Raw genomic sequence first — 57,671 nt, 5'->3', positions numbered from 1 at the left:
TTTGATTGGTCATGCTGCAGATAAATTTGATAAAAATACTGGAGACTTATTAGATCAAGAAACAATCCATGCAATTGATTTAGCATTTAGTAACTTTGTTAAATTTGTTGAACAAACACAAAAGTAATTTAAAGTATATTTTCGCATATTAAAAGAACTAGATAGAATTTTCTATCTAGCTTTTTTTGTGATTAAAGTTTATCATCTTTTATGAAAGAAAGCATTTTCAAGCTTAGAAAAGAGAAATATAGATGCTCGGTTTTTCAGTTTACTTGGATAAAGATTTAACAGCAGATGACCATAACTATTTATTAGGAATGAGAAATGCTGGCTTTAATGAGGTATTTACTTCATTAACAGGATTAAATGATGAAGCAGATGTAATCTTAAAAAGATTGAATCAGTTAACTGGTTGGTGTAAAGATCTGGAGCTAAAGATAATAGCTGATGTATCGCAAGATGATTTGCATCGACTGGGATATGATTTAGATGATGTGGAGAAGTTGAAGACTCTAAATGTTACAGGCTTAAGAATTAATGATCAAGTCTTAATGAGATTTGTTTCTAAATTATCTAAATCAATGTGGGTTTCATTAAATGCTATTTATTTACAGCCAGAAGATATTACTCATTTGAAGGAAGAGGCAGCGAACTTTGATCATATTCGAGCCTTATTTGATTTTTACTCACAACCTGAAACAGGAATGGCTGATGATTGGTTTGAAGAGAAAAATCGTTGGCTTCGTAAATGTAATTTAGAAACCGCTGCATTTATTGCTGGAGATAGAGTAAAAAGAGGATCATTTTTTGCTGGAAAAACTACTCTTGAATCTCAACGCGGTATATATCCTTTAGCTGCTGCTTTAAATTTAAAGAAATTATCTTGCAGTAATGTTATCGTAGGCGATAGATTAACTAGTGAAACAATAAAGACTTTTGCGCGCTATACTAAGGATTATGCTATTACACTCCATTTAGATAAAAAAGTTCCGTTTTTGGAAGAAAATGAATGGCATAATTATTTATATCTGGCTAGAGATATTGTTCGACTCCATAACGAAGATGAACTTCCAAAATTTGAAGCTCAAGACTTACCACTTGATCGACTAGTTGGAACGGTTACAGTTAATAGTAGTGAAAACTTAAATAGTGGTGAAATTCATATCGCTAAACGAGATTTACCAGCGAGCCAAAAAGTAAGAGTACTTGGAAAAGTTGACGATAGTGAATGTAGTTTACTTTCAAATATTGAGCCTGGACAAAAAATTGTTTTTAAAAATTTAGAAAAGTAGGGATTGCAAAATGATTAGGCCAAATATTTTACCATTAGAACATGTGCCTAATGCACGTGACTTAGGTGGTTATGTAGGTTTTGATGGTCGAAAAATAAAAATGCACCGTCTCCTTAGAACTGGTAAATTGTGCCAAATGACTAAGGAAGATGAGACTTTTTTACTTAACTATGGTTTAACTAAGATAATTGACCTACGTTCACCTAAAGAAATCAAAAATGCACCTGATATTGTACCGACGGGTGTTGAACATATTGATAATCCGATTCATGGTAATCAGAATGTGGAAACAGATCAAAAAATTTTTCAATTAAAAAAGACATATACTAAAGATCAATATGCTGGCTTTAAAACAATGTGTTACCAATACCATTCCTCAGTTGGCAAAAAATATTCACAAAATGCCTTTAGAAATTTGCTTAATATTTTTGCTAATACTAAAGATGGAGCAATTATCTTTCATTGCTCTGAAGGAAAAGATCGTACGGGTTTAGCTACTGTTTTGATTTTATATTTACTTGGCGTTGATATGGAAACCATTCGGCAGGATTATTTATTTTCGAATTTAATGCTAGGCAAGTATCAGGCAATGATGAATCAAAAGATAATTGATGAAGGAGGCAGTGTGATTTTGCGAGCTAATGTTAGAAGTTTAGCTAGTGTGGCTAATGAATATTTAGATACTGCTCTTTTATTAATTGATGAAAAATATAATGGTTTAGACAATTATATTAAAAATGTTCTGAAGATTGATGACGATTTAATTCAAAGTTTAAGAGAATTATACTTAGAGCCAAAGAAGGTCTCAAAATGATAGAAAATTATGCTTCAAATCCAATTTCAAAAGTTGGGCGTGGATTAGGAACTGTAATTACATTACAAATTTATGGAGATCATAGTGAAAAGATTTTAGATCAAAGTTTTGACTTGATTGCAGGTTATGAGGATCGATTAACTGTAAATCGTGATCATTCTGAAGTAATGGATATTAATCATGCAGCTGGAGTTCATCCGGTTCAAGTTTCGGCAAGTACATATGATTTAATTAAATTAGCTGTCTATGAAAGTAAACAAAATTTTGGCTTTAATGCTTTGATTGGACCAGTTGTAAAGCTATGGCATATTGGGTTTAAAGGAGCGCATATTCCAACTGATGCTCAAATTAAAAAGAGAATGGCTTTAACTAATCCTGATGACGTTATATTATATGATGATGATCAAACTGTTTTTCTAACTAAAAAGGGAATGGAACTTGATCTAGGAGGAATTGCAAAAGGATATATTGCTGATAGGATTAGAGACTTATGGCATGCTTATGATGTAAGAGCTGGAATTATTAATTTAGGTGGCAATGTTTTATTTGTAAATAGTTCTCCTAAAAGAACAAGTGGTGAATGGATTTTAGGTGTTCAAGATCCAAAAAAGAAGCGCGGAGACAATCTTACAACGGCAACTGTTCATGAATGTTCAGCAGTAACCAGTGGAACGTACGAACGCTTTTTAGAGATTAATGGTAAAAAATATCACCATATTATTGATCCAAAGACTGGGTATCCAGTTAAAACGCATGTAGCAGGAGTTACGCTGTTTACCCGTGATTCAGTTCAAGCAGAAATTGAATGTAAACGACTATTTTTCGCTGGTCAACCGATTCCAGGATGGAAAAATGATAAGGCTGGTCGTTATGGAGCAATATTTGTATATGCCGATGACTCAATTGAAAGAGTTGGGGTATAAAAATAGGATTCGGAAATTTCCGAATCCTATTTTTGTTGAGTTATCCTACTGTACGACTAATACCAAAAATTGTCTTAAAGACACCATTTGATAGTCCTGGAGTATTATAAATAATTACTCGTAAAATTGGTGAATCCACTGTTTGTTGGATAAACCAAGGATTTTGAAAAGCTTGGCACATCGATAGGGCAACGTAAACTAGAAAGTAAGCAGCAATGAATGACACCAGTGCACCAAGTACGTTGTCTAATAGGTTACTGATGCCCTTTTTAGTCCGATCACGTTTAGGTAGCCAGCCCTTGAATATTTTCAGAATCATCTTTCCAATAAACCAAATTACAAAGAAAGCCAAGAAACGATATCCTATTAGTTCAAGACTAATGTTGCCAGTTGTTGGAACTAGTTTCCCTGAAAATTGTTCGTAGAACCAATTTCCTAAACTATTTTGACCTAGGATGGCAGCAGCAAATACAATTGCACCAAAAATCATATTAATAACACGTTGAGCAAATCCCAGCTGGTAGCCTTTATAAGTTTGGTAGCCAAGATAAAGAATCACAATAAGCGTAACAATCATGAAATTTAACTCCTTTTGCTAATCATTATAGCCTATAGATTTTAATTTAAATACATATTTTTTGGGACTTAGTTGTTTTTTGACGATTCTTAAAAAATACTCCATAATTAAATACGTTAGTTTATGATCATAATAGTATTGTTAACCGACTTTAATTGCGGTAAATTAGGAGTGTGAAACTAGGTTTCACGGGTGAAAAATGAATCCAGAAATTTTTGCAAAAGAACTCGCAAAATATGGCTTTGAACTTAGTGATAATCAAAAAGGCCAATTTGCGACATACTATAATAAATTAATTGAATTTAATAAAAAAGTTAATCTTACCAGAATTACTGATGAAGACGAGGTTTATTTAAAACATTTTTTTGATAGCATTACACCTTTTTTGGAATTTCCCGACCTATTTAAAGGCGAAAAGACCTTGTGTGATGTTGGAGCAGGAGCTGGTTTTCCTTCCTTACCAATTAAAATTTTATGTCCTAACTTGCGGATTACAATTGTTGATTCTTTGGGTAAACGATTGAAATTTTTAGACGAATTAGTAAATGATTTAGACTTAGATGAAGTTACTTTAGTTCATAGTCGCGCAGAAGACGCAGGACAAAATAAAAATTTACGAGAAAAATTTGATTTAGTCACTGGACGAGCAGTAGCAAGAATGAGTGTCTTGAGTGAATACTGCTTGCCATTAACTAAAGTCAATGGAGATCTGGTCGCGTTAAAAGGACCTAAGGCACAAGATGAATTAGCAGAAGCTAAACATGCAATTGAAGTGTTAGGGGGAGAAGTTGAAGACGTTAAGGAATTAACTCTTCCTGATACTGATGATGAGCGTACATTAATCATAGTCAAAAAAGTAAAGACTACACCAAAGAAATATCCGCGTCAGGCTGGTACGCCGAATAAAAAACCACTTTAAATTTGATTGGGGGATTTGAAATATGGCATTTTCATTATTTGGCAATCGTCAAAAAAAGATTCCTGAAAGTAAGCAGGTTCAAGAGATTGAATTAGATAAAATTATTCCTAATCGCTATCAGCCACGTCATACTTTTAGTGATGAATCAATTGAAGAATTAGCTGCTACTCTAAAAGAACAAGGGCTATTACAACCTATTATTCTTCGCAAGCCCGCTGATGGTCCTGAGGGAGAGTATGAAATCATTGCTGGAGAACGTCGTTTCCGTGCTGCTCAGTCATTAAATTGGGCTAAAATTCCAGCAATTGTTGAAGATATGGATGATGAAAAAGCAGCCTCCTTGGCTTTAGTTGAAAATCTACAACGTGAAAATCTTAATCCAATTGATGAAGCGCAAGCTTATGTTCAATTAATGAAGGTTAATAACTTAACTCAAACCGAATTGGCTGCTCAAATGGGTAAGACTCAATCTTATATTGCTAATAAAATTAGATTGCTCAAGCTTACACCAAAAGTACAAGGCTTTTTAATTGATAAGAAAATCTCACAACGGCATGGACGTGCTCTTTTAGCTTTGAATGAAGAAGATCAAGATACTGCTGTTAGTGAAATTGTTAAGAATGGTTTAACAGTAAAAGAAACCGAAAAGATGGTAAAAGATCTTGATGGTTATTTTGAAGCACAAGAAAAGGCTAAAGAGGAAGAACTTCAAGCAGATAAACCTAAAAAAGAGAAAAAAGCTAAGAAAAAGGTCCAAGTTCGAACAGCTAATGACTTTAAAGTACAAATAAATACCATTAAAAAAGCAATTAAGATGGCAAAAGATTCAGGAATGACTGTGAAATATAAAGAAGATAAAAAGGGAGATTCCTATAAGATTACTATTGAATTGCTTAAAAAGTAAGCAAAGGGGTAAATATGGTTCAAATTATTTCGGTTGCTAATCAAAAAGGCGGCGTTGGTAAAACAACTACAACAATTAATTTAGGTGCCAGTATTGCAAATCATGGTTATAAAGTTTTAATTGTTGATATTGATCCGCAAGGAAATGCGACATCTGGTTTAGGCATTGAAAAATCTTCTGTAGATAAGGATATCTATAATGTTTTAATTGATGAAATTTCTTTGTCTGAAACAATTCATCATACTGAAACTAAGAATCTTGATGCAGTTCCAGCTACGATACAATTAGCTGGTGCTGAGATGGAATTAACTTCAATGATGGCCCGTGAAACTAGATTAAAACAAGGAATTGATGAAGTAAGTCATGAATATGATTTTATTTTAATTGATTGTCCACCTTCTTTAGGACAACTTTCAATTAATGCTTTTACAGCTTCAGATTCAATTTTAATCCCAGTTCAAAGCGAATATTATGCAATGGAAGGCTTAAGTCAGCTGTTAAATACAATTCGCTTAGTTCAAAAGCATTTTAATAAAAACTTAGGCGTTGAAGGAGTTCTTTTAACAATGCTTGATGCAAGAACTAATTTAGGTGCAGAAGTTGTTAAGGAAGTACAATCCTACTTTAATAAAAAAGTTTATAAAACCATTATTCCGAGAATTACTAAATTGGCAGAAGCACCAAGTTATGGTCAACCAATTACAGAATATGCGCCGAAATCTCGGGGCTCACAAGTGTATGATTCCTTAGCAAAAGAGGTGTTGAAAGCTCATGGTAAAAAACTCTAAAGAACCTAAAAAACGTGGTCTTGGACGTGGATTAGAAGCTTTATTTGATGAAAGCCCGCAAGTTCAAGAAACTGAAGAAATTACAGAAATTCCTTTAGATGAAATTAGACCCAATCCTTATCAACCTAGAAAAACGTTTGATAATAAAAGCTTAAAGGAACTCTCTGAATCCATTAAAGAAAATGGCGTCTTTCAGCCAATTATTATTCGTAAATCAGTTAATGGTTACGAGATTATTGCGGGTGAGCGACGTTTTCGTGCTTCCAAATTAGCTAAGAAAAAAACAATTCCAGCTATTATTCGTAAATTTGATGAAGCACAAATGATGGAAGTTGCAGTTTTGGAAAACTTGCAACGTGAAGATCTAACACCTTTAGAAGAAGCTCAAGCTTATGAAATGCTTCAAAAGAATCTGGGCTTAACTCAAGCTGAAGTTTCAAAAAGATTAGGAAAGTCTCGACCATATATTGCTAACTATCTTCGTTTGCTTACCCTGCCACAAAAAACTAAGCGTCTTCTCCAAAGAGGAGAACTATCAATGGGTCAAGCAAGAACTCTGCTGGGATTAAAAGATAAAGATGGTATTGATGACCTAGCTCGAAAAGTAGTTAAGAATGGAATCACTGTCCGTCAATTAGAGTCATTAGTAGCTAAATTAAACGAAAAAGAAAAGAAACCCAAGAAAAAGTCTATTAAAAAATCTGCTTTCATTCGGGCTAGTGAGTCTCAATTAACTGATAAATTTGGTACTAGTGTAAATATTACCGAAGGCAAAAAGGGAAATGGTCATTTAGCCATTGATTTTGCATCAACTGATGAATTAAATCGAATTTTGGATTTACTAGGAATTAATTTAGATAAATAATTAATAGGAGTTGATTTTTCATGTATCATTTGGGCGATGTAGTACAGATGAAAAAACCACATGCATGTGGTGAAAATAAGTGGGAAATCTTGCGAATGGGTGCAGACATTCGCATTAAGTGCTTAGAGTGTGGTCATTTAATTATGATGCCTCGAGCAGAATTCAATAAAAAATTAAAAAAAGTGCTGCATGCAGCAAATGATCCTGTTACCTTAAAAGAAGAACATTATGTTCCAAAGGAAAATATTGCTGTACCGCACTTTGAATAAAATCAATTAAGAGGAGAATAATATGTCATTAACTGCAGGTATTGTTGGATTACCAAATGTAGGTAAATCTACTTTGTTTAACGCGATTACTAAAGCTGGTGCCGAAATGGCAAACTATCCATTTGCTACAATCGAGCCAAATGTGGGGATGGTTGAAGTTCCAGATAGTCGTCTAGCTCGTATTCAAGAATTAATTCCAGCTAAGAAGATTGTTCATACTACATTTGAATTTACTGATATTGCTGGTTTAGTAAAGGGTGCATCAAAAGGTGAAGGACTTGGAAATAAGTTCCTTGAAAATATCCGCCAAACCGATGCAATTGTTCACGTTGTTCGTGCTTTTGATGATGACAACATTACCTCAGTTACTGGTAAGGTTGATCCGGAAGAAGATATCAACACAATTAATCTGGAATTAGCAATTGCGGACTTAGATGCAGTTAACCGTAGAATTGGAAAAGTTCAAAAGGTTGCTCAACAAGGCGATAAGGAAGCTAAAGCTGAATTAGCTGTTTTAAATAAATTAAAGCCAGTTCTTGAAGAAGGTAAGGCTGCTCGTTCAATTGACTTTAATGAAGATGAACAAAAGATCGTTAAGGGACTATTCTTACTTACTTCTAAGCCAGTTATTTATGTTGCTAATATTGCTGAAAGTTCAATGGCTGATCCAGAAAGTGACAAGTACTACCAAATTGTTAAAAAGCATGCTGAAAGTGAAAATGCAGAGGCCTTAGGAATTAGTGCAGCTACTGAAGAAGAAATTGCTTCAATGGATGAAGATGAAAGAAAAGAATTTCTTGAAATGGAAGGCGTTGAAGAGTCTGGACTTGATCGCTTGATTAAGGCTGCTTACCACATTTTAGGCCTTCGTACTTTCTTTACTGCTGGTGGTCCTGAGACTCGTGCATGGACTTTCCATGAAGGCATGAAAGCACCACAAGTTGCAGGTGTTATTCACTCAGACTTTGAACGTGGATTCATTCGAGCAGAAGTTGTTTCATTTGATGATTTAAATGAGCTTGAAACCATGCAAAAAGTTAAAGAAGCTGGAAAGCTTCGTCTTGAAGGAAAAGATTATGTAGTTCAAGATGGGGATATTATTGAATTTAGATTTAATGTTTAGGAGTTTTTTGAATGGATCCAAAAGATCAAAATAAAAGTAAAAATACTGAAGCTGCCAAGAACTCAACAGCAGGTAATGCGCAACAAGAAAAATTAAAAAAGGCACATGAACAAAATGCTCGTGATGAAGAGATTAAAAAGATGTCTCCGAAAGAATTGCGTAATAAGTTGAGTAATAAAAACCAAGATTATATTTTTCGTTTGGAGAAGTTTTTGACAGAAGATCAAAACTATACTATGGATCAAGTAGAGCCAGCAATTGATCAAATTTTGCCAGAAATTATTGTTGCGCAACGTAAAGGAATTCCAGCATCTAACTTATATCAAAAAGCTCCAAGAGAAAAAGCAATCGAAATTGCTAATCCTAAAAAAGAAGCACCTAAGACTAAGTTTTGGATGCATGCCGTAGATAATGGTTTGTTATACTTTGTTATCTTTGCTGGATTTTTTGGTGTAGTACAACTATTTAGCAACAGTTCTAAGCAACAAGATCGTATGCAACAATTGGGTATTTTAACTGTTGCATCAGTTACAATTTTATTTGGTATTTTAATGGCATACTACACTGAGTTAATTACTAGGGATAAAAGTAAACGTCCACCAATGTGGCAAATTATTTTGATAGGTGTATTTTTAGTCGGAATCATAATGGTTTGGATTCAATTTACAACAATGCCATTTATGCGAGTGATTAATCCTGTATTAAACCCATGGGTTTACATTGTATTAGCGGTAATTGCCTTCTTTGTTCGCAGATGGTTCCGTCAAAAGTACCATGTTGTTGATCCATTGCAAATTAAGCGTCAAAATGAAATTGCCGCTAGAAGACAAAATCGTCGAAATTAAAAGCGTGACTATTTATTTAAATTAGTCTACAGTATAAATAAAGATAACAAATAATTTATTGGTTAGGGGAGTGAATAGACGGCGCGAGGCGTCTATTTATTTTTATCTTTTTTAAGTAAAGAACGGGGGTTTTATATGGTTAATGAGTTACGTAAGTCAATTAGACAATACAAAAAATTGTCGTTGACTTCCCCAGTCCTGGTTGCAGGTGAAGCTTTAATTGAAATGCTGATCCCGTACTTGGTTGGTATTCTAATTGATAGGGGAATTATGAAAGGGAATATGGGCTATATCAATAAATGGGGCCTAATTCTTTTTGTATTAACTTTAATTTCTTTAGCATTAGGTGCAAGTGCTAGTTATGTTTCTGCACATGCAGCGGCGGGATTTGCAGCTAATTTAAGAAAAGATATGTTTTATCATATTCAAGATTTTTCTTTTAGTAATATCGATAAGTTTTCTAGTGCTAGTTTGGTAACACGTCTAACAACAGACGTAACTAATGTTCAAAACGCATATCAAATGCTTATTAGAATTGCTGTTCGTGCGCCATTAATGCTAGTTTTTTCAATTATTATGTCAATCGTTATCAGTCCTAGATTATCTTTAATCTTTGTGGTAATTGCCCCAATTTTCGTCTTGATTTTAGCATTAATTATTAAAAGTGCATATCCTTACTTCCCACGTATTTTTAGAGGATATGATGCAATGAACCAAGATGTTCGTGAAAATATTCGCGGAATTAGAGAAGTAAAGACTTATGTTCAAGAAGAAGCCCAAATTGAAAAGTTTGAAAAGTCATCTGGTTTTATTTATAAACTTTTCTCAACTGCGCAAAAGATTATGTCACTTAATGCGTTAGTTGTAATGGCAGTTCTTAATATTTCAACTTTAGCAATCTGTTGGTTTGGTGCCAAAGAAATCGTTGGTGGAAGTTTACAAACTGGACAATTAGTTTCTATGTTTTCGTATTCAAACTCTGTTTTGTTTAGTTTAAATATTTTAGCTATGATCACTACACAATTAGTTATTTCTGAAGCTAGTGGTAAACGTATTGCAGCTGTCTTAACCGAAAAGCCAGCAATCGAAAATCCACGTAAACCTCTTAAAGACGTAACTAATGGAGATATTATTTTTGATCATGTTAACTTCAAATACTCACCAGATGAAAAGCACTATGCTTTAGAGGATATTAACTTACATATTACCCCTGGGGAAACAATCGGTATTATCGGTGAGACTGGATCATCTAAATCAACTTTAGTTTCAATGATTCCTCGTCTTTACGATGTAACGTCTGGTGCAGTTAGAGTAGCTGGCCATAATGTTAAATCATACGAATTGAAGGCTCTTCGTGATAAAGTTGCAATGGTTTTACAAAAGAATGTTTTGTTTAGTGGAACTGTTGAAGAAAACCTAAAATGGGGAAACGAAAATGCAACACATGAAGAAGTTGTAGTTGCAGCTAAGGTTGCTCATGCAGATGGCTTTATTCGTGAAATGCCAGATGGCTACAATACAATGATTGAACAAGGCGGGAATAATGTTTCGGGTGGACAAAAACAACGTCTGACTATTGCTCGTGCACTTTTGAAGAATCCAGAAATTTTAATTTTAGATGATTCAACCTCTGCTGTGGATACGACAACTGAGCGTGAAATTCGTGAATCTTTGGCAAAAGACATGCCTCATACTACTAAGATTATTATTTCTCAAAGAGTAGTTTCCATTAAAGATGCCGATCGAATTATTGTTATGGAACACGGTAAGATTCAAGCAATTGGAACACACGAAGAATTAATGAAAACCAATGAACTTTATCGTTCAATTGCTAAGTTCCAAGAAGAAAATAATGCGGGAGAGTAGGTGAGAGTAAGTTATGGATCAAGTAAAAAAAAGAACCCAACCTAAAGGAAACAGGATAAAAGTTCTTGGTCGTTTATTAAAATTAGTTTTGACAACTAGCCCTTGGATGTTAGTTGTTTCAATAATTACTATTGTTTTAGCAGCTGCTTCTGCTGTAATTGGATCGCTATTTATTGAGCGACTGATTGATACTTACGTAACACCACTCTTACATGAAAAAGTTCCGAATTATGGTCCACTTCTAAACGCGATTTTGGTAATGTTTGGGATTTATGCAATTGGCTTCATCTCTAACTATCTTTTCAGTATGCTAATGGGTGTTTTAGCTCAAAAAGTTCAGTTCCGTGTCCGTAATGAAACATTTGCTCATATGGAATCTTTGCCAATTGCTTATTTTGATCAAAATAATTATGGGGATATCATGAGTCGTTATACTAACGATATTGATACCTTGATGCAAATGATTTCGCAGTCATTGCCGCAATTCTTAAATTCAGCATTGAGTTTGATTTTTGTTATTGTAGCCATGTTTAGTTTAAGCTGGCAACTAACTTTATTCTCATTTATTATTTTTGCTTTATCATTTGGAATTGTTAGATTTTTAACTATTAAATCTAGTTATTACTTCAAAGTACAACAGAATAAATTAGGACAAATCAATGGTTATAACGAAGAGATGCTTAATGGTTTAAAAGTTATTAAGGTCTTCTCTCATGAACCTGAAGCTGAAGAAGGGTTTGATAAGTTTAACGAAGAGTTACGTGGAGCTTCTGGAAAAGCTAATACATATGCAACAATCTTATTCCCAATTATGGGTAACATGGGAAACTTATTATATGTCTTAATTGCATTTATTGGAGGAGCAGCTGCAATTAATGGTTGGGCTCCACTAACCTTAGGTGCAATTGCTTCATTCTTACAGTTATCGCGTCAATTTAGTATGCCAATTGCTCAAATTTCACAGCAATTGAACTCAATTGTTCTAGCTTTAGCTGGTGCTCAAAGAATTTTTGCACTAGAAGATGAACCATCTGAAATTGATAATGGAGATGTTATTATGTCTCCTAATCAAGAAGTTAAGAATAGCTGGTACTGGGATGTGCCAGAAAAGAATGGCTATATTAAAAAAGTTCCAATTAAAGGTCACATTGTCTTTGATCACGTTAACTTCTCATATGTTCCAGAACATCAAATCTTGTATGATATTAATATCAATGCCAAACCTGGTATGAAAGTCGCTTTGGTTGGTGAAACGGGAGCAGGCAAGACAACTATTTCTAACATGCTTAACCGCTTCTATGAGATTCAATCCGGAAAGATAACCTATGATGGTGTTCCAATTTCTCAAATTAGAAAAAATGATTTGAGACATTCTTTGTCGATTGTTTTACAAGAAACTCACCTCTTTACTGGAACTATTATGGATAATATTCGTTTTGGTAAACCTGATGCTAGTGATGATGAAGTATATCAAGCTGCGCGTTTAGCACATGCAGATGAGTTTATTCATGAACTTGATGACGGATATGAAACTGTAATTGATGGTGATGGCGGCGATTTGTCGCAAGGCCAAATGCAACTGCTCAGTATTGCTAGAGCGATGATTGCGGATGAACCGGTAATGATTCTAGATGAAGCAACTTCAAGTATTGATACTAGAACTGAACGTATGGTTCAAGCCGGTATGGACAACTTACTTGCTGGTAGGACAAGTTTTGTTATTGCTCACCGTTTATCAACAATTGTTAACTCAGATCTTATTTTGGTTCTAGACCATGGTCATATTATTGAACGTGGTACCCATGAAGAACTTTTGAAACAAAAAGGTTACTACTACGAGTTGTACACTGGTAAAAAAGAATTAGATTAATTAAAAAATGGAGTCTAGAGATTTTTCCTAGGGTCCATTTTTTATAATTCTTTAAAAACGTGGTTTAATTTAGGTAATTAAAAGGAAAACAGGTAAAATATTAATAATAGATTTTTTAATGTGATAAATAATTATAGATAAGGAGCAATCCTCATGAAGATCTTAGTTGTTGATGATGATAAAGAAATCGTTGAATTATTAAGTATATATTTAAAAAATGAAGGTTATGAGCCAATTGCTGCCTATAGCGGTAAAGAAGCTTTAACGAAACTTTCTACTAATCCAGAAATTGCATTAATGATTCTTGATATTATGATGCCACAAATGTCAGGAATTGAAGTTATCAAGGAAGTTAGAAAAGATTCAGAGATTCCAATTTTAGTGGTTTCTGCTAAGACTAGTGATATGGACAAGATTCAAGGCTTGATTACTGGAGCAGATGACTATGTAGTTAAACCATTTAATCCATTAGAAGTAATGGCACGTGTAAGATCACTTCTTCGTCGTAGCCAGAAGGAAGTAAAAGATGATAAGCCAGATGTATTAGAGGTAGGACCTTTAGTGATCAATAAAGATTCACATGAAGTTAAAACTTTAACTGGTAAGGTTATCCAATTAACTGCCTTAGAGTTTGGAATTTTATATATGCTTGCTAGCCATTCTAATCGAGTTTTTAGTGCTGATGAGATATTCGAAAGAGTATGGCAACAAGAATCAGTTGTTTCTGCTAAAACTGTTATGGTACACGTTTCTCACTTACGTGATAAGATTCAAAAGGCAACTGATGGTGAAGAAGTTATTCAAACAGTCTGGGGAGTAGGCTATAAAGTAGAGGCTTAGTAGGGATGAAAAAGCAGAAAGTAATCCTAACCACAAAAGAAAAAAGCGAACTTTTCGGTGAAGGCGTAATAACCGTTATTTTGCTTTTACTTTTAAACCTTTCGATCATTATCTTGATTAACCTAGCTGTCTTAAATGATCCAAGATTAGAAAATGGAATTTTCTTTTTGAAGAAAACCATTACTTTTGCTAATGGAGTGCATTTATGGTCTTGGCAACGGCTTTTTATTAGCTTCATGTTAGTCAGCGATGCCATTGTAGTGTATTGGCGCTTAATTAGAAGATATCGACAAATGCAATTGCGTCACGTTATTGATGAATTACACTATATTGCAGATGGTCATTTTGATCATCGAATTCCCTTTGTTGTAAAGACAGATTTGCAAAAAGTGATTGATTCAATTAATGCGTTAGTTGATAGTACTGTTGCTTCAATGGAAGAGGAGCGGCAGATAGAGCAATCGAAGGATGACTTAATTACTAATGTTTCTCATGATATTAGAACACCACTAACTTCGATTATTGGCTATCTTGGCTTATTGAAGAACAGTGAGTTAAATGAAGATCAAACTAAGTACATCCAAATAGCTTATGATAAAGCTCTTCAAATGAAGGCTCTAGCTGAAGATCTATTTGAATATACTACTCTGCGCTCTTCGACAAATAATAAGCTGGTTTTAGCACCGCTGCATGTTAATTCGATGCTTGAACAAGTAGCTGCTGGTTTTGAATTAGAAGCTGAAAAGAAAAACATTACTTTTAATGTGATAACTAGGCCAAGAGATCTCGTAATTGATGCAGATGCAAAGATGATTGTTCGAATGTTAAATAATTTGATTTCAAATGCCTTAAAGTATGGACATGGAGCAACTGAAATCAACTTAATTGCAAATAGGGTAAATAATAAATTTGTAGAACTTAGAGTTGAAAATAATGGGGAACAAATCCCTAAGAAATCTTTGCAAAAGATCTTTGATCGTTTTTATCGTGTCGAAAGTTCAAGAAATTTAAAAACTGGCGGTACTGGATTAGGGCTAGCGATTACAAAAAGTATTGTTGATCTACATGGTGGAACCATTAAATGTCAGTCAACAGCAGAATTAACTAGTTTTATTATTCAACTACCACTCAATAGCCCCCAAGAGAAATGATGGTGTGCTATAATTTAGGCTGAATTGATTAAAAAATTGGGGAGAAAAAATGAGCGATTCTAGCATTTCTTTAAACACTTGCATCTTAATATTGAAGGAACACCACTTGCTTAAATCAAGTGCTGTTCAAGATGCAGTTCCAACTAAGATGGATTATATTTCATATGATTCACGTGATATAAAAACAAATACTTTGTTTTTCTGTAAGGGTAAAGGTTTCAGACCTACTTATTTATCAATGGCTAAAGATAGTGGTGCTACTTGTTATGTAGCAGAACAGCCCTATCCAGAAGGTAAAGGAATGCATGCTTTAGTTGTTAGAGATGTAACTAAAGCTATGGCTCTTTTATCAGCTGCATTTTACAGATTTCCACAAGATGATTTATATGTTGTAGCGTTCACTGGTACTAAGGGTAAGACAACCTCTGCTTACTTCTTAAAAGGCATGCTTGACCAAATTAATGGAGGTCGTACAGCCTTATTCTCATCAGTAGATGACATTGTCGGACCCAAGCCTGAAGATAAGTTTAAGGCAAGTTTGACTACGCCTGAAAGCTTAGATTTATTCCGTGATATGAGAACTGCTGTTGATAATGGTATGACTCACTTGGTAATGGAAGTTTCTAGTCAGGCATATAAGAAGAACCGTGTCTTTGGTTTAACTTATGATTTAGGATTTTTCTTAAATATTACTCCAGACCATATTGGACCAAATGAACACCCTAACTTTGCGGATTACTTGCACTGTAAGTTGCAATTAATGGTTAACTCACGTAAGTGTATTATTAACGCAATGTCTGATCACTTCGATGAGATTTACGCAGCAGCTACGACAACTACTAATCCAGATAGTATTTACCTATTTGCAAGAAACGATTTTGAAAATCCTAACTTAAAGCAACCAATTGACTTCCGCTTCCAATCAGTTGAAACTGATATGAAAGAGACTGAATTCAAACTGTTCTGTGCTTCTGAAAAAGCTAAGAAGTTACCAATTGCTGGAGATTACACTCTTCAAATGATTGGTGATTTCAATGAAATGAATGGTACAGCTGCTATTATTGGTGCTGGACTTGCTGGTGAAAGCTATGAGGAATGTGCTAAGGGTATTCGCCACGTAACTATTCCTGGGCGTATGGAAGCTTTGCCATCAAAGAATCATGGTACTGTGATTGTTGATTATGCACACAATAAAGCATCTATGATGGCTTTAATGAGTTTTATGCAACGTGAGTTTAATAATCCTAAGATTATTGTGGTTGTTGGAGCACCTGGAGATAAGGGTGTATCTCGTCGTCCTGGATTTAGCGAAAGCTTAACTGCTTATGCAGATAAGGCATTCTTAACAACAGATGATCCTGGCTTTGAAGACCCAATGGATATCGCACAAGAGATTGATGCTGGCATTGATCATGAAAAAGTTGATGTCACAATTGAATTAGATCGTGAAAAGGCAATTCACGATGCAATTGCCATGTCTAATAAGGATGATATCGTTTTGATCTGTGGTAAGGGTGCTGATCCATTCCAAAAGATTCGCGGAGTAGATACACCATATCCAACTGATATTAAAGTTGCTGAAAGTGTAATTAATGAACTAGAAAAAGATGACGAGGAATAGGAATGAAACACTTTTTCTCAATTATTGGCGGAATGGGGACAATTGCAACTGAAAGTTATGTCCGCTTAATTAATCATCGAGTAAAAATTGCTAAAGATCAGGATTATTTGAACTACATCTTAGTAAATGATGCTCAAATTCCTGACCGAACAGCATATATTATGGATCATAGTAAACCTAACTTTTTCTATGATTTAAAGGATGATGTAGTAAGCCAAGCCAAGCTTAATCCAGATTTCTTTGTAATGCCATGTAATACTGCGCATTACTTTTATGATGATCTGGCTGCATTAACTGATGTACCATTTTTACATATGATGCGAATTGCGGTGCATAAGTTTGTGGATGATTTTCCTAGTGAGGAAAAGATTGGCTTAATTGCAACTGAAGGTTCTATCTATGATCATCTGTATGTGGATGAACTAGAACGTGTTGGCAAGAAGGTAGAACTAGGCGGTCCAGAAATTCAGCCAATGGTTAACGAATTAATTTACAGCGATATTAAGGAAAAGGGTATTGTTGATCATGATTTATACCATAAGATCTTGAAGACAATGCATGATAAATATGGTTGTAAAGTGATTTTATTGGGATGTACTGAATTGTCTCTTGCTCAAGAAAAAGCTCCAGATCATCCTTATAATGTGATTGATCCGCAATCAATTATCGCTGATGTTTCAATTGAACTTGCTTTGAAGATACGTAATGGGATGGATCCTAAAGAAGCTACTGCAAAATATATGTATAAATAAAGATAAATGCCTCTCAGCTTTGGATAGTTGAGAGGTATTTTTGGTATATTAGCAGCTATTGAGAAAAAATATTGATATAATTAAGCCTAACTTTAATAAAATTTACTTAGAAAGAAAAGGCTATGTTACAAGTAGAGAACTTAAATAAAAGCTTTGGAAGCAAACAAGTTTTGTTTGATATCAACTTCCAAGCAGATAATGGAAAGATATTAGGCTTAATTGGTAAAAACGGTTCAGGAAAAACGACTCTTTTTCATAGCATCCTAAAGTTTGTTAAGTACCAAGGAAAAATTACTATTGATGGTCATTCTTTTTCAAGTCGTGATTATAACTCTGTTGGCTATTTGCCTGAAGAGCGGAGCTTAATGCCAAAATTAACTGTTTTAGAGCAAGTGAATTTTTTGGCTAGTTTAAAAGGAATGAAAAAAGTTGAAGTAAAAAGTGATTTGCAAGATTGGATGCAAAAGCTAGAAGTTAAGGGTCAGATTACTGATAAAATAAAGAGTTTGTCTAAAGGTAATCAACAAAAAATCCAATTAATTGCTACTCTTATTCATCAGCCAAACTTAATTATTTTGGATGAGCCTTTTAGTGGGCTCGATCCAGTAAATGTCGAAATAATTAAAGAAGTAATCTTACAAGAAAAGAAACGCGGAGCTACTATCCTATTTTCGGATCATGATATGTCTAATGTTGAAGAATTGTGTGATGACGTAGTAATGATTAATAATGGGCATATTGTGTTAAATGGTGCTGTAAATGATGTTCGTAATAATTTCGGCTTAACTCGATTGTTTATCAGAACGGACTTGAATCTTGATAATGTTAAAAATTTACCTGGGGTTGAAAATGTAGTTTTACAAAATAACGGTATCTACAAACTTTGGTTAACAGACGCTAGTTATGGAGAAGAAATTTTTAATACACTTTCCCATGGAAAATACTTGCGAACTTTTGATCAAGAACCACCAACTTTAGATGAAATTTTTAAAATGAAAGCTGGTGAAGATAATGAATAAAACTTGGTTAGTTGCTAAAGAAACATATCGTAGAGAAGTGAAAAATTGGTCATTTTTATTAATGATTTTCGCACCATTTCTTGTATTATTGATTTCTTTTTTCTTTGGAATGAGTTCATCTTCAGCTTTCGACAGTAATACAACGGTAGGAATAGTAAGTCAAAATCAGAGTATAGTTCGGCCATTAAAGAAAACAGAAGATTTTGATGGATATAAAAATAAGGCAAAAGCTGAAAAAGCCTATAAAGACGGTGATATTAGTGGTTATATTGTGGTTAAAGAGACTTCTACTCAATTAGTCGCAAATTATTATGGTACTGAAAGCCTTGATAATGATGTTAAGACTAAGTTGTTCAGAGTTTTAAACACTCAACAGCAAGCACTTAATCTAAGAAACGCTAAGCTCAGTGAGGAACAGATGCAGTCACTTTCTCAAAAAGTTAAATTTACTGAGAAGACTAATGATAAAAAGTTGAATGCAAGTGATGAAAAGAACTTAAAGACCGCTACTTTTTGGATCTTAATCTTTGTTTTATACTTTTTAGTTCAAACCTATAGCACTATCATGGCGCAAGACATTGCGAGTGAAAAGGGAACTAAAATTATGGAAATGATCTTTTCAAGCATGCCTGGTGGAAAGTACTTCGATGGTAAAGTGTTAGGTATTTTCCTCGAAATTCTTACTCAACTGTTAATTTATGCTGTGATGTTTTCTGGCTTTTACTATATGGCTCCCCATATTGATGGAGTAAAAGATAAATTTGCTCAAATAAAGCCTGCTATCGATCAAGTTTTAGGACAAATAATTTCTTGGGGACTCTTATTCGTCGTACTTGGCTTGATCCTATACATCGTTTATGCAGCTGTTTGTGGTGCAATTGTCACTAAGGCTGAAGATGCTAACAAGGCTGTACAACCTTTAGTTTATTTAACTTTACTTGGATTATTTAGTAGTATGAGTTTATCTAATAATCCTGATAGTATTTTTGCCATGATTATGTCTTACGTACCATTTTTATCATCTTTCCTAATGCCCCTTCGCCTAATTAAAGGAAATGCGACTGGCCTAGAAGCAGTCATCTCTCTAATAATTTTATTCGTATTTTTACTGGGATCGATTTGGTGGATTAGAAAAATCTATTCAAGCCTTATTTTACAAACCGATGATAATGGAATGTGGAAGAATATGAAGCGTGCCTTACAAGGTATTAAGGAATAAAAATTTAACTACTCAGCTTTCAAAAGTTGAGTAGTTTTTTTGTGATAAAATTGAAAGCGGATACAAAAAGATGTAGAGGCTTAATTATGAATACAAATAGTTTGAAAACATATGCGATTAATAAAAACAAAATAAAGATAAATTTCACTAATTCTAGTCTTGAATTAACAATCTTAACACCTGAGATAATCCGTGTATTTCAAAATCGCGGTGAGCATACTAATTCATATGCAATTGAAGGAAATAAGGCAATAGACACTAAATTTAAAGTTGAGAAAAAGAATGACTATCTTGAAATAAAAACTTCAAAATTAATCATTAAAGTTTATCACGATAAAAAAATAGATGTTTATGATGGAGAAGAAAATCCTTTAATTATTGACTATCAGGGCTCTCGAATTCCAATTGACCGACAAGTAGATTCTAGCCAACAAAAGTTGGCCGAGTCGGAAGGCCATGAAGTAGTTACTAGTAGAGGAAAAGATGACCACTACTATGAACTAGTCAAAGAGTTAGCAGACGATGAGCAATTTTATGGTTTAGGCGATAAGACTGGGTTTTTAAATAAACGTCACTATGCCTATGAAAACTGGAATACAGATAATCCCGAGCCGCAGGTAGAAAGTTTTACTCGTTTATATAAGTCGATTCCATTTCTAATTGGGTTGAAGAACAATCATCCATACGGAATTTTTTTCGATAATACTTATCATAGTTATTTTGATTTAGGCAAAGAAAGTAATAACTACTACTACATTGCAGCTGACAATGGAAATATTGATTATTACATTATTGGCGGGAGTGACTTAAAAGAAATTGTTAAAAATTATACTTACTTAACTGGAAAAACACCGTTGCCACAAAAGTGGACTTTAGGATATCAACAATCTCGGTGGGGATATAGTATAAGTGCTGAAAAGGTAGAAGAAATTGTTACTAAGATGCGCGAATATCACCTGCCCTGTGATGCTATCCATTTAGATATTGATTATATGGATGGCTATCGAGTTTTTACCTGGAGGACAGATACCTATGATGATCCGAGAAAATTTATTGATAAACTTCATAAATTAGGTTTCCATGTGATTACAATTATTGATCCTGGTGTCAAAAAGGATGATAGTTATCAGATCTACCAAGAAGGAATTAAAAAAGGATATTTTGTAAAAGCACCGAATGGTCAAGTTTATGTTAATAAAGTTTGGCCGGGAGATGCTGTTTACCCAGATTTTGGTCGTGGAGCAGTCAGAAAATGGTGGTCAGAAAATTGTAAGTTTTTAGTTGATTTAGGTGTTGATGGAATTTGGGATGATATGAATGAACCAGCGTCATTTAATGGAGAAATTCCGAAAGATATTATTTTTAGTGATGAAAAAAAGAAATCAACACATGCTAAAATGCATAACGTTTATGGTCACAATATGGCTAAAGCAACCTATTACGGCTTAAAGAATTTAACTGGTAAACGCCCATTTGTGATTACCCGTGCTGCTTATGCGGGAACGCAAAAATACTCTACCGTTTGGACTGGTGATAATCAAAGTTTATGGGTTCATTTACAAATGATGATTCCGCAGCTATGCAATTTAGGAATGAGTGGTTTTGCTTTTGCGGGGACAGATATTGGAGGATTTGGTGCAGATACTACACCAGAACTCCTAACAAGATGGATTGAGACAGCAGTGTTTAGTCCTCTTCTTCGAAATCATGCTGCTATGGGCACACGGTCGCAAGAGCCATGGATCTTTGGAGAACCAACTCTATCGATATACCGCAAGTACTTACATTTGCGATATCATTTTATTCCATATCTTTATGATTTATTTGCTCAAGAAAGTAAGACAGGTTTACCGATTATGCGACCTTTAGTTTTAAACTATCCAACTGATCCAGCAGTTAAAAACATGAATGACGAATACATGGTTGGTACAAATATTGTGGTAGCACCAATTGTTGAAGAAGGTAAAAACTGTAGAACTGTTTATTTGCCACAAGGGGAATGGATTGATTTTTGGAATAATGTTACTTATAGCGGTAATACTACTATTTTAGTCAGTGCCCCAATTGACAAGCTACCCTTATTTATTAAGAAAAATACTATTTTACCGTGGGGAGAAGTTAAGGAACATATTTCTTCTAAACCAGATGAAAAAATGATATTTAGAGTATTTGGTGAACATGGTAAATACATTCATTATCAGGATAACGGGACCGATTTTGTATATCAAAAAGGTGAGTATAATCTTTATGAGATAAAGGTTGATGATGGTAAGGCGACTATCAGTTTGAAAATTAATGGTTATAAACCAATTTATCAGAGAATTGAGATTAGGACTACTAATGAAAAAATGAATTTTGTTTATAAAGATAGAAAATATATTCAGGTTAATTAATTTAATGAAAATAGGCTAGTGCGATGTTGTGCTAGCTCATTTTTATATAGAAAACTTTTCACTTTTAATAGTCTCAGATTTGACTAACATTGAATGAATATGAATGATTTTGACGAAAGATGATTGATTTTATATCTGAAAGCGTTTATCATATTAAATGAGGTGATGATGAACGATGCTGACCGAGGAACGTCAACAAACTATAGCAACCTATATTAATAAACACAGTATCTGTCGTGTTAATGAATTGTGTAAGTTGACTAAGTCATCAGAGTCAACAATTCGCCGTGACCTCATTGAATTAGAAAAGCGGGGCGTGATTGTTCGTGTACACGGAGGAGCACGCTCACTGCAAGATTATTCACGTGATGTTGAACAACAAGTGAGATTTAATCTTAATGTTGACAATAAACGTGAGATTGCACGTTTTGCTGTGATGAATCATGTTACTAATGGAGATCATATATTTCTGGATGCTGGAACCACAACTTATGAAATGGTGCCATTCTTGCGAGAAGTTAATGATTTACATGTAGTTACTAATGGCGTTGATGTTGCACTGGCATGTTTAGATAATGGAATTTATACTCGCTTGTTAGGGGGCGAGGCTAAGCTTGAAACGCATGCAGTCATAGGCAATACAGCCATGAAGCAGCTACAAGAAATGAATTTTACAGTTTCATTTATTGGAGCCAATGGTTTAACAGCAGATGGTCAATTTACTACGCCAGATCCAGCAGAAGCAGGGATAAAAAAAGCTGCAATTGAGCAGGCTAAAGAATCTTTTATTTTAATGGATAGTAGTAAGATTGGTGCAGCAAATTTTGCAAGTTTTGCACATATCAATGAGGCAATACTCATCACTAACAATTTAAGTACGGGTAAAGAAAGTATCTTGCCTGAACAAATCAGAGTTGAGGAGGCTCGGTCATGATTTATACTGTTACAGTTAATCCAGCATTAGACTATGTTATGCAATTAGAAAAGGTGGAAGCGGGTAGTGTTAACCGTTCAAATGATTGTCAATTTTTAGCTGGTGGTAAAGGAATTAATGTTTCTCAAATTTTGAACCAACTTGATGTTGATAACACTGCTTGGGGATTTGTTGGTGGTTTTACTGGCAAAGAATTAGTTCGCCAATTAAACGTTAAAAAAATTGAAAGTGATTTTGTAACTATTTCTGACGATACCCGTGTTAATGTGAAAATTCATGCTCAAAAAGAAACTGAAATTAATGCGGCTGGTCCAAAGATTGATGCACAAGAAATTACTGCATTTAAGGCGCGTTTGGATGATCTTAATGAAGGTGATATTGTTGTATTAAGTGGTAGTTTAGCACCAAGTTTACCAACTGACTTCTATGAACAACTATTACCAACTATTAGAGAAGCTGGTGCTGAATTTGCAATTGATACTACTGGGGAAGCTTTACTTGCAACTTTGAAATACCACCCATTAGTTATTAAGCCTAACCACCATGAATTAGCAGCATTATTTGATACAAGTTTTGCTAATGATCAAGAAATGCTTGAAGCAGCTAAGAAACTTTTAGACATGGGTGCACAAAACGTCATGATTTCTATGGCTGGCGACGGTGCATACTTAGTAACTAAGGATCATGTTTACCATGCAAGTGCTGCTGTTGGTACTGCTGTTAACTCAGTTGGCGCTGGAGATTCAATGATTGCCGGTTTTGTAGGTACTTACTACAAGACTCATAATGTTGTTGAAGCATTGAAAGTCGGATCAGCTTGTGGTGGTGCTACTGCATTTACTGAAGATATTGCAGTTAAGAGCCAAATTGATGCTGTTTTACCACAAATTACAGTTGAAGAAGTAAAGTAATTAAAACTAAATAATATAGTTAGGGTAGGGAGTTATTTTCATGAAAATTGAAGATCTTTTAAGTCCTGATTTAATGATTATGGATCTGAAGGCTACTACTCAAGAAGAAGCTATTAAAGAAATGGCTGATCTTGAAGTAAAGCAAGGTGTTGTAAATAACGAAGACGAATTCATTAAATCAATCTGGGCTCGTGAAAAAGAATCAACAACGGGTATTGGTGAAGGAATCGCCATGCCACACGCAAGAAACAAGTACATTAATCGTGCAGCTGTTTTATTTGCAAAAAGTCCTAAAGGAATTGATTATAAAGCTCTTGATGGACAACCAGTTCATTTATTCTTTATGATTACTGCACCAGCCGGTGCTGATAACACACACTTACAAGCTTTAGCTAAGTTATCAAGTTTATTAATTAACCCAGATGTTGTTAATGCTTTAAAGGCAGCAACTACACCAGAAGAAGTTATTGATACCTTTAAAAAGGCTGAAGCTGAAAAGGATGCTCAAGATAAGGCCGATGCCGAAAAGAGAAAGGCAGAAGCTGCAAAAGAAGCAGCTAAGCCTACTAGCGAACAAAAGCCTTTAATTGTCGGTGTTACTGCATGTATCAATGGTATTGCACACACTTACATGGCTCAAGAGGCTTTAATCAAGGCTGGTAAAAAATTAGGCGTTGATGTTCGTATTGAAACGAATGGGTCTGAAGGTGTAAAGGATAAGCTTACTCCAGAAGAAATTAAGCGAGCAAAAGGTGTCATCATTGCTTCTGATAAAAAAGTTGATATGCCACGTTTCAACGGAAAAGAACTTGTTATGAAGCCTGTTGTAGATGGTATTAATCATCCAAAAGAATTGATTGAAGATATCTTAGAAAACAAGGCTCCAATTTATCATGCTGATAGCAGTGCAAGTTCGAGCGATAATGATGCAAAAGAAAAACAAGGTTTGTGGGCATCTATTTACAAGAACTTAATGAGTGGTATTAGCCACATGCTTCCATTCGTTATCGGTGGTGGTATCTTAATGGCCATCTCATTTATAGTTGAAAACTATATGGCTGGTGGTGCTAAGAATCCTGCATTTATTTTCTTAAACAGTGCTGGTAACTTAGCCTTTGCATTTATGGTTCCTGTATTAGCTGCTTATATTGCTGAATCAATCGGCGACTTACCTGCCTTGATGCCAGGATTTGTTGGTGGATACATGGCAGCCATTGTTAACGGTACTAATGGCTTACAAGTTAATGCACAAGCCCATGCTGTATCTCCAGCTGGATTCTTAGGTGGTATCGCTGCAGGTTTCATTGCTGGATATATTATGATTGGATTGAAGAAGTTATTTGCTAAACTTCCAAAATCAGTAGAAGGTATGAAACCAATGTTGCTTTACCCAATTTTGGGCTTGCTGTTCATTGCTTTGATTATGTTCTACATCATCAACCCAATCTTTAGTTCAGTTAACTTTGCTATTACCCACTTCTTGAACAGTATGGGTACTGGTAACCTTGTAATTTTGACAATGATCTTAGCTGGTATGATGGCTATCGATATGGGTGGTCCTTTCAACAAGGCTGCTTATGTCTTTGCTTCAGGTGCCTTTGCTAACGACCCACATTCTGCAACTGCTGCAGTTATGATGGCAGCTGTTATGGTTGGTGGTATGGTTCCTCCATTTGCTACTGCAATTGGTACTACTTTCTTTAAGAACCGTTACACGAAGGAAGAGCGTCGTGCTGGTGTGTCAAACTGGATTTTAGGTTTCTCATTCATTACTGAAGGTGCTATTCCATTTGCCGCAGCTGACCCAGGTCGTGTAATTCCTTCCTGCGTAATTGGTTCAGCAGTTGGTGGTTTACTTGTTGGATTATGGCATATTCAAGTACCAGCTCCTCACGGAGGACTATGGGTATCACCATTATCTAACCACATTTTACTTTACTTCGTTGCTACAATTGTTGGTTCTATTGTAGCTGGTCTAATTATGAGTTTCTGGAAGAAACCTGTTTCTGAAGACCCAGATGAATAAAAATAATTAATTACAAAGGATTAAACTAGTTGAATAAAATAGTTTTATGAAAAACGCTACCTCCGGGTGGCGTTTTTTAGTATAGTGGAGTGTGGATAATAAAAGTGGAAAGTGAGACTGAAAATGATTAAGCTTATTGCAACTGATATGGATGGTACTTGGCTAAGAGAAGATAAGACTTATGATAAGGAACTCTTTGAAAAAGAATTTCAAATTATGCAGGATCGTGATATTAAATTTGTTATTGCCAGTGGTAATCAGTATGAAAATATCCTCGATCGTTTTCCAAAAGCTAATAAGCATATGTACTTTGTGGCTGAAAATGGTGCCTTAGTAGCTCATGGAAATGAAATTCTTCAAATATCTGATTTATCTGACGAAGATTATCAAACCATGCTTGAAATTGTGGAAAACTTACCATATAAGGCTATTGTTGCTGGTGTAACTAGTGCATATGTTGAAAAAAGCAGTGGAAAAGAATTTGCGGAAGATCTAAAAAAGTACGTTAAGAAAATTCAAGTTGTTGATAGCTTTAACGATATAGACGATCGTATTTTTAAAGTAAGTCTTCGTGTTCCAGAAGATGAGATGCCTAAGGTCTTAGATAAACTTAGAGAAGATTATCCACAGATTGGTTTTGTCTCAGGTGCAAGTACTGCTATTGATATGCAGACTAAAGGAATGAATAAAGCTGTAGGTTTAGAATATTTAGGTAAAAAACTTAAGATTAAATCTAGTGAAATGGTAACATTTGGTGATAGTGGTAATGATGTTGGTATGCTTAAGTTTGCAGGTACCAGCTTTGCTACGGCTACTGCTCTTCCGGATGCAAAGAAAGCTGCTAATCAAATCATTGGATCTAGTGAAGAATCAAGTGTGCAAAAGAAAATTCTTGAGTTACTCTCATAATTAAATGTAAGTTGAGATAGGTGAACAAGTTGGACGATCAAATTATTCGAGTTACTAGAGCTTTAAATCATCCCATTCGAATTCAAATTCTTTATTACTTAAATGACAATCAAAAAAGCAGTGTAAATAACTTGGTAAAACAGTTTGATGTTAGTCAGCCAGCTATTTCTAGGCACTTGAGAATCTTAGAAGAGGCTAAGCTAGTTAAGAGTGAGCAAGTTAAGCAAGAGCGGTACTATAGCCTAGAGGACAAGCACGTTATTAAGATTTTAGATGTCTTGAGACGGCATGTTAACGAAGATTTTTAGTTTAAAAGCTTGAATAATTACAATAACTTTGGGTATTTTTTCTGAACCTCTTTGACAAACATATAAAAATATGTTTATATAAAGATGTAATTTTAGAAAAGCATTAAATTAAGAATTCAGCAAAATTTTTATTATTTACACTTATTGGTAGCATCAAGTCTGAGACGTCTTGATGCTATTTGTCTATCTATAAAATGGTTGACATAATAAAAAAAGTAGCTTAGTCTAACTTTAAGTTAGAACTTATGCTGAATTTTCTAACTTAATGCTTTTTTATTTTGCACAGGAGGATATTTATGCAAAATTTTAAATCTAAAATTACAAAATTCATTTCTATTATGGGGTTAGTAACCCTCCTATCATTGATAATGGTAGGATGTTCGAATAAGCAGAACTCTACTAGTCAATCAGATAAAATTTCGATAGTTACAACAACTAATGTCTATTCAGATATAGCTAAAAATATTGTTGGAAAATATGGTACAGCGACTGCAATTATCGATAAAAGCAGCGTTGATCCACACGATTTTGATCCAACAACAGCAGATGCTAAAAAGGTAGCTCAAGCAAATATTATCGTTGCAAATGGGTTAGGTTATGATTCGTGGATGAATAAGCTAGCGAAGTCTGTTGATAAAAAGCCCGTCTTAGTTGGTGAAGACTTGATGGGACTAAAGAGCGGTGATAATCCGCATATTTGGTACAATTTAGATATGCCAACTAAGTATGTTGATTATTTAGTTAAACGATTATCTAAGTTGGATAAGAAGCATGCCACTTATTTTAAGGAAAATGGCGAAAAATACTTAGCTAAGGTTGATAAAATTAAAAAGCTAGTTAAAGCTAATAAGGGTGATCAAAAACCAGTTTTTGTTAGTGAACCAGTCTTTGACTATGCTTTACAAGAAGCTGGTTATAAAATAGGCGACAAGAAATTTGAAGAAGCTATTGAAAATGGTACAGATCCTAGTCCTAAGACAATTAACGAAATGAATAATGCTATTAAAGAAAAGAAGATTGCCTTTTTTGTTAATAACACTCAGGCAAGTAGCTCCACAGTTAAGTCTTTTGTGAAACTTGCAAAAAAGAACAATATTCCAGTTTTAAATGTGCGGGAAACTATTCCTAATAACACTACTTACTTAGCTTGGATGAAAGAAAATTATCAAAAACTAGCTGATATTCAAAATAATTAAATAGGATTAGTTTATTAGAAGAAGAGGAGTAGTGATATGACTGATATATTAACAGTTAAAGACCTGGGGATGAAATTTGAGGATAAGGTAATTTTTAAAGACTTAAATTTTACTCTATCTAAGGGGTCAATGACAGCTCTACTTGGTGCAAATGGTACAGGAAAAACAACTTTGATTAGAATTTTGATGGGAATGTTACAACCAACGACAGGATCGTTTAAATTTGCGCCAGATACAGAAATTGGTTATGTACCTCAATTTAGAAATCTAGATGCTGATTATCCCCTCTCAATTCGGGCTTTTGTAGAACTTAATACTCCTTTATTTAAGAACGCTCGGGTAAAGGCAAGAGTAAATCAAATTTTAAAAGAGACTCATTTACTAGATATTCAAAATACTAGGATGGGCGAAGCTTCCGGAGGTCAAAAGCAGCGTGCATATTTAGCTCAAGCTTTGTTGGATAAGCCAGACTTTATTATTTTGGACGAGGCAACAGCTAGCTTAGATCCAGTCGCTAAAGAAGAGTTAATGTCATTAATTAAGCATTTAAATGAAAAACACGCAATGACTGTTTTGTTTACAACTCATGACATTCCTCTAGCTAAGAAATACATGAAAGATTATCTTTTATTTAAAGGTAAAGGCTTAGTTGCTGGAAAAATTAAGGATCTAAATGAAGAGGTGGGTGAAGAATAATGTTTGCATATGATTTTATGCGCTATGCATTTCTAGCCAGTACTTTTATTGCTATTACCTGTGGAATAGTGGGTGTATATGTTGTAGCTAGAAGTTTTTCATTCTTAGCTCACACTCTTTCAGAAATTGGTTTTGCCGGAGCTGCTTTTGCGGTTTGGATTGGTTGGATTCCACTCTGGGGCATGGTTCTTTTTACTTTGCTTGGCTCAATCAGTGTTGGCGAATTATCCATGAGAAGTGATCAGAAAGAATCCGCAATTAGTGCGATTTCAGCCTTGTTTATTGGCTTAGGTGTACTATTTTTAGCCATTGCCGGTGGTAATAGTCGATATGCGACTAACATCTTATTTGGTTCAATTATTGGAGTTGATAGAGACGGAGTTATTCAACTAGTTGTTCTTTCTCTCTTTGTATTAGCAATAATTTTCTTAGTTTTAAGACAATTAAATTATGATTCATTCGACCATGTTGGAGCTGTTAGTCATCATATTAATACTAGTTTGGTCTCAGTAGTATTCTTAATAGCCTTGGCTCTAGCTGTTTCGATTGGTGCGCAAGTTGTTGGTTCATTGTTAGTATTTATTTTACTAACTTTACCATCTTCCAGTGCACGTTATTTAGGTAAAACTATTCTAGCTATGCTTTGCTGGTCAGTTGGAATTGCCTTGTTTGGAGTTTGGACGGGGTTAGTTTTGGGCTATATAACTAATTTGCCTGTTACATTTTTCATTTCGATTATTGAAGTTGGAATTTATTTATTAGTTTATGGTATTCACGCCATTAAGAAATAGTAATCAGATTTAAAACCTACAAGAGTAGAAAATGCTTTTGTAGGTTTTTGTTTTTAAATTTCCCTAAAATGTGGAAAAACGATAAAATTAAACAGTATTACTTTTTTAAATGAGGAAAACTATGTGGATAAATTTCTTATGGGCATTATTACCAATTTTATGGTTAATAATTTCGCTCGGAATAATTGGAATGCCCGCTTCAAGAGCTTGCGTAATTGGCTTAATTATTACAATTGCGGACGCAGTTTTACTGTTTAAGCAACCAGTACTTAATACCTTATCGGGAGCATTAGAAGGCATTATCATGGGAATTTGGCCGATTATGTATGTAATTCTGGCGGCACTTTTTGTCTACCAGATTACGACTGAATCAGGCAGTATGCAGACGATTGAAAAATTGCTGTCGTCAATTACGACTGATAAAAGAATTCTAGTGTTAATAATTGCTTGGGGTTTTGGTGGATTTCTTGAATCTATTGCTGGCTTTGGTACAGCAGTGGCAATTTGTGCTGGAATTTTGATTTCATTAGGTTTAGAGCCAATTCAAGCCTCTGTGATTTGCTTAGTTGCTAATAGTACAGCAACGGCCTTTGGAGCAATTGGCTTGCCGGTTCTGACGTTAGCTGAAGTAACTAATCTTAATGATGTGCGATTAGGATTTATTGTAACTTTGCAATTAGTTGTTTTAGTGATTTTAGTACCGTTTATTCTGGTATTTCTTACTGAAAAGAGTATTAAGGCATTTAAGGGGATAGGCTTTATTACTTTGATGTCAGGACTTGGAATGGCGATTCCGCAAGTCATTATTGCTAAGTTTACAGGTGCAGAACTTCCAGCTTTAGTTGGTTCATTGTTTTCAATTTTGATTACGGTGTGGCTCACGAAGCGAAAGACTGGTGCAGTAGAAGAAGTAGAAAATGAAAGTATTAGCGAGATTATAAAGGCTTGTTCACCATTTATCCTAGTCTTTATTTTTGTATTACTTGCTTCTTCACTTTGTCCACCTGTGAATAACTTTTTAACTAGTATAACTACCCATTTACATATTTATTTAGGAAAGAATCCTAATGATTTACCAATTAACTGGCTGTCATCTCCAGGAACGTTAATTTTATTAGCTGGCTTAATTGGTGGAAAAATTCAGGGATTGAGCTTTAATAAAATGTTCAAAATTTTGGTTAAAGTTTTAAAGACAATTGGCATGACGACTGTTACAGTGTGTGCAATTGTTGGTTTAGCTAAAGTAATGGTTTATGCGGGGATGACGAATGCTTTGGCTTTGGCCTTAGTAAGTTTGCTTGGACCAGCTTACCCATTATTTGCACCGTTAATTGGAGCACTTGGAACATTCTTAACAGGGTCTGCTACTTCAGCTAATGTCTTGTTTGGTAATTTACAATACTCGGCTGCTCAATCTTTGGGTGTAAGCAAGTACTGGATTGTAGCGTCGAACATGACAGGCGCTACGGCAGGGATGCTGTCACCTCAGAATATTGCAGTAGCTACTGGTGCGATTAATAAAGAAGGCTTAGAAGGAAAAATTCTAAAAGAAACCGTTAAGTGGGGAAGCTTATACTTGTTGATTACTTGTGTATTTCTTTATTTAGGTGGTTTGTTTGCTAAGCTGGTGTAATAAAAAAGTTCTTAACCTCATAGTTAATCTTTTTGTTTATCGAGACTTTATATTCTTTTTCTCTGTAATTTTAAACCTAAGAAAGATGATAAATTTTATGACTTTTATCATATATATTTTGATTAGGATAGGGCGAAACTAGTGAATAATGGCAGTACTTTGAAACTGATTTCTGATAAAGAGCTAGAAAAGATCGTCGCTATGTATAAAATAAAATAGCTAACGAAAAAGCTGGTAGAAATAAAATCTACCAGCTTTTTCTATTTAAATGTGAACCTTACTTTTCAGCGTTTAATTCATCTACAATTTTTTCAAATTCATTAAGACGCTTTTCAAAAGTATCAAAAGCATCCCTCAAGTAATCAGCCTTAGTCATATCAACGCCAGCTCGTTTCATAATTTCTGTTGGGTAATCCGAAGAACCTGATTTTAAGAAATTAATATAAGCATCACGTTCTTTGTCAGTGCCGTGAACAACTTTATTGGCAAGAGCAGTTGCAGCCGCAAAACCTGTTGCGTATTGGTAAACGTAGAAGTTGTAGTAGAAGTGAGGAATACGTGCCCATTCCATAGCAATTTCTCCACCAGGTTCTACGCTATCTCCATAATATCTTTGGTTTAAGTTGCCATAAAATTCATCAAGTACATCAGCAGTTAATGGTTGTCCATTAGCATCAGTTTCATGAATAAATTGTTCAAATTCCGCAAATTGAGTTTGACGGAAAAGAGTCCCCTTAAATGAATCAAGATAATGGTTCAAGACAAATGCTCGAGTTTTAGGATCAGTAATCTTGTCTAAGAAATACTCGGTTAAAATATTTTCGTTAGTAGTTGAAGCAATTTCAGCAACAAAAATTGGATAATCACCGTAGACGTAAGGTTGAGTGTTTCTTGTATACCAAGAGTGGACAGAGTGACCAGTTTCATGAACTAGAGTATAGAGTGAATCAAGGTTATTTTCCCAGTTAAGTAGTTCGTATGGATCAGTATCGTAGGCACCACCTGAATATGCACCAGTTACTTTATTTTGACTTTCAACTACATCAATTACGCGGTTATTAAAAATGTAATCAACGTGCTTTAAATAGTCTTCTCCTAGTGAAGCTAAGGCCTTTCTAGCTTCTGCCTTAGCTGTTTCAAAATTATAAGAAAGAGGTGGCTCTCCTGTTAAAGGAACATACATATCATACATTTGAAGATCTTTTAAGCCTAAAATTTTCTTTCTTAGTGAAACGTAGCGGTGAAGTAAGTCAAGGTGGCTGTTTACTTCTTTAATTAATGTATCGTAAACGGCTGTTGGAACACCATTTTCACTTAGAGCAGCTTCTCTAGCTGAATTATATTTATGCACACGAGCATTAAAATTGTGAGCCTTTACTTCGCCTGATAAAGTTGAAGCGAGACTGTTTTCAAATTGACCATAACTTGCGTACATAACATCAAAAGCATTTTTACGTACTTCACGGTCTTGAGATTGAATCAAAAGTGAATATAAACCATCAGATAGTTGAATCATATCACCGTTTTCGTCTTGGACATAGCCAAATTCCATATCAGAATTAGTTAAAACGTTAAACGTATTAGCAGATGTCCCCATTGCATCTCCTGCGGCAGCAATAATCTTTTCTTCATTTGCAGGCAAGGTATGAGGACGTTTTTGGGTAATTTGCTCAAGACGATGTCTATAGTTTTCTAAGCGAGGTTCATCTTGTATAAATTTAGCTAGAGTTTTTTCTGGAATGGATAAGATTTCAGGATCTACAAAAGATGTTGCAGCTGCCATTTGATTAGCTAAGCTTTGGACTTTAGCTACAAAACCAAGGTAGTGATTATTTTTGGTATCGACATCACTTGACATTGTGGCGTAAACATAGACTTTTTCTAATCGACGTTCTATAGCTAAAATTGCAGTAATACCTTCATATAAATCTTTACCAGATTTGGTCAATGTTTGCTTATATTTGCTTATATTTTTAATTTCATTTGTGACTTGTTGGTATTCTTTTTCCCATTCTTGATCATTTTCAAAAACGCGACTTAAGTCCCATTTTAGATCATCAGATACTTCGTTTCTTGTTGGAAGAGACATATATTTTCCTTCTTTCTGTAATACAATTTTTATTAATCACCATTATAGAACATTATTTCGCTTGCTAAAAAATAAAAATTTTTTAATAATGAAACTAATGCGCATAGATCGTGATTTTTGTATTATGAAAAGCAAATAGTAGGCAGAGGAGTTAATAGGTTAATGAAACCTGATGAACAAAAAAAGCTAAATAAAAAACTAAAAAGGAATAATGTTTTTGCAGCAAATAGAAAAAACATTAAAGATGGAAATAGTTTGGCTCGCCTGGTAGGTCTCTTAACAATTCTACTTGTTTGCGGAAGTGTTGCGTATTTTGCGCATGCCTATTTCTCAGCTATGAGTTCAGTGCAGCAAGCTTATCGTGGTACTGGTAAGACATCGCAATTGATTTCTCAAAAAAAGCCAATCTCAATTTTGATTCTTGGAGTTGATCAAGGAATTGAAGGAAGACATGATCGAGGAAATTCCGATACGATGATTTTAACGACAATGAATCCTCAGAAAAAAGAAGCAACTATGACGTCGATACCTAGAGATTTATTAGCTGATATTAAAGGGGACGGAACTGGGGAAGGAAAGTACTACATGTTTCGGGCAAATTCAGCTTATCAAGTTGGCGGTAGTAAAGGAGCTACAAGAACGGTTAGCGCGCTTTTAAATACGCCAGTTAACTATTACATGGAAGTTAATATGAAGGCGCTAGAAAGCATGGTAGAAGCCCTTGGGGGTGTAGACGTTAATGTGCCATTTACATTTACCTATCACACGTATTTTAAGAAGGGAAAACAGCATTTAAACGGTAAAGAAGCATTAGACTATGTTCGAATGCGAAAAGAAGATCCTCAAGGCGATTATGGCCGTCAGATGCGGCAAAGACAGGTAATTAACGATATTGTTCGCAAAGGTATGTCAGTAAATTCAATTACTAATTATCGTAAGATTCTTAAGGTATTTGCTAAATATGTTAAAACTAATTTAACTTTTGATGATATGCTTTCCATTGCGATGAATTATCGAGATTGTACTCAAAAGATTCAAAGTGGCTATATTCATGGTCATAATGTTTGGATTGGTACAGCAGCTATGCAGGTAGCTTCTACTAAAGAATTACAACGTGTTTCAGATTTAGTAAGAACTAGTTTAGGACTGAAAAAAGAAAAACTTCGCAATCAAGAAACACGACAGAATAGTCTACAACAAGGGTTAGATTGGAATGATCCAGACGATTTCAGAAATTATGTAATCTATGATAAAGATTCCGATACTATGGATGGTAACTAATAAAAAAGCAGCTAGCGAAATGCTAACTGCTTTTTATGTATATCTGTTGATGATTCTATCTTAGTAATTTTAAGTGATAACTTCAACTCTTGTCGGTGAAGTTTTGGTTATCTAATTAATAATTTTGCTCATTAAGTCTTTTTTCTTCGAATTTAATATCTGCTAATTTATTTTCCTTGTCTTCTTTAAGTTGATTTTCTTTAAACTTTTTGCTAAGAAGAGTTGGTTTGATTGTGTTTTCTGCTAGGCTTTTAGATACGTTGAAGTTAGTATCTTTGTCGGCAGCTTGTGAAGTAACTGAATTAGTAAGAAAGCCTAAGCTTAATAATGCAATAAGTACTACTGAAGTTCCCTTCTTATATGTCAAAATATTTACTCCTTTTGAGGCATTAACTAATAATTAAATGTTAATCGTGATACACTAGTGATATTTAAAAAATCGTTTTTAATTTACTTAACAAACTGTATTATATAAGAAGATTATTGCAGTAAAATAAAACAAAATTTACAATTTTTTACAAAAACGTCAATCGCGTAAATTTAATGTAATATTTGAAAAATCAATGTAATAAAAAGGATGATGAAATATGAAGCAAAATAAGTATTTTCCAGTTATTTATGGGGTAATTTCTGCACTTATAGCATTTATTGCAGTGTTTTTTATTGCTCAAAGAACTTTTCACTTTTCTTTGCCAATGGCCGTGTTGAGTGCCGGAATTTTTGCGGCATTCTTTTATGTTCTTTCATATTTTAGAGGACATGCTTCTTATGAAATTAAAGCAATTGTAGCTAAATATCATTTAACGGATCAAGATTTAGCTAAAATAACAGGGATGAAAGCAAGTGACTTTCCTATTTATCATAATAAACTTCAATTAATCATTCCCAAAAGACAGTGGCCTAAAGTATTAAATGCATTGCAGGAATATGACAAACAGCATAAAGACGATATAAATAATCAATACGAGAGGAAATAATGAGTCTACTAACAGTAAAAAATTTGAGTCAAACATTTATTGAGAAAACTTTATACGAAGATGCTAATTTTGTTTTAAATAAAGAAGATCATATGGGAATAACTGGTCAAAATGGAGTTGGTAAATCAACTTTAATTAAAATTTTGACGGGTGAAATCACTCAAGATAGTGGTGAGGTTAAATGGCAAAATAAGCTTCACGTTGGTTATTTAGATCAGTATGCTCGACTTGAAGCAGGTATGGGAATTAAAGAATTTTTACAAACTGCTTTTAGCGATCTTTTTGAAAAAGAAAAAGAATTAAATGATCTCTATGTAAAATATGGTGAAAATGGCGATAACGCTTTATTAGAAAAAGCTGGTAAAATACAAACTTTACTTGAAGAGAAAGAATTTTATGATATTGATACAAAAATTGATCGAGTGGCTACGGGATTAGGGTTAGCAGAATTAGGTTATGATCGGGATGTAGCAAAACTTTCTGGTGGACAGCGATCAAAATTAATTTTGGCTAAGCTTCTTCTGCAAAATCCTGATGTCCTAGTCTTAGATGAGCCAACGAACTATTTAGATGTTAATCATATTGATTGGTTGGCTGATTATTTAAACGACTTTGAGGGAGCATTTATTGTTGTATCGCATGATTATGATTTTTTAGGTCGAATTACAAACTGTATTATTGATATAGATTTTGGAACGATTACTCGCTATACAGGCGACTTGAAACATGCTCTTAGACAAAAAGAAGCGGATCGTGAAAGTTATTTAAAGGCATATGCTAATCAACAAAGAAAAATTAAAAAGACAGAAGCATATATTCGTAAAAATAAGGCTGGTTCCAGATCTAAGAGTGCCAAATCTCGTGAAAAGCAACTTGCAAAGATGGAAATTTTAACACCACCGCAAAATAATAAAAAGGCGCATGTGATTTTCCCTTATGTTGATACAGCATCTAATTTATTACTGCAAACGCAAGACTTAGTAATTGGATATGACCAAGCACTAGTAAAATCAGCATTTGATTTTTCTGTTGGAAATGGTGAAAAAGTTGCTGTGACGGGATTTAATGGGATTGGAAAGACTACTTTATTAAAAACGTTACTAGGCAAGCTAAAACCTATTTATGGAAACTTTGAATTATCTTCGACTGCAAAATTGGGATATTTCCAGCAAGACTTAGTTTGGCCGAATAAAAATATGACGCCTTTACAATATTTACAGGAAGAATTCCCACGTCTGCGTCCCAGAGAATTACGTCAAGCTCTAGCCAGAATGGGATTAACTGCACAGCAGGCTATGAGCCCTCTGAAGGAATTATCTGGTGGAGAACAAGAAAAAGTTAAATTAGCAAAAATGCAATTTGAGCCATCTAATTTACTATTTTTGGATGAACCAACTAATCACTTAGACGTTGCTACAAAAGATTCTTTAAGAAAAGCAATTGTTGAATTTAAGGGTGGAGTAATTATTGTCAGTCACGAAAGAGATTTCTTTAGAGGAAATTGGGTTGATAAGACAATTGATATTGAAAAGATGAATAGTAATTAGAGGATAGAAATGGATAAAGAGCGTGTAAGTCAAGATTACGTTGGTGAAGTTTTAGATACTTGTTTAAAAGCGGGTAGACTAATGATTGAGGGTGGCAGTGAAACTTATCGAGTTGAGGATACAATGATGAGAATAGCACGCAATGCTGGTATTGCTGGAGCTAGATGTTTTACAACGCCAACTGGAATATTTATGAGTCTGGGTGAACATTCCTATACTCAAGTTACTCAAGTTAAGAAGCGAAATATTAATCTAGAATTAGTAGACCGTGTTAATGAATTATCGCGTGAATTTGCGGCTAAAGAAATAACATTAAAAGAATTACAAGAGCGGTTAAAACAAGTTTCCATTTCGATTCCAGATTTTCCTATTTGGCTTCAAATTATTGGAGCAGCAATTTTAAGTCCAACTTTAATGGTTCTTTTTATGGATGATTATGATTGGATTGATTTCCCGGCAGCTGCTGTAATTGGTGGTGTATCTTATGCACTTTATTTAGCTATTAAGCGCTATACTAATATTCGTTTTTTAGCCGAGATGGTAACTGCAATATTTATGGGTGTTATTACTATTTTGACATGTAAAATCTTCCCTAAGCTTGTCGTTGATAATATTTTAATTGGTTCTTTGATGACTTTAGTGCCAGGAGTAGCAATTACGAATGCATTAAGAGATCTCTTTGGTGGAGACTTATTATCAGGGATGGCGAGAACTACGGAAGCAATTTTGACAGCAATTGCATTAGGTGGCGGCATAGGTATTGCAATTAAATTGTTATGGGGTGTGATGTAATGCCTTTTTGGTTAGAAATAATTATTAATATAGTGTTTGCCTGGCTTGCTTCTGTAGGTTTTGGGTTAATTATTAACGTTCCACATCGTGCACTATTCTTATGCGGAATTAGCGGTAGTGCAGGTTGGATTTTATATTGGTTAGCTAATAGAATTGGTGTTGGCCGTTTAGGTTCTAATCTTTTGGGTGCCTTGTGTGTTGGAATTTTAGGTTTAGTGTTTGCACGCATTAAAAAGTGCCCAGTAACAGTTTTTAATATTCCGGGAGTAGTACCACTTGTTCCTGGAGTGCCTGCTTATCAGGCTGTGCGTGCGATGGTTGAGGGACAATTATCTGATGCAGAAGATTTAATCTTACGTGTAGCAATTGTAACGATTGCAATAGCGATGGGATTTATGTTGGCGCAGTTAATTGGAGAAATCTTTTTCAAGAAGCGTCAAAATAGAAAAAATAAGAAAAATTTGGTACAATAGTAGATGCGACGAGTCGAGGAAAACGCGAGATGCGTTCTTTGACAGAGATCATCTAGACTTTCGAAGTCAAAGCACGGGAAGTGCTGATGATGGGCTACTTTGGCTGTGAAACAAAGACCCTGACATACTTTTCTATGTTTCTCGCAAAAAAGACTAGCTTTCTTTTGAAAGTTAGTCTTTTTTAGTACTACAATATCCTTGAAAGTAACTTAATGAGGTAAAAACTTATGAAAATATCTATTCATCATATTGTAACTCAAAAAGTCGGTAATTCAGTTGGCTTTTCACTACCTGCTTCTTTTAAAGTAGAAGTGGGTACTGAGTATGCAATTCATCAGAAGTCTGATGGAAGTTTGATCTTAATACCGAAAATTTCTAATCCTTATACCTCCGATGCTAAATTTGAAGATGTACCAGGACCAGAAAGGGAAGCTTGGGAAAATATGGCTATGGAGGAATTACGTCATGCCGAAGAATAAATTTAAACAAGGAGATATTGTGTGGGCGGACTTCTCACCATCAGTTGGACAAGAAATGAAGGGAAAACATCCTGCTGTAGTAGTGTCGTCTAATTCATATAATGAAAAGACTAATTATCTAATGGTTTGTCCAATTACATCCCACGGCAATCATTTCCCTACCTACTTAGACTTGTTCGGATATCATATTCATGGTCGTGTAAATGCAGCTCAAATTCAAACTTTTTCAAGGATGCGTTTACTTGATGAAAAGCCCGCTGATCATTTGCGTCCTGAAGATATGCTTAAAGTAATGGAATTACTTAGTTTTGCTTTGCAATTTGATTAGGCATTTTTTATTTTTTAAGTTGCATGAAGAAGATTTATTGAGTATCTTATTAGTGAAAAAGGATACATAAAGGAATTTTATTGTGAAAATTAAACAAGAAGAAATAACTAAAAAAATTGAAGAACAAGATTATCTTCAAGATCTTGAAACTCTCAAATATAGCGAAATAACTAAAACAAAATTAAGAAATATTGCAAGCAAAATGATTAGTGAAGCTGTTCAAGCTTTTAAGCACGATTCACTAATTCAAACTCAATTAGCAATTAGTGGAAGAAGACCAATGACTTTTGCACTTGAAAGTAGTATCATTAATCTTCCATTTGCGAACTATAAGAAAATTAGCAATTTCTGTAATGATGAAGATGAATATGAAGTAAATATCTATTTTGAAACTATTTCTGAATATGTAAATGTTTCCCATTTTAGAATTGATATTTTAGGCTCAAGTGATGAAATAATTGCCGATCCAGATAAATATAGTCAATTGTTAGTTCAGGCGATTGAAGAAAAAATCGAAGTTATTCGAAACTATCAAAAATCTGAAACCGAAACTAAGAAAGCAAAAAAATAAGGAGTTGAAACTCAACTCCTTATTTTTTTATTTCACGCATTTTAAGAAGGGGATGCGCGTTTGTGTAAAAGAAGAAATCCTCAATCATTGCACTATCCATTATACCTGTTATAAGAATAGGATCTAGAATTTCAATATTTTCAGGATATTTTGGTTCTTGTCCTAAGTTCATTAGTGCCTTATTTAAGGTATAGCGGATGTAATGTTCTACTTTATCTTCTAGGCCGGTATGATGATAGAGAAGTTTTATATGATTGAGTTCATTATCGTATAATTTGTCACATAAATCGGATACCCAGTTATGTACAGTATCTTGTTCTTCTTTAGACAATTTAAAAAAGTCACGGCGAAATTTTATTCCTGTATAAATTCCGTTTAAAGCTGTAATTCGAAGGGCGTACTTAATTAATTCGGCTGTTCGTGGTAATTTGTGCTGACCGAATAAATAAAGTGGACCAAAAAAAGAAGAATGGTATAAGCCAGTAGAAATAAAAACATGAGCAGCTTTTTTATGGATAGAGTTTTCTGCTTGATAAACTGTATTTAAAAGCTTCATTTTCTTTTGTAAGTATGGATTACTATGTACCCATTCATAGGATTCATTTTGCTCTTCTTTGCTAGCGAATGCATTTAAAGCATGACCATAAGCCTTATTATTAATTGATTCTAAATATTGCAATGCATTATATACAGCTGCTTCTTCATCAGAATTTCCGGCATCTTCTTTAATCTTTGATAGTGCCACTTTCATTTGAAGAGTAGAGGAAAGAGTTAAAGAGACGAAACTATGAAGAAGCATGGTTTGTTCGTTTTTTGGGAGATGAAAAAATTCATCTTGATCTTTATAAAGTGGAACACGACGAGGTTCGTAAACAATATCGTTTAGTCTCGCCCAAGCAGAACGATCTACTTGATCTTCAACGGCATTCCAGTTACTTGCTTTGTAATAAGTTTTTTTATTCATTTTTTTGCCTGAAGTCCCTTAAGAAATTAATATTGCTAAGAGATGGATTTGGAATTGGGAGATCTTTTTGTGTGCCGTGCTCTTCTTTGCAAGCTTCTTTAACAATTTGGCGAACGTTTTTGACGTCGACTGAATTGCCACTTAATTCAAGTAAATAGAGGATTGGTACATGTAATGTAACGGAGATTTTTTTGGCTGTTTGAGCAAAAAGATCATTAAAGTTACGATTGCCGCATCCAATTAATCCTAGAAGATTCTCTTTATTATCTTTATATGTTAAAAAATCAACAACGGAATCCATCATAAAATCTTGATACGAAGGTAAAATCAAAATGTATTTATCATTCATTTGATATTGAGGATGAGCATCTTCAATTCGATGTGCATCAAGACCCGTTTTATTTATGAATCGTTGCGTTTGTCCTGTAATTGTATAAAAAGCTATTTTTACCATAGTTTTGCCTAACGATATATACCAAAACTACCTTTTACATATTTAATTGTCGCGACTTTTTGCAATAAAGTCAAATCAAAAAAAGTTTTAAAAACATCCATAAGTACCGTATACTTAACTTAAAGAAAAATGGAGGCTCCTTTATGACACTTGGATGGAACATTTTAGGTATTTTGGCCTGGTTAATACTTGTTTTATATTTAATCTTTATTGTACAGAATATTCGTAAACGTCACTTAATGATGATTGTAAAAGACCGTAAGCGTTTTGAATGGAAAACAACTTTACTAGATATTTTAGAAGTTTTAATTCTATTATGCGGTGCGATCTATATGTTTAGCATCACTTTATTTTACAATCCAAATTTAGAGAATAAACAAGTTCTATCTAGTAGAGTGGACTACCAACCATTGATTTTAACGGCTGGTAATAAACGCTCATATTATGTTACTGCTAGATCCGATAATAAGAAAGCTCCAATTCAGACTTATACTTTTTATAGTAATGGAAATAGAGTAACAGTTAGCAGCACCTATGCGACTATTTCTGATGGAAAGAATCCGATGTCAGTCCAAGCAGCAGCAATTCCTTATTCCGATAAGCAATTAAGACAAGCTGATGGACGTTATCAAAATGCTTATGTGGCTACTTATACCGCAACCTATAAAAAGAATTGGTACAATGGTTTAAGAATGCATGCAGGAAAGACTGCAGCAAAATATTATTTGATTAGAGTACCAGATCGTACTTTTGTTAGAGAATTAAAGTAATAAAAAGCTTTTGAAAAATAAAAGACCTTACTTCGATTAAGTCGAAATAAGGCCTTTTTTAATAGTTAGTTTCTTACTATTTCTTTCGTAGATCTACTACAGCGAATATTTTGTAATAAAAATCCTAAAATAAATGCCATCACTAGAGTTGCTGAGAGGTATTCAAGTACGTTTCCTGCATAAAAAGCAGCAAAGAGAATAAATCCTCCCGATGCTAGGAGCGAAGAATTTAAAAAGGTTCTTGTCTTTTTATTGACGAGCCAATAAAAGATTCCATATCCAAGTACAATAATGTAAATTACTGCTAGCAGAAGTACCCCTAGTATTCCCATTGAGTAATATTGAGCGAGAAAATCGCGCTCAAGTGGAGAAATATTGTTTTCACGACTAAAAGAAATACCAAAAAGCTTATTTAGCTTATTTTTATCATTATTCATGACGCGACTTAAGATATCTTGTTCAAGATGTCGATAATTGAGTCGCTCATTTGCGGGTCTTCTCATAACCTCAAGCCAAAAGTAAGGATCATTTTTATATGAATAGTGATCTAAAACTAGATCATGTTTTAATGAATAAACCCAATAGTTCTTTTTGATAAAATCTTTTAAAAATTCTTCTTGTTTTTGACCCTGATATCTTTTTAGTCCAGTGTTTAATTCTTGATCAAGCTTGTTTTTATTCCCAAGATTACTACGCTTTTGAGCTACTCCACTTTCAAGAGAAGAACGTCTGAGAGTGGGACTGTAAGGGAAGATAGCAGCAGAGGCAGCTAAAATACAAATCATGGTAATTAGAAACTTGGATGAGAATTTTGTGTTTTTCAAAATCAAACTATGTAATAAGAAAATAATTAGAAAAGCAACTAAACTAATGATTAATCCAAAATTACCAACTTTTGTTCCTAACATTAACATTGCTAAAACTTGAGCACTAACTAAAATTATATTCAGAAGATTGAATTCTTTATAAAGAATATAGAGCATTATTGGCATAATCATAAATAATATAGCCGATAAAGTATTGGCTTGAAAGAAGATGCCTTTAGAAGCCAAAGCGTTAAAGGGATAATTCGTATGATCAAACCAGGAAAAGATATTAGCACTAATTCTCTGTGCTTCACTTGTGTGATATGAAGTTAGGGAAAAAACAAAAAGATTCGAAATAACTATTGTTAAAGAATATAAGCCCGAGATAGCTTGAATAACTCTAAAAAAGTAGTATGGCTTAAATTCACTATACGAAGTAATGTATAAAATTGTTAAAGGTAAGCAAGCTCGTACAAGATAAAGAATCTCGACAATAGGTGAATAGTGAAAACCAGTTGGTTCTACGCCGATAAAATTCTTGACTGAAATTAAGTGACAGAAAGAATAAATGGCTAATATTGCAATATAAGCAATGATCCACCATTGTTTTTTGAATCTTTGCCAATTATTTTTAATACTGAAAAACAAAATAATGGCAATAAAAACTCCTAAGACTCGCAAAATGGTAGGAATTGAGAATCTTAGAAGTGGCGGCCTAGATAGCCAATAAATATCTAAAAATGGCTGAATTAAGATAAACCAAAATAAAAATGTTTGAAGCCTTTTTTTCATATGATGATAGATATCCTTTATAAAAAATAAAATTATATAGGCTTAACTTTTATTTTGACTTTTTGTCTTTATCTGGTTGAACTTTTGAAATTTTTACATCATTTGTAGCGGCAGTTTTTCCACGTGCAGGTGATTTTACTTTCTTCAAGTTCTTAAAGTTGATCACCATTTTGTTGTTTAATTCATTAACTGAAGATTCATCTTCTGGATCGTATGAAGTAATAGCTAGCAAAGCAGAATTTTCATAAATCTTTTCTACTTTTCCTTGAAAAGGATGCTTAAGTTCTTCCTCAGAAGTAGCAGCTAAAATTTGACCAATTTTTACATCAGCTTTTTTCATTTAAAAAACTCCCTTTTCTGTATAGAAATGTTTTACAATAGTGAAATACTATTATATATAATAGTCGATTTCAAGCGGGAGAGTAATATTTTGCAAAGAATTATCATAATTGCTGGTCCAAGTGGAGTAGGAAAGACCACAGTCTCAAAGTACTTAACAGAAAAATATAACATTCCTCGTGTAGTAACTCATACTACTAGACCAATGAGAGAGGGCGAAGTTCCCGGAAAATCATATTATTTTGAAACTGATGAAAGTTTTAAAAAGCTCCATTTTTTCGAGCATGTAAAATATGGAGAATATCAATATGGGTCAAGTAAAGAAGCCTTAGATAAAGCATGGACAAAGAACGATCTAGTTTCTCTAATTATAGAGACAGATGGTGTTAAGTCTTATTTGGAGAAGCTAGGGCAACAAGTATATTTTATATATTTGACTGTGTCTGACTTTTCAGTTTTGAAAAAAAGATTATTAGGACGCGGAGATAAGGTGAGTGAAATTGATAAGCGATTAAACAGTTACGAATTTAAGCGTGATTTGCATCTATCCGATGAATTAGCTAAAAAGGCTCATGTATTAAATAATGACAACTGGGAAGAAGTAGCCAAAGAGCTTGATACAATTGTAAAAGAGCTAGAAGATTAATAGGTTTTGAATATTGAAAAAGGTTGATAACAAGCTAAATGTAATGACAATGATTTAGCTTTGTAACAGGTCTGTAATATTGATCTCCTACAATAACCATTGTCAATTAAAAAAAGAGACACATAGCATAACTTTTTAGTTAATTAATGACGGCTATGTTAATAATTGAGAAAAAAGAATTTTATGGAGGAATAACCCTTGACTATCAAATCTAAAGTAATCAAATTCACAACTGCTGCTTCATTCGCTGTTGCAGGTATCGCAACTTTAAGTGCAGCTAAATTAAATGCATTATCTTTTAACAACACTGCTCAAGCTTCAACTGTTCAAGCACCAGCACAAGAAATTGGTGTTGTAAAAGTAAATTCCAAGACTGGTGAAAATGTTGCAGTTTGGAACAGCTACGAAGACAACAAGCAACAAACAGGTAAGTACTTACCACATGAATCAACTTGGAAGACATACAAGAAAGTTAAGAACGTTAAGGGTGAAACTTGGTACAACTTAGGTGGAGACCAATGGATCTCAGCTGACGACGTACAAGAAGAAGCTCCTATCGCAGTTACTGCTGATTTAACTGCAGTTAAGGCTGCCGTAAGTCAAGTTCCTGCAGCAAACGTTGCAAACAACGCTCAAAACACTACTGCACAAACTGCTGTAGCTAACGTTAACAACGCACAAGTAGCAACTGCTTCAACTAACAACACTGCAGCTGTAGCAACTGCACCTGTACAAACTAATACTGCAGCAAAGGTACAATCAACTTCAGCAACTGCACAAGCTCCAGTAGCACAAGCAGCAGCTAGAACTACTGTACAAACTAACACTGCTTCAACTAATGTTGCTCCAGCAGCAAAGACTAACTACGTACAAACTAATACTGCAGTTAAGGCTCAACAAGCAGCAACTACTTACAGTGCTCCAGCACAAAACACTACCACCGCAGCTAAGCCACAAGCACAAACTGCACAACCAGCTGCTAAGCCAGCTCAACAACAAGCAGCTTCAAGCCAAGCGCCAGCACAAACTGCTAAGCCACAAGCTTCAACTCAATCAAACAGCAGTGTAGCACAAACTGTGGTTAGTGCAGCTCAATCACAAGTTGGTAAACCTTACGTATGGGGCGCAACTGGTCCTAACGCATATGACTGCTCAGGTCTAGTACAATACGCATACAGCCAAGCTGGTAAGAATGTTGGACGTACTACTTACCAACAAGCAGGAGCAGGTCAACACGTTTCTGTAAGCCAAGCACAAGCTGGTGACATCTTAATGTGGGGTGACTACCACGATGCTATTTACGTAGGGAACAACCAATACGTACATGCACCACAACCAGGTCAAAACGTAACTCAAGCTACTATTTCTAGTTACTTTATGCCAGATTACGCAATCCGTGTAAACTAATTTATTGAAATAAATATAGTTATTTTAGAAGGTTAATCAGAAGATTAACCTTCTTTTTTGTGATATAATAAAAAGAACTTTTTTTAGGAATTAGGTATTTTTAATGAGTAATAAAAATGTAGAAAAAAATACCTATCCCACAAATAACTATCGTAAGTGGCTGATAGGTATTTTAATTGGTTTAGCAATTATTCTAATAGCTTGGTTAATTTTGGGACATCTTCAATCGAAAAGAAATACTGAGGCTGAAAAATTTAATGCCAGTCACTTTAATTCAAATGTTGTAATTTATGATGTTCCAGTTGGAAAATTAACGGTTAAAAAAGCTACTTCTAAAATCAATAAAAATGCGAAGAATACTGCTATTTTAGAAGGAGATAAAGTTGTTCTAAAAAAGACTAGTGATAAGGTGATTACTAATAAACAGGTACAGTCTTACTTTGAAAGTCAACATACTCGCTATCCTAGTCATAAAAAGTGGAATTTTAAAAATGAAACTTTATTAAAAGCACGAGATAAGCTCAATCAAATTAAGGATCGTCAAGTAAAATATACCGTTAATGGAAAAAACTTTGTATTTAAAAGGGCAGAAGTATTTTCAAATGTATCTTATGAGAATGATAAATATATCTTCTCTGATACCAAAATATTAGAAGATAAAATAAATAATATTAATAAGGAAGTAGCAACACTTCATAAATCTTATGACTTCCAACTTCCGAATGGTCAGACTACAAAAGTTAAAAATGAGAGTTACGGTTGGGCAATTAATGAGAAAAAATTAGTAGCCGCTGTTGAAAATGCTCTAGCTGATAATGTTAAGGAACTTAATGGAAAAAACTATATTTATGGTGAAGGTTTTAGCACGTACGGGACTGGTTATGGACTAAGCAATAATGGAATTGGTAACAATTATATTGTTGTTTCCTTAACCGATCAGAAAATGTGGATTTATAAGAATGGTAAGTGTGTCTTAACTTTAGACACGATTGTTACTGGAACTGTTGAAACTAAAATTGCGCATAAAAATTTAGAAACTCCAACAGGAGTTTGGTATATTCAATATAAAGAATCGCCGAGTGTCCTAAAGGGAACTAATGATGATGGCTCTAAATATGCAGTTGATGTTAAGTATTGGATGCCATTCACTTTAACTGGCTGTGGTTTCCACGATAATAGTTGGAGAAAGAACTGGTCGAAGACAGCTTATCTAAATGATGGTTCATATGGTTGCGTAAACTTGAAACCAAGCGACGCACCGAAGGTTTGGAACAATATAGAAAAGAATGAAGCTGTAATTATTTATAAATAATATGAAAAAAGAGTAGATTTTCAGAATCTACTCTTTTTATTTGTTATATAGCATTAGTCTTAAATTTATCTAGATCTTTTGGAGATAGACGTACTGTTACATGAATCCCATCATCTTTAAAGTCTTCACTTAAAATTTGACCATATTCATGTAAATAAGCCAAATTTTTCCCATCCGACAGTGGTAAAACTAAATTTACCTTTTCATAATTATCAAATACTCTTTTTACAATTAAATTAGCTAATTGCCTAATTGATTCTGGATCTTTAGCAGAATATAAAATATCATTTCCTTCAATTTGAGGATAATTACGTTCTGTTAAGTCAGCTTTATTATAGGCTGTAATCATTGGCATATCGGTAATGTTTAATTCAGCTAATACCTTTTGTGTAGTCTTAACCATTTGCACCATATTGTGATCTGAAGCATCTACGACATTGATTAACAAGTCTGCATCTTTAGCTTCTTGCAGGGTAGCTTTAAAAGATTCAACAAGATTATGTGGCAGTTTAGAAATAAAACCAACTGTATCTGAAAGAATAAAACTTAAATCATCTTTTAAATCAATTCGTCTAACACTTGTATCTAAAGTTGCAAATAGCATATCTTTTTCAAAAACTTGTTTTTTGTTGGCCTCATCACTAAAAACATTCAGTAATTCGTTCATAGTTGTAGATTTACCTGCGTTTGTATAACCAACAAGAGCCACTTGTGGAAGACAAGAATTGTTTCTTCTAGCAGATTTAATTTCTTCTTGTTTACTAATATCCTTTAATTCTTTTTTGATGGCACTGATTTGTTTACCGATCGTACGTCTATTTAATTCTAACTTAGTTTCACCAGAACCACGGTTCGCAAATCCACCACTTGCTCCACCAGAACCACGTTGTTGGTCTAGATTATTTTCAGATGGATGAAGTCTAGGAAGTTCATATTGAAGACGTGCAAGTTGGACTTGCAGTTTTGCTTGTCTACTGCGAGCACGATTAGAGAAGATTTCCAAAATCAATTCAGTTCTATCTAGAACTTTAAGCTTAGTCATTCCTTCAATATTCCTAATTTGAGTTGGAGAAAGTTCATCATTAATAACTAAAACTTTGGCATATAATTCACGCGCCATGTTTTTAATTTGGTTAATCTTTCCAACTCCAAAATAAGTTCCGGAAACAATATTTTCAGCTTTTTGGCTAGCTTGTCCTACAACGTCTAGATTATTTGCTAAGGCTAATTCTCTTAATTCAGTCATGTAATAGTCGAAGTTAGGATCATTTAAATTTACGCCTGCAATAAATGCTTTAGTCTTTTTAGGTTGGTTGTTGATCAAATAATTCACCTACTCTCATAAATTTAGTTTTATATTGATTAATAAGTTAAAAAATCATCATAACCAGTCCTTTATTTGATAGTATGAAAATTATAATTTCTTTTTAAATAAAAAGCAATTTTAATGCAAAAAGGTCACTTCGAAAAACGAAGTGACCTTAAGGATATTTGAACACGGTAATATCCCAATAGAGAGAATTACTTTAACTAACCGTGCACATAAATATTAAGTGGAGCATATTATTGTTACTCTGAAATCATAATAAATTTTTACACTTGTAAATGAAATTAAACTGATTGTATCAAAGGTAGTTAATTAAGAAAATCACTTAAGCCATATATAATTATGGGGGAATAGGAAAGCTCACGACTTAAGGGTATATAGGGTGACAAATTTATTATCTTTGTAATACATAGTTTAAACTGAAAAAATTATATTAATGTACATTCAGCTCCCTGAAGAATTTAGTTAAACTATATTTTATTTATTAACAATAAGTTTCACTATTTTCAATTTTGTTGAACTATAGACGGGAAAAAGTAGTGAAAATAGTGAATTATTACTATGATTCAGAATATCAAGAACTTCTTCTTAATATATTTACTAGATATTTATATAAAGTAACAGCAATTAATATTTGTTATTTATTGCTTCTCTATGAAGACTGCCTTCATTTATAAATATAAGACCTTATAAAAATAATAGCAAATAAAAGAGATTTCATAAATTGTTATGTTATTGAAGTATAACAATTTATCGATGTAACAAAATAAAATAAAGAAATAATTAAATTTTTATTGAATATTAATTTATACGATGATATGCTTATAAAAAATCAAAAAGAGGTAATGCTATATGTTAGTAAAAGTAGTAACAAAAGATATAAAGAATTTGAAATTTAATCCAATAGGAATTTTAGAAAATTATGACAAATACTATATTTAAAGCTGACAACATTACACGTGATTATAAAGATAAGAAAAAATTATTTCATGCAATAAAAAATATTAGTTTTGAATTACATGCAGGAGAAGTAATTTCTTTTGTTGGACCAAATGGAGCTGGCAAAACAACACTCATTAAATCTATTTCTAATTACTTAGTTCCTACTTCAGGACAAGTTGAAGTAGAAGGTGTTGATCTGATTAAGTACCCACGAAAAGCTAGGAAGAAGATGGGCATTGTTTTTGGTGGTGATCGTGGATTTTACTACGGTGCTACTGCGAGAGAAAATTTAGAATTTTTTGCTCGAGTCGTAGGTGTTAAAGAAAGAAATATTAAAAGCGGTGTTCAAGAAGCTTTGAAGACTGTTAATTTAGTCGATGTAGCTGAAAAGAAAGTATCTGCTTATTCTAAAGGCATGCTGCAGCGACTTCATATTGCTCGTGGATTAGTAAATCATCCCAAAATATTAATGTTAGACGAACCAACAGCAGGCTTAGATATTGAATCAGTTATTTCGATTAGACAATTAGTTAAAAGAATAGCGTCAGAAAAACGAGGTATTATTTTAACTAGTCACAACATGTCAGATATCGAAAGCTTGGCTGATAGGATCTTTTTAATTGGCGGTGGGATGATTCATTTTGAAGGGTCAATTCAAGAAGTAAAGAAATTTGCTGGTGTGGAAAATAATGCAAGTTTAGCTGATGCCTATTTAGCAGTAGCTGATCAGTTGAAAAGAAGGCAGGTGTAATATGTCTTTTATTAAATTAGCATTATTTCAAGTACGCTTATATATAAAAAATACTTATTTTGTAAATTTAGTGATTATTGAAACAACTACAATGTTACTTTATGAGTATTTGGCTCACTATGTCTTGCAAACTTATGACGGTAAAGAATGGTTAATTGCGGGAGTAATAGGAACATGGGCATCATGTACTACTAGTGCTGGTGCATTAGGTTTTCAGAGGTTCCAAGGTACACTACCATATCTATTAAATACTGGGGTAGCTAGAGAAAAAGTTTTGCTGGCTACTCTGATTCCAGCTTCTGTGTATGGTTTAATTGCTTTTCCTTTAGCAGGATTAGAAGCTTGGTTATTAAAAATGCCAGTTAATTACTTAGATTTTCAATTATTAGTAGGAATCATCTTATTATGGATTGCAGCTGCAGTTTTAAGCTATTTTATTAGTTTATTTTTCGTTTTAAGCAAGAATGCAATTGTTTATGAACAGCTTTTATTATTACCAATTTTACTTTTATCCGGACTTTTAAGTATTCCAAACGCAATTAGAACAAGTATCAAATCTTTTCAAATGCTAAGTCCGTTAACTTTACCAATTAGGATTATCTATCATGAATCTATTCAATGGAATTGGATAATGAGCTACATTTTAGTTGTAGTGGTCTTTGGAGTTTTATCTAAATTAATGACTAATATTGTAATTAAACGATCTTTTAAAGAGGGGAGGTTGAGCATATTTTGAAAGCTGCCTATCGTGTTACTCTACGTTCGATTGGAACTTTTGACGATGTTAACGTGATTTTAGTTAATTATTTACTGTTACCATTAGTATCTCTAATTATGTTTTTGTTGATTGCCTTTGGAGCGAGTCAAGATTATTCTCGGATTTTGGTCGGAAGCGTGATTACTACAGGTATTTCTACAGGTATTGGCATTGTGGTAGCGTCCACAGTTTATGATCAAAATATTAATTTATTGGACGATATTTTTTCAATTAGACCTACTTTTAAAAACTATTGGCTAGTAAAATTTGTAATTGCGGCAGTTGTCCTTTCTCTAGAAACCATTCTTTTGGGAGTAATAGGTTTACTAGTGCTTAATAAAGTAAATATTATTCCTAGGCTTTTTCTGGCTTTACCCTTTGAAATCTTTATAAGTGTTCTCTTAGCTTATTTTTGTGCTGTATGGGGAATGAAGAAAGAGAATCCTTACTGGCTTTCTAATATTGTAACGGGTAGTTTGATTATTTTAGCTGGGATGATTATTCCAGTAAGTGAATATCCTACTTGGTTAAAATTTTTTGCAGAACTACTTCCAATTAGTAATTTAATAGATTGGATAGTTAACAGTAATATTTTTAGCCAAAGAATGTTAATTTTATTAATAAAAATTTTAGTTTGGTATTTAATTTGCATATTAAGTACTAAAATAATTCATAGTAAGTTATTAGAGAAATAACTATCAAAAAAGCTGTTAAATCGTGGTATTAAAACCGTGATTTAATAGCTTTTTACGTTTTTGCGTAAATTGTCTAATTTATTTCAATATTACGAAAGAGAGAGAAAAAATTGAAAAACAAGCTTTACTTTTTTGTGTGGTGTCTGTATTATATAGTGTAACAGGTACGTAATACACTATAACGAAAAAGGAGACAAAATGAGTAAAGTAGTTCAAGTTCAAAATATTACTAAGACTTATGGTAAAAAAGGTGAAAAACAATACCAAGCTTTAAAGGGCGTTAGCTTTGATGTGGAACGTGGTGAATTTGTTGGAATCATGGGTGCATCTGGTTCTGGTAAAACCACTTTGTTAAATATTTTATCTACATTAGATCAACCTACAACTGGAAATGTATACATTAATGGCCGTGATATTACTGGCTTAAATAAAAATCAAATGGCAGACTTCCGTGGTCAAGAAATTGGTTTTATTTTTCAAGATTTTAACTTATTAGAAAATTTAACTAATCGTGAAAATATTGCTTTGCCTTTGTCTTTGCAAAATGTAAAAGCTAGTGAGATTAACCCTAAAGTTGATAAGATTGCAAAGCGTTTAGGGATTGACCATATCTTAAATAAGTATCCAGCAGAAATATCCGGTGGTCAAAAGCAACGTGTTGCAGCAGCACGTGCATTAGTTCATGAACCAGCTATTCTTTATGGGGATGAACCAACTGGGGCACTTGATTCTAAGAGTGCTACAGAGCTTCTTGAAACTATGAAGGGATTAAATGAAAAGGATAGAGTATCGATTTTAATGGTAACTCACGATCCATATTCTGCTTCGTATGCTAGCCGAATCCTTTTTATTAAGGACGGTAAAATTGGCAAAGAAATCAAAAAAGATGGTAAGAGCAGAGAAGAATTTTATCAAGAGATTATTGCAGAATTAGGTAGACGCTAAGAGATTAGAAAGGAAATAACTATGCTTTGGAAATTATCATTAACCGGAATTAAAAGCCGGTTCAAAGACTATTTAGTCCTTTTTTCTGGCTTAACTTTTGCTAGTGCGATCTTTTACATGTTTATGACCTTAGCAACAAATCCCGCTTTCTTAAAGGGCTCGTTGAGTATTGCATTCCAAATTACTCAAATTGTCTTTGGATTCGGAATTGCATTGTTATCAATTATTACTTTTGTTTATATCGTGTATGCTAATAGCTTTTTGTTAAGTATGCGGCAAAAAGACTATGGAATGTACATGATGCTAGGTGCTAGGACTAGTAAAATTGGAAGATTGATTTTTACTGAAACACTTGTTGTTGGTTTATTAGCTACCTTATTAGGAACAGTTCTAGGAGTTGCTTTAACTCAAGGCGTTTCTAGCATTTTGATTTCACAATTAGGTTTGCAAATTCATAAATTTGTAGGATTCTATTTACCAGCATTACTTTGGACGATTGCCTTTTTTGCAATTTTATTCTTCTTAGCTGCTTTTTGGAATCGTCATAAGTTAGTTAAATCAAATATAATTAATTTACTTCATGAAGATCAAAAACCAGTTAAATTACATAGAAATAAATTATGGAAGTTTATTGAGGTTCTTTTAGGAATTGCATTACTTGGAACTGGTTATTGGGCAATGATGCATGCTGTAAAATTAGGTACCAAAACTATTCCAATTGCCTTCTTTACGATCGTTTTTGGTTCTTACTTTACTTTTGATTCCTTCTTTACAGCAATTATTGATTTGCTACGTAAGAACCCAGCTTTCAAATACAGAAAACTTCATTCCTTTACTTTAGGTCAATTAAAATTTAGATTAAGTGATTACACTCGTATTCTCTCAACTGTTTCCTTACTTTTCGCTCTTGCCTTGGGAGCAATTACTGTTGGTTTAAACTTCAATAATATGACTGAACAAGCTATGGAGAGTACTTACTACGATGTGGTTTTATATAACCATAATAAAAAAGTAGACAATCAATTAAAGAAAGTTTCTGTAAAATCAACTACGAATCTTGAGTATAAGATAATAATGGAAGGTAAAGGCAAGGAGAGACAACGAATTCTTTACATTCCTGAAAGTCAAATTAAAAATAATAAAATCATGTATCAACATTATTCACGTAAGAATGATGTAAGCCATTATGATACTAGACGTATTACTTTGAACGATTTTAAGAATAAAAAATCAAATGTTGCTGCCGAAAGCGAATATCAATTAGTGTCTCTTACTCCATATAAAGACGCTCAAGTTAAAGTTGTACCGCAAGTACAATATAATCGAATTAAAGCTAAGGTAAATAAGATTGAACTTTTAAGAGTCAATGACTTCAGAAGTAATTTCAATAATATTGAAAAATTACAAAAATTGTCTGTAAATCAAATGATTAGCTCACCAAATGCAACTAAAGATGGAATTAATGTAAATCTTTCTAATTCTAAATCAGCTCAATATCGTCTAGTTTCAAGTATGACTTCTGGCTTTGAATTTATGGGCTTCTTCTTAGGTCTTGCATTCTTAGCAATGCTTGCATCAACATTAATGTTTAAAGTATTGTCTGGCGCCAATAGCGATAAGCCAAGATATCAAATGCTTTGGAAAATTGGTACTAGAAAGAGCTTATTAAAATCTTCTATTGCGAAAGAAATTGGTATCTTGTTTGCTTTGCCGGCTGCCTTGGGTGTAGTAGACGTTTTATTTGGACTACAATTATTTAAATCAATTTTAGGAATGAATACCTACGATAAACTTTGGATTCCATTTACAATTTTTGGAGTACTTTATGTAATTTACTACCTCTTAACAGTAATTTTATATCAACATATCGTTTTACAAAAAGAAGATTAAAGAAAAGACTTCATCAAAAATTTGGTGAAGTCTTTTTGTGTTAAATTGACATTTTATTATAAGAAGCGATCTTCATATCTTTATCAGTAATGTTCATGATAGTAATTGAAGCATTGCGTGGACCATGAGCTAAATTATATTCTCCAGGTGCAAAACGGGAGACGATGCTTCGAATGGTAAATCCGTGAGTTACAAGCAAAATATTTTCAGCACCGTCTAATTGACTGATTAAGTCAAAGCCCTTGTTAACACGATTCCAATATTCTGCTGCATTTTCAGCTTCGTGGTAAGGATCTGCTTCTTTCATATAGTCCTTAATAGTATTAATATCAACCTCTTTAAGTAGTTCATCGCGTCTTGGATAGCCATGAGGACCACCGATCATGCGCCAAGCTTCGTCAGAATTCATTCCTTCAAAGAATCCATAGAATTGTTCTCTAAAAAATGGAGTAGCGATATGCTGTAACTCATCGCGATTACAATTTTCGCTGATAATATAATCGCAAGTATCGCTGGCTCTCTTTAAGTCGCTAGAAATCGCAATATCAAAAGGTATTTTCCTTAAAGCCTTACCTGCATCTTTTGCACCTTGAATTCCTTCCTCAGTTAAAGGTGTATCGCACCAACCTTGCATTTTGTCATAATGATTAATATAGGTTTGACCATGGCGAACGATATAAATTCTTTTCATTTTAGTTAGCAGCTCCTTGATTAACATAGTTTAATTATAACAAAACTAAAAAATCAAAATTTTGAAAGGTGTGTAAAGAAATAATAGAAGTAGTACACCAACTATGATTAATAAAATTGTATTTTGCTCCATTAGTTTTCGATGCTTTTCTTCGGTAATTTTATTGGCTTTAAATTTTTGACTGACTTTAATTTGGCGAACAACAATTATTGCAATTAAGATCAAATAAATGATTAAACCTATGAATTCAAATATTATCATGATAATTCTCATCTTTCATAATGATAAAAATATTGTATCAAAAATTTTGAATATTAAGACGAAGTATACTAACTTAGTAGGTGAAAGAAGAGATGTATATGAAAGTTACTAAATTAGTTGTCGGAATTTTAATGATTGTATATTCAGTTTGGCTATTTATTCAAGGCCTATTGGGAGGATTCCTAGGAGTAATGGCCGATAAAAATATGTTAGCAGGTATTATTGGCATCCTACTTTGTGGTTTATTTATGGCAAGTGGAATTGTTTATATTTCAACTGAAAATAGCGATGGCTTAGGTGGAGATATAGCAGGACTGGCTATGATGATTGTCGCTGGAATTTTAGGATTTTTTGGTGGTACTTATTCTGGATTAGTTTGGACTGGAATTTTAGCTTTGATTATTGGAATAGGTTTCTTTATTTGGCATCTGAAGACAAGATAAGAAAAATCAGCTTAACAGGTTATGTTGATCTAATTTTTTAGTTCGAAATATTTCATCTATTTGAATTAAGTTTGTACAATTGAGTTGATGAGATCAATTGTTTTTTGATGGAAAGAAGAATTATTATGAAATTAATGTCTTGGAATGTAAATGGCTTAAGGGCAGCCTTACGGCATGGTTTTGTTAATACATTTACAGATTTAGATGCAGATATCTTTGCGATTCAAGATACTCGTCTTGAACCAAATGAAGTGCAAGTTGACTTGCCTGGGTATTATCAATATTGGAATTATGCTAAAAACCGTAAGGGTTATGCTGGCACTGCTGTGTTTACCAAAGAAAAGCCAATTACCGTGGCTAATGGTTTCGGAGTTCCAGAAGTTGATGGAGAAGGCAGAAGCATTACGTTAGAATTTTCTAACTTTTACTTTATTAATGTTCAAGCTCCATTTTCTGGCGAAAAATTGCAAAGATTGGACTTTAGAGAATTATGGGCACAAGCATTTCGAAACTATGCAACTAAGCTTATGCAATATAAACCAGTAATTATTGGTGGAGATATAGGAATAGCTCATGAAAAGATTGATTTAGCTGAACCTGAAGATAATCGTCATCGTGCTGGTTTTACCGGTATTGAAAGAAAAGAATTTACTGAATTATTAAATGCTGGCTTCATTGATACCTTCCGCTACTTCCACCCAGATGAAGCTAAGTATACTTATTGGAGCTATCGTGAAGATGCGCGTGAAAAGAATATTGGTTGGAGATTAGATTACTTCTTGGTATCGAACAATCTAGAAGATAAATTGACAAATGCTAAGATCTTAAGCAATATTATGGGATCTGATCACTGTCCAATTGAATTAGATGTCGACATTACTACTAGAAACTAATTTTTATATGTGATACAAAAAATGTACTCAAGCTTTAGTTACTTGAGTACATTTTTTATTTTGTAAAGTATTAAGTTACTTAGTGATTACTGAATAGACATCATTATGTGCTCCAACTAATTGTCCGCTGGTAATAATATCTTCAACTTGTTCAACTCTTTCATTGCTATTGGTAATGAGAGTCATCACCGTAGTATCTTTGCCAGCATCTTTAACTTGTTTCAAATCCATTTCAATCAGTTGTGTATCAGGAGTAACTTTGTCGCCTTCTTTTACTTTCATTGTAAATGGTTTTCCTTGAAGCTCAACTGTATCTATTCCAAGGTGAAGCATTGCTTCTAAGCCAGATTCAGTCTTAAGACCAATTGCGTGTTTTGTCTTGAAGATTGAGACAACTGTAGCATTAACAGGACTATAAATTTTGCCATTTTCTGGCTCAATTGCAAATCCTTCACCCATCATTTTTTGTGAAAACACTTCATCTTTAACTTGAGTTATATCTTCAAACTTACCCTTAACTGGGGCTTTAAAAATAACTTTTTCAGATTTGTGAACAGGCTCTGATTTAGCAGAACTAGTTTCAGTATTTTTATCC

The 57,671-nt window shown here is 33.8% G+C and carries 59 protein-coding genes (2 of these 59 running past the window's edge); 48 read left to right on the top strand and 11 right to left on the bottom strand.

Annotation, left to right across the window (positions count from 1 at the left end; genetic code table 11):
• From nfr2 to H1A07_RS08490, 4 genes are all read left to right on the top strand, one after another.
• Positions 1-127, top strand: partial view of an NADH-dependent flavin reductase subunit 2 gene (gene nfr2, locus H1A07_RS08505; protein WP_210144935.1) — the end only. 428 nt of this gene lie to the left of the window's left edge; the window shows 127 of its 555 coding nt (coding positions 429-555); the start codon falls outside the window, past its left edge; the stop codon is at positions 125-127.
• A gap of 124 nt (positions 128-251) precedes the next feature.
• Entirely contained in the window at positions 252-1,292 is a 1,041-nt protein-coding gene (locus H1A07_RS08500) for a MupG family TIM beta-alpha barrel fold protein (RefSeq protein WP_210144934.1), read from the top strand.
• A gap of 10 nt (positions 1,293-1,302) precedes the next feature.
• Positions 1,303-2,106, top strand: a complete 804-nt coding sequence (locus tag H1A07_RS08495; RefSeq protein ID WP_210144933.1) for a tyrosine-protein phosphatase — start codon at positions 1,303-1,305, stop codon at positions 2,104-2,106.
• Positions 2,103-3,029 (top strand): FAD:protein FMN transferase, encoded by a 927-nt coding sequence (locus H1A07_RS08490; RefSeq protein WP_057718660.1) that lies wholly within the window; start codon positions 2,103-2,105, stop codon positions 3,027-3,029. The genes H1A07_RS08495 and H1A07_RS08490 overlap by 4 nt, the downstream gene beginning before the upstream one ends.
• A gap of 40 nt (positions 3,030-3,069) precedes the next feature.
• Here the strand turns inward: H1A07_RS08490 and H1A07_RS08485 are convergent, their stop codons facing one another.
• Positions 3,070-3,606, bottom strand: coding sequence for a CvpA family protein (locus tag H1A07_RS08485; protein WP_094496947.1), 537 nt, complete (start codon positions 3,604-3,606; stop codon positions 3,070-3,072).
• A 199-nt stretch (positions 3,607-3,805) separates the two neighbouring features.
• On the opposite strand from H1A07_RS08485, the gene rsmG reads away from it, so the two are divergent.
• From rsmG to H1A07_RS08360, 25 genes are all read left to right on the top strand, one after another.
• Positions 3,806-4,525, top strand: a complete 720-nt coding sequence (rsmG, locus tag H1A07_RS08480) for a 16S rRNA (guanine(527)-N(7))-methyltransferase RsmG (RefSeq protein WP_210144932.1) — start codon at positions 3,806-3,808, stop codon at positions 4,523-4,525.
• A gap of 22 nt (positions 4,526-4,547) precedes the next feature.
• Positions 4,548-5,429 carry a nucleoid occlusion protein gene (gene noc / locus H1A07_RS08475; RefSeq protein WP_094499354.1) on the top strand — a complete coding sequence of 294 codons (882 nt, stop codon included), beginning with the start codon at positions 4,548-4,550 and terminating at the stop codon, positions 5,427-5,429.
• A 14-nt stretch (positions 5,430-5,443) separates the two neighbouring features.
• On the top strand, positions 5,444-6,217 hold the full coding sequence (locus H1A07_RS08470; protein ID WP_057718654.1) for a ParA family protein: 774 nt from the start codon (positions 5,444-5,446) through the stop codon (positions 6,215-6,217).
• Entirely contained in the window at positions 6,201-7,082 is an 882-nt protein-coding gene (locus H1A07_RS08465) for a ParB/RepB/Spo0J family partition protein (protein ID WP_057718653.1), read from the top strand. The genes H1A07_RS08470 and H1A07_RS08465 overlap by 17 nt, the downstream gene beginning before the upstream one ends.
• 20 nt (positions 7,083-7,102) lie before the next feature.
• Complete coding sequence (locus tag H1A07_RS08460; protein ID WP_210144931.1) at positions 7,103-7,351, top strand: DUF951 domain-containing protein; 249 nt, start codon at positions 7,103-7,105, stop codon at positions 7,349-7,351.
• A gap of 22 nt (positions 7,352-7,373) precedes the next feature.
• Complete coding sequence (gene ychF / locus H1A07_RS08455; RefSeq protein WP_004898030.1) at positions 7,374-8,474, top strand: redox-regulated ATPase YchF; 1,101 nt, start codon at positions 7,374-7,376, stop codon at positions 8,472-8,474.
• An 11-nt stretch (positions 8,475-8,485) separates the two neighbouring features.
• Positions 8,486-9,319, top strand: a complete 834-nt coding sequence (locus H1A07_RS08450; RefSeq protein ID WP_210144930.1) for a DUF1129 domain-containing protein — start codon at positions 8,486-8,488, stop codon at positions 9,317-9,319.
• Between the two features lie 135 nt (positions 9,320-9,454).
• Entirely contained in the window at positions 9,455-11,185 is a 1,731-nt protein-coding gene (locus H1A07_RS08445) for an ABC transporter ATP-binding protein (RefSeq protein WP_210144929.1), read from the top strand.
• A gap of 13 nt (positions 11,186-11,198) precedes the next feature.
• Positions 11,199-13,055, top strand: coding sequence for an ABC transporter ATP-binding protein (locus H1A07_RS08440; RefSeq protein ID WP_210144928.1), 1,857 nt, complete (start codon positions 11,199-11,201; stop codon positions 13,053-13,055).
• A 153-nt stretch (positions 13,056-13,208) separates the two neighbouring features.
• Positions 13,209-13,895, top strand: coding sequence for a response regulator transcription factor CroR (gene croR, locus H1A07_RS08435; RefSeq protein WP_210144927.1), 687 nt, complete (start codon positions 13,209-13,211; stop codon positions 13,893-13,895).
• 5 nt (positions 13,896-13,900) lie between these two features.
• A complete protein-coding gene (locus tag H1A07_RS08430) occupies positions 13,901-15,046 on the top strand; it encodes a sensor histidine kinase (protein ID WP_210144926.1) in 1,146 nt (381 codons plus the stop codon).
• Positions 15,047-15,095: 49 nt separating this feature from the next.
• Positions 15,096-16,667, top strand: coding sequence for a UDP-N-acetylmuramoyl-L-alanyl-D-glutamate--2,6-diaminopimelate ligase (locus tag H1A07_RS08425; protein WP_210144925.1), 1,572 nt, complete (start codon positions 15,096-15,098; stop codon positions 16,665-16,667).
• 2 nt (positions 16,668-16,669) lie between these two features.
• On the top strand, positions 16,670-17,419 hold the full coding sequence (locus H1A07_RS08420) for an aspartate/glutamate racemase family protein (protein ID WP_210144924.1): 750 nt from the start codon (positions 16,670-16,672) through the stop codon (positions 17,417-17,419).
• A 122-nt stretch (positions 17,420-17,541) separates the two neighbouring features.
• Positions 17,542-18,438, top strand: coding sequence for an ABC transporter ATP-binding protein (locus H1A07_RS08415; protein WP_210144923.1), 897 nt, complete (start codon positions 17,542-17,544; stop codon positions 18,436-18,438).
• On the top strand, positions 18,431-19,657 hold the full coding sequence (locus tag H1A07_RS08410; protein WP_210144922.1) for an ABC transporter permease: 1,227 nt from the start codon (positions 18,431-18,433) through the stop codon (positions 19,655-19,657). The genes H1A07_RS08415 and H1A07_RS08410 overlap by 8 nt, the downstream gene beginning before the upstream one ends.
• Positions 19,658-19,743: 86 nt before the next feature.
• Entirely contained in the window at positions 19,744-22,050 is a 2,307-nt protein-coding gene (locus H1A07_RS08405; RefSeq protein WP_210144921.1) for a glycoside hydrolase family 31 protein, read from the top strand.
• A gap of 175 nt (positions 22,051-22,225) precedes the next feature.
• Complete coding sequence (locus H1A07_RS08400) at positions 22,226-22,984, top strand: DeoR/GlpR family DNA-binding transcription regulator (protein WP_094517456.1); 759 nt, start codon at positions 22,226-22,228, stop codon at positions 22,982-22,984.
• Entirely contained in the window at positions 22,981-23,895 is a 915-nt protein-coding gene (gene pfkB, locus H1A07_RS08395; RefSeq protein WP_004896540.1) for a 1-phosphofructokinase, read from the top strand. Before H1A07_RS08400 ends, pfkB begins: the two co-directional genes overlap by 4 nt.
• Before the next feature lie 40 nt (positions 23,896-23,935).
• Positions 23,936-25,921: a PTS fructose transporter subunit IIABC gene (locus H1A07_RS08390; protein ID WP_210144920.1), complete on the top strand. Its 1,986-nt coding sequence runs from the start codon at positions 23,936-23,938 to the stop codon at positions 25,919-25,921.
• A gap of 123 nt (positions 25,922-26,044) precedes the next feature.
• Positions 26,045-26,830, top strand: a complete 786-nt coding sequence (locus tag H1A07_RS08385; protein WP_057718628.1) for a Cof-type HAD-IIB family hydrolase — start codon at positions 26,045-26,047, stop codon at positions 26,828-26,830.
• A gap of 29 nt (positions 26,831-26,859) precedes the next feature.
• Positions 26,860-27,138: an ArsR/SmtB family transcription factor gene (locus H1A07_RS08380; protein ID WP_057718627.1), complete on the top strand. Its 279-nt coding sequence runs from the start codon at positions 26,860-26,862 to the stop codon at positions 27,136-27,138.
• 296 nt (positions 27,139-27,434) lie between these two features.
• Positions 27,435-28,334, top strand: a complete 900-nt coding sequence (locus H1A07_RS08375) for a metal ABC transporter solute-binding protein, Zn/Mn family (RefSeq protein ID WP_210144919.1) — start codon at positions 27,435-27,437, stop codon at positions 28,332-28,334.
• Positions 28,335-28,370: 36 nt separating this feature from the next.
• Positions 28,371-29,030, top strand: coding sequence for a metal ABC transporter ATP-binding protein (locus H1A07_RS08370; RefSeq protein ID WP_210144918.1), 660 nt, complete (start codon positions 28,371-28,373; stop codon positions 29,028-29,030).
• Complete coding sequence (locus tag H1A07_RS08365) at positions 29,030-29,821, top strand: metal ABC transporter permease (protein WP_210144917.1); 792 nt, start codon at positions 29,030-29,032, stop codon at positions 29,819-29,821. The genes H1A07_RS08370 and H1A07_RS08365 overlap by 1 nt, the downstream gene beginning before the upstream one ends.
• Before the next feature lie 121 nt (positions 29,822-29,942).
• Positions 29,943-31,454 (top strand): L-lactate permease, encoded by a 1,512-nt coding sequence (locus tag H1A07_RS08360; protein WP_210144916.1) that lies wholly within the window; start codon positions 29,943-29,945, stop codon positions 31,452-31,454.
• Positions 31,455-31,731: 277 nt separating this feature from the next.
• On the opposite strand, the gene pepF is transcribed toward H1A07_RS08360, so the two are convergent.
• Positions 31,732-33,543, bottom strand: coding sequence for an oligoendopeptidase F (pepF, locus tag H1A07_RS08355; protein ID WP_210144915.1), 1,812 nt, complete (start codon positions 33,541-33,543; stop codon positions 31,732-31,734).
• A gap of 162 nt (positions 33,544-33,705) precedes the next feature.
• Here pepF and H1A07_RS08350 point away from each other — a divergent pair, with 162 nt between their 5' ends.
• A complete protein-coding gene (locus tag H1A07_RS08350) occupies positions 33,706-34,824 on the top strand; it encodes an LCP family glycopolymer transferase (RefSeq protein WP_210144914.1) in 1,119 nt (372 codons plus the stop codon).
• Positions 34,825-34,939: 115 nt separating this feature from the next.
• Here the strand turns inward: H1A07_RS08350 and H1A07_RS08345 are convergent, their stop codons facing one another.
• Positions 34,940-35,191: a hypothetical protein gene (locus H1A07_RS08345; RefSeq protein WP_210144913.1), complete on the bottom strand. Its 252-nt coding sequence runs from the start codon at positions 35,189-35,191 to the stop codon at positions 34,940-34,942.
• 220 nt (positions 35,192-35,411) lie between these two features.
• Between H1A07_RS08345 and H1A07_RS08340 the strand changes: the two genes are divergently transcribed.
• The 7 genes from H1A07_RS08340 (at position 35,412) to H1A07_RS08310 (ending at position 39,991) form a co-directional block, all read left to right on the top strand.
• Entirely contained in the window at positions 35,412-35,801 is a 390-nt protein-coding gene (locus H1A07_RS08340) for a hypothetical protein (protein ID WP_094499374.1), read from the top strand.
• Positions 35,801-37,348, top strand: coding sequence for an ABC-F family ATP-binding cassette domain-containing protein (locus H1A07_RS08335; RefSeq protein WP_210144912.1), 1,548 nt, complete (start codon positions 35,801-35,803; stop codon positions 37,346-37,348). Before H1A07_RS08340 ends, H1A07_RS08335 begins: the two co-directional genes overlap by 1 nt.
• Before the next feature lie 9 nt (positions 37,349-37,357).
• A complete protein-coding gene (locus H1A07_RS08330) occupies positions 37,358-38,140 on the top strand; it encodes a threonine/serine exporter family protein (RefSeq protein ID WP_210144911.1) in 783 nt (260 codons plus the stop codon).
• Entirely contained in the window at positions 38,140-38,613 is a 474-nt protein-coding gene (locus H1A07_RS08325) for a threonine/serine exporter family protein (protein WP_210144910.1), read from the top strand. Before H1A07_RS08330 ends, H1A07_RS08325 begins: the two co-directional genes overlap by 1 nt.
• A 227-nt stretch (positions 38,614-38,840) precedes the next feature.
• Positions 38,841-39,092, top strand: a complete 252-nt coding sequence (gene mazE, locus H1A07_RS08320; protein ID WP_057718611.1) for a type II toxin-antitoxin system PemI/MazE family antitoxin — start codon at positions 38,841-38,843, stop codon at positions 39,090-39,092.
• On the top strand, positions 39,079-39,420 hold the full coding sequence (locus H1A07_RS08315) for a type II toxin-antitoxin system PemK/MazF family toxin (protein ID WP_057718610.1): 342 nt from the start codon (positions 39,079-39,081) through the stop codon (positions 39,418-39,420). The genes mazE and H1A07_RS08315 overlap by 14 nt, the downstream gene beginning before the upstream one ends.
• Before the next feature lie 82 nt (positions 39,421-39,502).
• Entirely contained in the window at positions 39,503-39,991 is a 489-nt protein-coding gene (locus H1A07_RS08310) for a hypothetical protein (RefSeq protein WP_210144909.1), read from the top strand.
• A 19-nt stretch (positions 39,992-40,010) separates the two neighbouring features.
• Here the strand turns inward: H1A07_RS08310 and H1A07_RS08305 are convergent, their stop codons facing one another.
• Both H1A07_RS08305 and nrdI read right to left on the bottom strand, forming a co-directional pair.
• Positions 40,011-40,955, bottom strand: a complete 945-nt coding sequence (locus H1A07_RS08305; RefSeq protein ID WP_210144908.1) for a ribonucleotide-diphosphate reductase subunit beta — start codon at positions 40,953-40,955, stop codon at positions 40,011-40,013.
• Positions 40,948-41,409 (bottom strand): class Ib ribonucleoside-diphosphate reductase assembly flavoprotein NrdI, encoded by a 462-nt coding sequence (gene nrdI / locus H1A07_RS08300; protein ID WP_210144907.1) that lies wholly within the window; start codon positions 41,407-41,409, stop codon positions 40,948-40,950. Before nrdI ends, H1A07_RS08305 begins: the two co-directional genes overlap by 8 nt.
• A gap of 143 nt (positions 41,410-41,552) precedes the next feature.
• Between nrdI and H1A07_RS08295 the strand changes: the two genes are divergently transcribed.
• On the top strand, positions 41,553-42,179 hold the full coding sequence (locus H1A07_RS08295; RefSeq protein ID WP_057718606.1) for an LVIS_2131 family protein: 627 nt from the start codon (positions 41,553-41,555) through the stop codon (positions 42,177-42,179).
• Positions 42,180-42,244: 65 nt separating this feature from the next.
• Here H1A07_RS08295 and H1A07_RS08290 read toward each other — a convergent pair whose 3' ends face one another.
• Together H1A07_RS08290 and H1A07_RS08285 are read right to left on the bottom strand one after the other, a co-directional pair.
• Positions 42,245-43,777, bottom strand: coding sequence for an O-antigen ligase family protein (locus tag H1A07_RS08290; RefSeq protein WP_210144906.1), 1,533 nt, complete (start codon positions 43,775-43,777; stop codon positions 42,245-42,247).
• A gap of 49 nt (positions 43,778-43,826) precedes the next feature.
• Complete coding sequence (locus H1A07_RS08285; RefSeq protein WP_057718604.1) at positions 43,827-44,117, bottom strand: DUF2187 domain-containing protein; 291 nt, start codon at positions 44,115-44,117, stop codon at positions 43,827-43,829.
• Positions 44,118-44,207: 90 nt separating this feature from the next.
• On the opposite strand from H1A07_RS08285, the gene H1A07_RS08280 reads away from it, so the two are divergent.
• From H1A07_RS08280 to H1A07_RS08270, 3 genes are all read left to right on the top strand, one after another.
• The gene (locus H1A07_RS08280) at positions 44,208-44,762 is read left to right on the top strand and encodes a guanylate kinase (protein WP_057718603.1); all 555 of its coding nucleotides are present in this window, start codon (positions 44,208-44,210) and stop codon (positions 44,760-44,762) included.
• A gap of 198 nt (positions 44,763-44,960) precedes the next feature.
• Entirely contained in the window at positions 44,961-46,169 is a 1,209-nt protein-coding gene (locus tag H1A07_RS08275) for a C40 family peptidase (RefSeq protein WP_210144905.1), read from the top strand.
• A gap of 103 nt (positions 46,170-46,272) precedes the next feature.
• Positions 46,273-47,481 carry a L,D-transpeptidase family protein gene (locus H1A07_RS08270; protein ID WP_210144904.1) on the top strand — a complete coding sequence of 403 codons (1,209 nt, stop codon included), beginning with the start codon at positions 46,273-46,275 and terminating at the stop codon, positions 47,479-47,481.
• Between the two features lie 43 nt (positions 47,482-47,524).
• Here the strand turns inward: H1A07_RS08270 and hflX are convergent, their stop codons facing one another.
• Positions 47,525-48,805, bottom strand: coding sequence for a GTPase HflX (hflX, locus tag H1A07_RS08265; RefSeq protein ID WP_057718600.1), 1,281 nt, complete (start codon positions 48,803-48,805; stop codon positions 47,525-47,527).
• Positions 48,806-49,730: 925 nt separating this feature from the next.
• Here hflX and H1A07_RS08260 point away from each other — a divergent pair.
• The 5 genes from H1A07_RS08260 (at position 49,731) to H1A07_RS08240 (ending at position 54,788) form a co-directional block, all read left to right on the top strand.
• Positions 49,731-50,501, top strand: a complete 771-nt coding sequence (locus tag H1A07_RS08260; protein ID WP_023599971.1) for an ABC transporter ATP-binding protein — start codon at positions 49,731-49,733, stop codon at positions 50,499-50,501.
• Between the two features lies 1 nt (position 50,502).
• Positions 50,503-51,237 carry an ABC transporter permease gene (locus H1A07_RS08255; RefSeq protein ID WP_210144903.1) on the top strand — a complete coding sequence of 245 codons (735 nt, stop codon included), beginning with the start codon at positions 50,503-50,505 and terminating at the stop codon, positions 51,235-51,237.
• On the top strand, positions 51,234-51,953 hold the full coding sequence (locus H1A07_RS08250) for an ABC transporter permease (protein WP_094503577.1): 720 nt from the start codon (positions 51,234-51,236) through the stop codon (positions 51,951-51,953). Before H1A07_RS08255 ends, H1A07_RS08250 begins: the two co-directional genes overlap by 4 nt.
• Positions 51,954-52,151: 198 nt before the next feature.
• Positions 52,152-52,898, top strand: coding sequence for an ABC transporter ATP-binding protein (locus H1A07_RS08245; protein ID WP_057718595.1), 747 nt, complete (start codon positions 52,152-52,154; stop codon positions 52,896-52,898).
• Positions 52,899-52,919: 21 nt separating this feature from the next.
• On the top strand, positions 52,920-54,788 hold the full coding sequence (locus tag H1A07_RS08240) for an FtsX-like permease family protein (protein ID WP_210144902.1): 1,869 nt from the start codon (positions 52,920-52,922) through the stop codon (positions 54,786-54,788).
• Positions 54,789-54,828: 40 nt separating this feature from the next.
• Here H1A07_RS08240 and H1A07_RS08235 read toward each other — a convergent pair whose 3' ends face one another.
• Positions 54,829-55,479, bottom strand: a complete 651-nt coding sequence (locus H1A07_RS08235; protein WP_210144901.1) for a histidine phosphatase family protein — start codon at positions 55,477-55,479, stop codon at positions 54,829-54,831.
• Positions 55,480-55,524: 45 nt separating this feature from the next.
• A complete protein-coding gene (locus H1A07_RS10320; protein WP_244974120.1) occupies positions 55,525-55,740 on the bottom strand; it encodes a hypothetical protein in 216 nt (71 codons plus the stop codon).
• Positions 55,741-55,838: 98 nt separating this feature from the next.
• Here H1A07_RS10320 and H1A07_RS08230 point away from each other — a divergent pair, with 98 nt between their 5' ends.
• Positions 55,839-56,183 (top strand): hypothetical protein, encoded by a 345-nt coding sequence (locus H1A07_RS08230; RefSeq protein ID WP_210144900.1) that lies wholly within the window; start codon positions 55,839-55,841, stop codon positions 56,181-56,183.
• A gap of 125 nt (positions 56,184-56,308) precedes the next feature.
• Positions 56,309-57,076, top strand: a complete 768-nt coding sequence (locus H1A07_RS08225) for an exodeoxyribonuclease III (RefSeq protein WP_057718589.1) — start codon at positions 56,309-56,311, stop codon at positions 57,074-57,076.
• Between the two features lie 75 nt (positions 57,077-57,151).
• Here H1A07_RS08225 and H1A07_RS08220 read toward each other — a convergent pair whose 3' ends face one another.
• On the bottom strand, positions 57,152-57,671 hold the end of the coding sequence (locus tag H1A07_RS08220) for a PTS sugar transporter subunit IIABC (protein WP_210144899.1). It continues 1,556 nt past the right edge of the window; the window shows 520 of its 2,076 coding nt (coding positions 1,557-2,076); its start codon lies beyond the right edge, outside the window; it ends in the stop codon at positions 57,152-57,154.

The organism is Lactobacillus taiwanensis (genome assembly GCF_017894345.1).
Taxonomy (GTDB): domain Bacteria; phylum Bacillota; class Bacilli; order Lactobacillales; family Lactobacillaceae; genus Lactobacillus; species Lactobacillus taiwanensis.
The sequence above is the reverse complement of the archived record's forward strand: the minus strand, read 5'-3'. Positions and strand labels throughout refer to the sequence as shown.

What these genes read in the sequence shown, in the direction of transcription:
- H1A07_RS08500 (WP_210144934.1), top strand. Translation starts at nt 252, where the DNA reads ATGCTCGGTTTTTCAGTTTACTTGGATAAAGATTTAACAGCAGATGAC.
- H1A07_RS08495 (WP_210144933.1), top strand. Translation starts at nt 1,303, where the DNA reads ATGATTAGGCCAAATATTTTACCATTAGAACATGTGCCTAATGCACGT.
- H1A07_RS08490 (WP_057718660.1), top strand. Translation starts at nt 2,103, where the DNA reads ATGATAGAAAATTATGCTTCAAATCCAATTTCAAAAGTTGGGCGTGGA.
- H1A07_RS08485 (WP_094496947.1), bottom strand. Translation starts at nt 3,606, where the DNA reads ATGATTGTTACGCTTATTGTGATTCTTTATCTTGGCTACCAAACTTAT.
- rsmG (WP_210144932.1), top strand. Translation starts at nt 3,806, where the DNA reads ATGAATCCAGAAATTTTTGCAAAAGAACTCGCAAAATATGGCTTTGAA.
- noc (WP_094499354.1), top strand. Translation starts at nt 4,548, where the DNA reads ATGGCATTTTCATTATTTGGCAATCGTCAAAAAAAGATTCCTGAAAGT.
- H1A07_RS08470 (WP_057718654.1), top strand. Translation starts at nt 5,444, where the DNA reads ATGGTTCAAATTATTTCGGTTGCTAATCAAAAAGGCGGCGTTGGTAAA.
- H1A07_RS08465 (WP_057718653.1), top strand. Translation starts at nt 6,201, where the DNA reads ATGGTAAAAAACTCTAAAGAACCTAAAAAACGTGGTCTTGGACGTGGA.
- H1A07_RS08460 (WP_210144931.1), top strand. Translation starts at nt 7,103, where the DNA reads ATGTATCATTTGGGCGATGTAGTACAGATGAAAAAACCACATGCATGT.
- ychF (WP_004898030.1), top strand. Translation starts at nt 7,374, where the DNA reads ATGTCATTAACTGCAGGTATTGTTGGATTACCAAATGTAGGTAAATCT.
- H1A07_RS08450 (WP_210144930.1), top strand. Translation starts at nt 8,486, where the DNA reads ATGGATCCAAAAGATCAAAATAAAAGTAAAAATACTGAAGCTGCCAAG.
- H1A07_RS08445 (WP_210144929.1), top strand. Translation starts at nt 9,455, where the DNA reads ATGGTTAATGAGTTACGTAAGTCAATTAGACAATACAAAAAATTGTCG.
- H1A07_RS08440 (WP_210144928.1), top strand. Translation starts at nt 11,199, where the DNA reads ATGGATCAAGTAAAAAAAAGAACCCAACCTAAAGGAAACAGGATAAAA.
- croR (WP_210144927.1), top strand. Translation starts at nt 13,209, where the DNA reads ATGAAGATCTTAGTTGTTGATGATGATAAAGAAATCGTTGAATTATTA.
- H1A07_RS08430 (WP_210144926.1), top strand. Translation starts at nt 13,901, where the DNA reads ATGAAAAAGCAGAAAGTAATCCTAACCACAAAAGAAAAAAGCGAACTT.
- H1A07_RS08425 (WP_210144925.1), top strand. Translation starts at nt 15,096, where the DNA reads ATGAGCGATTCTAGCATTTCTTTAAACACTTGCATCTTAATATTGAAG.
- H1A07_RS08420 (WP_210144924.1), top strand. Translation starts at nt 16,670, where the DNA reads ATGAAACACTTTTTCTCAATTATTGGCGGAATGGGGACAATTGCAACT.
- H1A07_RS08415 (WP_210144923.1), top strand. Translation starts at nt 17,542, where the DNA reads ATGTTACAAGTAGAGAACTTAAATAAAAGCTTTGGAAGCAAACAAGTT.
- H1A07_RS08410 (WP_210144922.1), top strand. Translation starts at nt 18,431, where the DNA reads ATGAATAAAACTTGGTTAGTTGCTAAAGAAACATATCGTAGAGAAGTG.
- H1A07_RS08405 (WP_210144921.1), top strand. Translation starts at nt 19,744, where the DNA reads ATGAATACAAATAGTTTGAAAACATATGCGATTAATAAAAACAAAATA.
- H1A07_RS08400 (WP_094517456.1), top strand. Translation starts at nt 22,226, where the DNA reads ATGCTGACCGAGGAACGTCAACAAACTATAGCAACCTATATTAATAAA.
- pfkB (WP_004896540.1), top strand. Translation starts at nt 22,981, where the DNA reads ATGATTTATACTGTTACAGTTAATCCAGCATTAGACTATGTTATGCAA.
- H1A07_RS08390 (WP_210144920.1), top strand. Translation starts at nt 23,936, where the DNA reads ATGAAAATTGAAGATCTTTTAAGTCCTGATTTAATGATTATGGATCTG.
- H1A07_RS08385 (WP_057718628.1), top strand. Translation starts at nt 26,045, where the DNA reads ATGATTAAGCTTATTGCAACTGATATGGATGGTACTTGGCTAAGAGAA.
- H1A07_RS08375 (WP_210144919.1), top strand. Translation starts at nt 27,435, where the DNA reads ATGCAAAATTTTAAATCTAAAATTACAAAATTCATTTCTATTATGGGG.
- H1A07_RS08370 (WP_210144918.1), top strand. Translation starts at nt 28,371, where the DNA reads ATGACTGATATATTAACAGTTAAAGACCTGGGGATGAAATTTGAGGAT.
- H1A07_RS08365 (WP_210144917.1), top strand. Translation starts at nt 29,030, where the DNA reads ATGTTTGCATATGATTTTATGCGCTATGCATTTCTAGCCAGTACTTTT.
- H1A07_RS08360 (WP_210144916.1), top strand. Translation starts at nt 29,943, where the DNA reads ATGTGGATAAATTTCTTATGGGCATTATTACCAATTTTATGGTTAATA.
- pepF (WP_210144915.1), bottom strand. Translation starts at nt 33,543, where the DNA reads ATGTCTCTTCCAACAAGAAACGAAGTATCTGATGATCTAAAATGGGAC.
- H1A07_RS08350 (WP_210144914.1), top strand. Translation starts at nt 33,706, where the DNA reads ATGAAACCTGATGAACAAAAAAAGCTAAATAAAAAACTAAAAAGGAAT.
- H1A07_RS08340 (WP_094499374.1), top strand. Translation starts at nt 35,412, where the DNA reads ATGAAGCAAAATAAGTATTTTCCAGTTATTTATGGGGTAATTTCTGCA.
- H1A07_RS08335 (WP_210144912.1), top strand. Translation starts at nt 35,801, where the DNA reads ATGAGTCTACTAACAGTAAAAAATTTGAGTCAAACATTTATTGAGAAA.
- H1A07_RS08330 (WP_210144911.1), top strand. Translation starts at nt 37,358, where the DNA reads ATGGATAAAGAGCGTGTAAGTCAAGATTACGTTGGTGAAGTTTTAGAT.
- H1A07_RS08325 (WP_210144910.1), top strand. Translation starts at nt 38,140, where the DNA reads ATGCCTTTTTGGTTAGAAATAATTATTAATATAGTGTTTGCCTGGCTT.
- mazE (WP_057718611.1), top strand. Translation starts at nt 38,841, where the DNA reads ATGAAAATATCTATTCATCATATTGTAACTCAAAAAGTCGGTAATTCA.
- H1A07_RS08315 (WP_057718610.1), top strand. Translation starts at nt 39,079, where the DNA reads ATGCCGAAGAATAAATTTAAACAAGGAGATATTGTGTGGGCGGACTTC.
- H1A07_RS08305 (WP_210144908.1), bottom strand. Translation starts at nt 40,955, where the DNA reads ATGAATAAAAAAACTTATTACAAAGCAAGTAACTGGAATGCCGTTGAA.
- nrdI (WP_210144907.1), bottom strand. Translation starts at nt 41,409, where the DNA reads ATGGTAAAAATAGCTTTTTATACAATTACAGGACAAACGCAACGATTC.
- H1A07_RS08295 (WP_057718606.1), top strand. Translation starts at nt 41,553, where the DNA reads ATGACACTTGGATGGAACATTTTAGGTATTTTGGCCTGGTTAATACTT.
- H1A07_RS08290 (WP_210144906.1), bottom strand. Translation starts at nt 43,777, where the DNA reads ATGAAAAAAAGGCTTCAAACATTTTTATTTTGGTTTATCTTAATTCAG.
- H1A07_RS08285 (WP_057718604.1), bottom strand. Translation starts at nt 44,117, where the DNA reads ATGAAAAAAGCTGATGTAAAAATTGGTCAAATTTTAGCTGCTACTTCT.
- H1A07_RS08270 (WP_210144904.1), top strand. Translation starts at nt 46,273, where the DNA reads ATGAGTAATAAAAATGTAGAAAAAAATACCTATCCCACAAATAACTAT.
- H1A07_RS08260 (WP_023599971.1), top strand. Translation starts at nt 49,731, where the DNA reads ATGACAAATACTATATTTAAAGCTGACAACATTACACGTGATTATAAA.
- H1A07_RS08255 (WP_210144903.1), top strand. Translation starts at nt 50,503, where the DNA reads ATGTCTTTTATTAAATTAGCATTATTTCAAGTACGCTTATATATAAAA.
- H1A07_RS08245 (WP_057718595.1), top strand. Translation starts at nt 52,152, where the DNA reads ATGAGTAAAGTAGTTCAAGTTCAAAATATTACTAAGACTTATGGTAAA.
- H1A07_RS08240 (WP_210144902.1), top strand. Translation starts at nt 52,920, where the DNA reads ATGCTTTGGAAATTATCATTAACCGGAATTAAAAGCCGGTTCAAAGAC.
- H1A07_RS08235 (WP_210144901.1), bottom strand. Translation starts at nt 55,479, where the DNA reads ATGAAAAGAATTTATATCGTTCGCCATGGTCAAACCTATATTAATCAT.
- H1A07_RS10320 (WP_244974120.1), bottom strand. Translation starts at nt 55,740, where the DNA reads ATGATAATATTTGAATTCATAGGTTTAATCATTTATTTGATCTTAATT.
- H1A07_RS08230 (WP_210144900.1), top strand. Translation starts at nt 55,839, where the DNA reads ATGAAAGTTACTAAATTAGTTGTCGGAATTTTAATGATTGTATATTCA.
- H1A07_RS08225 (WP_057718589.1), top strand. Translation starts at nt 56,309, where the DNA reads ATGAAATTAATGTCTTGGAATGTAAATGGCTTAAGGGCAGCCTTACGG.